Raw genomic sequence first — 47,291 nt, forward strand, 5'->3', positions numbered from 1 at the left:
CCGCCGGCGATCATCCAGCCGCGGATGCGGCGCAGGCAATATTCGACGATCGATTCCTGGCTGTAGCCCATGCCGCCCATGATCTGCAGCGCTTCGTTGGCGACGTCCCAGCCCGCCTGGTTGCACGCGAGCTTGGCCATTGCCGTGCTGTGCGCGGACGGCAGGCCGTGCTCGCCCTCCATGGCGGCGCGATAGAGCAGAAGTTGGGCGGATTCGAGCTTCAACGCCATCTCCGCGAACTTCCATTGAATCCCCTGGAATTCGCACAATTCGCGACCGAACTGTTTGCGCACCATCGCGTGCTCGCGGGCCACGTTGAAGCAATGACGCCCGAGCGCGAGGGCGCGCGACGAGTTGCCCAGCCGCTCGACATTGAAGCCGGCGATCTGGCGCTTGAAGCCGCCTTCGCCGAGCAGCAGGTTGCCGGCGGGAATGCGGCAGTCCTCGAAATACAGCTGGCACCATTCCTCGCCGCTCATGAATTTCGACGGCTCCCCGATCTGAAAGCCCGGCGCGCCGCGCTCGACCAGCACCGAGCCGATGCCGTTGATGCCCGGGCCGAAGCGTACGTAGATCAGGAACAGCTCGGCCTCGGGGCTATGCGTCGAGAAGATCTTGCTGCCGTCGATCACGTAGTGGTCGCCGTCGCGGCGCGCGGTGGTGCGCAGTTCGGTGACGGCGGAGCCGGCCTCTGGCTCCGTCATGCCGAGCGCGATCAACTTGCGTCCGGCGAGCAGATCGGGCAGGAAGCGCGCCTTCTGTTCGGGCGTCGCGTATTCGACGAAGGTCCGGATCGGTCCGAAATTACCCGCCTGCACGATATCCGCGCTCTTGGGGCAGACCAGCGCGATCTCCTGGATCGCGATGACGGCGTGCATCAGCGTGCCGCCCTGGCCGCCATCCTCTTCCGGGAAGGCGATGCCAAGCAGTCCCTGCTCGGCCAGCATGCGTGCCGCATCCCATGGGTACTGCGCGGAGTGCGCGCGCTGCAGCGCGCCGGGCGCGAGCTTGTCCTGGGCGAACCGGCGCACCGATTCCGCAAATGCCTGATGTTCTTCACTGAGTTCAAAGTTCATGTCGAAATCTCTGGGGGCAGAAGTCAGGCATCAGCTTCCGCTATCCCGAGACGGTTGTGAACTTCGCGTTTGGAGAGCAGGTAGAACCTATCGTCATACCTGAGGCCGCCGCATCTCGCATCCTCATTCCGCCGCGCGCTGTTCGCGTGCCACGGTGTCGAGCAGCCAATCCCGGAATGCCGTGACCTTGCGGGACTCGCGCTGGACGGCGGGCCTGACCAGGTAATAGGACTTGCTGCGTACCAGTGGCCGCGCGAACGGCCGAACCAGGCGGCCGGAAGCGAGTTCCGCCTGCAGCATGGCAGCCTGTCCGATTGCGATACCAAGGCCATCGAGGGCCGCCTGCCAGGTCAGCACCGAGCTGCCGAAGCTCATGCGCTCGGTGCGGTCGGCCATCTCGGCCAGTCCGGCGAAGGCCAGCCAATCGTCCCAGTCGGCGCGGCGATAGTGCGACACCAGCAGACGGTGGCGCAGCAGCGCTTCAGGCCGGCCGCGGCCGCCGCCGCGATGCGTGCGCAGGTATTCGGGCGTGCAGACCGGTTCGATCTCGTCGTGGAACAGGAAGTCGGCGCTGACACGGGGCCAGCGGCCATCGCCAAACTGGATGGCGAGATCGGCGGGATCGCGATCGAAGTCGACATCGGGAATCGCATTGTCGATGCGCACTTCGATGCTGGGATATTGGGCCTGAAAGTCGGGCAGTCGCGGGATCAGCCATTTCGCCGCGAAGGTGGTGTAGGTGCGCACCCGCAGCGCGCCTTGCGAGGTGTTCTTCAGCAGTCGGGCGGTGGCAGTAGCAATCGCATCGAAGGCCGGAACGACTTCCTCGGCATAGGCCTGGCCGACGCGCGTCAGCGAAACGCCATGGCGCTCGCGACGGAACAGTTCGATGCCCAGATAGCCCTCGAGCACCGCGATCTGCCGGCTGACCGCCGACTGGGAAACATGCAGTTCCTGCGCGGCGACGGTCAGGTTCTGGGTGCGCGCCACGACTTCGAAGACCCGCAGCGGGTTCAAGGGGGGAATACGGCGAGCCATGTTGTCGCGTCCGAGCAATGACATTTCATTATATCTATGCCGCCGGACGCAGCACTTCCTCAGGGCAGCGACGCCGCGCTGTCGAGCGACCACAGCCGCTGCAGCAGCGCGCGCGTACGGGCTTGACCGAGCACCGGCGCCACCAGCTCGACGAACTTGTCGTCGAGGTCCGCATCGCTCAGCGGTTCCTCGGGGTCGCCCTTGCGGTTCGGCTGCAGATGGGTCAGCTCGCGTCCATCGCGCAGACGCACGGTGACGCGCGCCGCGCGTTGTCCGGGGAAGGCGGCATCGAGCTGGCCGTCGACCGACAGTTCGATGCGCGCCATCAATGCCCGGATAGCGGGATCGGCGAGCCGTTCGGGGGAGAAGGCGGCAAGTCGCACGCTGCCATGGATCAGCGCGCAGGCCACGGCAAACGGCACGCTGAAGCGGGCCTCTGCCGCGGTGCGCGGGTTGGGATTGCCCGCCACGTCCAGCGCCGGACGATAGGTGCCGATCCGCACGGCGGCGATATCCTCGGCCGCAAAGCCGTGCGCCCGCTGCAAGGCCTGCGCGCCGTCGATCGCGGCGAAGGTGTGGCCGCAGCAGGCGTGATTCTTGAAGGTGATCTGCGTGATATGGAAGTCGCGGCCCAGCGTTGCGGCAGCGGCCTGCCAGTCCGGGCCATCGCTCATCGCGCGTCCCAATCCCGCCTCGCCGTCAATCACGTCGAGCGAGCCGGTGACGCCGGCCTCGGCAGCCAGCGCTGACAGCAGTCCCGCCTCGGCGGCTCGGCCCGAGTGCAGCGGCTTGGACATCGAATCCATGCGGAACGCCTGCTGCAATCCCGCGGCGAAGGTGCCACTCGTGGCCAGTGCATGTGCGAAGCGCGCGGCATCGAGTTTGAAGAGCGTAGCGGCGGCGGCCGCCGCACCGAAGGTACCGACCGTGCCCGTGTTGTGCCAGTAGCGGTAGTGCGTGCGTCCCAGCGCCGCGCCGATCCGCGTCGAGATCTCGTAGCCGATCATCACGGCGTGCAGGAATGCCGCCCCGCTTGCCTGGCGTTGCTGAGCGGCGGCAAGCGCCGCGGCAATCGTCGGCGCGCCCGGATGGTAGATCGCGTGCTTGTAGATGTCGTCGACCTCCACCGTATGCGCGGCGGTGCCGTTGATCAGCGCCGCCGTTCGCGCAGTGGCCGGGCGGCCCAGGGCCAGGCGGGCATCGCCGCGATCGAGATCGTCGGCGCAGGCGCGCTCCAGCAGCGTGCACGGCGCGACGACCGCGCCCGGCAGCAATGCCGCATACCAGTCGATCACCGCACGCTTGGCGTGGTGGATCACTTCGCTGGAGCGCGCGCCGGGGCCGGGCTGCTGGGCGAAGGCGGAAAAGGTCTCGATGATGGTCATGGGGTCCGTTCACGTTGGCAGGCTGGCGCCGATGCTCGCGCAGGGCGGTGCGGATGGCAACTTCCAATTGATCGTGCAGGTATGACATACAGGAATGCCAGGGCGGTGCGGGACCGGTGGCGCTGTATTGAGTTTTTCTCATGGCAGCGGGCCGAATCGGAAGTTCTCACGGGCGAGCGGTTCACCCACCATGGCGATGGTTCGACCGGACACGTGCGGTATGTCGCGGTTGCCATGCGGAAAACGGCGGGCACCAGCCGGTCGTTGCCGACGAACAGAGCGCAGCCATGCGGCAATGCGCCATCCCAGATGCCATGACGGAGACATCCATGAAGACTTTCGGTCCGGTCGCCGGCGCTCTCGCCGCCGGTGCGCTGATCCTGTCCCTTGCCAGCGCGGCCCATGCCACGCCGTCCAGCTATCCCACCAAGCCGATCCGCATCATCGTCGGCTACCAGGCCGGAGGCCCCACCGATCTGACGGCGCGGCTGTTGGCCAGCAAGCTCCAGGCTCGGCTGGGGCAGCCGGTCATCGTCGAGAACAAGGTGGGCGCGGGCTCCAACATCGCCTCCGACTATGTCGCGTCGGCGCCCCCGGATGGCTACACGCTGCTGCTGGCCGCGGCGCCGATCACGATGACCAAGTACCTTTACAAGGGTCTGAAGTTCGATGTACTCAAGAGCTTCGAGCCGATCGCCAATGTGATGACGGCCCCGGCCGTGCTGGCGGTTTCGACCAGGCTGCCGGCTCACGACCTGCGCTCGCTGATTGCGCTGGCGAAGAAGAAGCCGGGTACCTTGACGTTCGGCTCGACCGGCGCCGGAGGGTCGCAGCACCTCGCTGGCGAACTGCTGAAGCAGCGCGCGGGCATCGACATGCTGCATGTTCCGTACAAGGGAGCCTCGGCCGCGCTGACGGATCTGATGGCCGGCACCGTCGACATGGTCTTCATGACGTCGATGTCGGCGTTGCCCACGTTGAAGTCCGGCAATCCGCGCGCGATCGCGGTGGCATCGAAGAAGCGCATGCCACAGATGCCGCAGCTGCCGACGATGGAGGAGGCGGGGCTGCCCGGATTCGAGGCCGATTCGTGGAACGGCCTGCTGGCCCCGGCGGGAACGCCCAAGGAAGTGCTCGACCGCCTGAACGCCGAAGTCAACAAGGCGCTGGCCTCGCCCGACGTGCGCGACACGCTGGTATCGCAGGGGGCCATTGTGGTCGGTGGCTCGCGCGAGCAGTTCAGGCAATACCTGGTCGAAGAGGTGGATCGATGGGGCAAGGTATTCCAGACGGTGCAGATTTCTGTGCAGTGAGCGCCGGCGGGTTCAGCGACAGGGCGGCGATCTGCTGCGCGATCCACGCATCGGCGAGAGCCTGCGCCCGCTCGAGATAGGCCGGTCCGCGCCGCAGATTGTCGAGCCGCAACACCGACAGGTCGTGAAGACCCGCGGTCGCCAGCGCGTGACGCAGATAGGGCGTCAGAAAGTCCGGCTGCCCCTTGCCGTCATCGCCAAGCGGCCCGCCGCTGCCGACGATCAGGTAGACGGGGCGGTTGGCCAGCAGCCCCTTCTTGCCTTCCGGCGTCCGCGCGAACGTGCGGCCGGGGCGCAGGATCTGGTCGATCCAGGCCTTCAGCGTGGCGGGTACCGTGAAGTTGTGCATCGGCGTGGAGATCACGATGCGATCCGCGGCCTGCATTTCGGCAATCAGCGATGCCGAGAAGGCAAGCACGCCCGTATCGCTGGCCGCATCGGTAGACTCCGCCGCGAGGCTGGCATGCGCGAATGCGCCATCGACCAGGGGCGGCGGACGACGCGCCAGGTCACGCTCGACCACGCGCAGCGTTTCCCGCTGCCGCATCCGCTCGATCAACGCGGCGCCCGTGGCGCGGCTGGTCGACGCCTCTCCATTGGGGCTGGCGCTGACATGAAGCACGGTTCTCATCGTATTTCCCGATGGTTTATTCCGCAGGTCAGCTCACCGCCTCGGAGAACCGCAGCCCGATGATCCCCACCACCGTCAACGTCAGGAACAGCAGCCGCTGCCATTGCATGCCCTCGCCGAAGCTGACGATGCCGATCGCGACCAGCCCCAGCGTGCCGATGCCGGTCCAGATCGCATAGGCGGTGCCCACAGGCAGATTGCGCAGCGCCTTGGCCAGCAGGTAGATGCTGGCCAGTCCAGCGGCAACGGCCACCACGCTCGGCAGCAGCCGTGTCCAGCCCTGGTTCAACTTCAGCGCGACGCCCATCACAATCTCCAGCGCGGCGGCGGCAAACAGAAAGGTCCACGCCATCGCTCACGCCTCCGCCCGATCCTGCGTTGCCGCCGCGGGCCGGCGCAACGCCGCGAGACCGCGTTGTACTGCCGGCCGCTCGGCGATGCGCTCGAGCCAGCGGGCCACATGCCGGTATTGCCCGATGTCGAGCCGCAGTTCGTCATGGCTACGCAACCACGGAAACGCGGCGATGTCGGCAATGGTGTAACGGTCCAGCGCCAGATAGTTCGATTCCGCCAGCCGTCGGTCCACCACCCCGTAGAGCCGATGCGCTTCCTTCGTGTAGCGCTCGATCGCTTCGCGATTTCCGCTCTGCGAGCCATGCAGGAACCACCACAGCTGTCCAAGCATCGGCCCGATGCCGCCGACCTGGAAATGCAGCCATTGCTGGACCTGCCACTGCTCGTGGCGCTGCGTCGGATGCAGCGGGCCGTACTGGCTCGACAGATAGCCGAGGATCGCCCCGGACTCGAACACGGTGATGCCTTCGCCGTGATCGACCAGCGCCGGGATCTTGCCGTTGGGGTTGATCGCGAGATAGTCGGGGTGGCGCTGTTCGCCCTTGTCCAGGGCGACATCCACCTGCCGGTAGGGCAATCCGGCTTCCTGCAGATAGATGCTGACCTTCTGGCCATTGGGGGTGTTGGCGGTGTAGAAGGTCAGGTCTGGCGTGGTCAGCCTTGACGGGATGACGGATGACATGGTGGTTCCTCCGATGATGTCCTGCGATATGGCTATGAGTTGCATCTGCAATCGTTGCAGATGCAACTGTAGTCGATGGAGGCGGCTTCGGCAAGCACGGCCATCGGTGGAGCGATCGAAGAGGGCGGTCGGCCGATTGCCGGCGGCACCGGCGTGCTGGCACGGCAGCGGTCGACGCGCGCATGCCGTCGCCGGGCCGGCGACAGTCACGGCGTGGTGTGCGCGTGTGATGGTGGGAGGACGGGTTGGTCCCGGTGGTGGGTCGTCAGCCGGTTCCCACCTGGGACAGGGACCGGCGCAGCGGCGTCAGGAAGGGCGCGATGCGGCCGCGGCAGCGCGCACGGCCTGGGCGGCACGCTCCAGCGCGTCGGCGAAGCGTTGTTCGTCGTCGGGATCGAACTGAGACAGGAACAGGTCGGCGATCGTGGCCTGATAGACCTTCCACATCTTCTTGCGCAGCGCGCGGCCTTCGCGCGTGATCGTGAGGAAGGCGGCGCGGCCGTCGTCGGCCGAGCGAGTGCGCGTGACCAGGCCCTCGCTCTCCAGCCGGTCGACCAGGCGGGTCAGGTTGTAGCGCTCGATGACAAGCGCGTCGGCCAGTTCATGCATGCGTCGCGCGCCGCCCGGGCCGCTCTCGAGTCCCCACAGTACGTCGTACCAGGCATAGGTGGGCAGCCCGGCGTCGGCAAGGCGCCGTTCCACCTCGCGGATGATCAGCCGGTGCGCGCGTACGAAGGAGAACCACAGGTCGGGCCCGTTTGTCGTCATGATGCTGTCCGGTATCGTTGCCGTTGCGTATCGTTGCGGTTGCAATTATGCGCGCGAGCGATGCGGTCGAACAGAGCCGGGGCAGGCGATGCGCTCCCGTCCCGGCTCGCCGTCGCTTACCAGCGGTGCTGATACATCGCCGTCAGCGTGATGCCCGCCGCCGGCAGCCGGCTGGTATTGCTGCTGTTGCGCAGCAGCTGGCTGTACAGCGGGTAGTAGTCGCGATTGAGCAGGTTCTCGATGCCGATCGTGATGGTGTCCTTGCGCGTCAGCTGGTAGCGGCTGATCAGATCGAGCGTGGTATAGCTGCCGGTATCGCGCCGCCCGAAGCTGTTCTGGCCGTTCAGACGATAGTCGCGCCCGGCGTAATAGCTGACCTGCAGGCGGTTGGTCCATTGGCTGATCGGCCGGTATTGCAGGTAGCCGGTCAGCTTCAGCGGCGGAATGCGGTAGCCCGTCATGTTCTGGAAGCTGCTGCTGCCTTGCGGCTGCTCGCGCCCGCGCAGCCAGGTGAAGGTCCCGCCGACGCCCCATTTCTCGTCGTCGGTCAGATAGTCGGCCGCCGCCTCGACGCCGAAGATCCGTTCCTTGGTGCGGGTCAGGATCAGCCCGTTGTTGAAGCTCTGCACGTCGCCGAGCTTCGAGGTGGTGTAGAACACCGCCACGTTGGCCAGCGTGTTGCTGCCCAGCGCACCGCGCCAGCCCAGCTCGTAGTTGTTGGTCTTGACCGGCTCCAGGCTCGACGAGTTGATGTCGAAGCCCGGGCGTGCATTGCGGATCTGCAGGCCGATGTCCGGCAGCTGGAAGCCTTGGCTGAAGGCGCCATAGAACTCCTGGCCCTTGACTGGCGCAAAGGCCGCGCCGATGTTGAACAGCCAGGCGCCGTAGTCGACGGTGCCGCCTTTGACGCCGGCCGGGTTGGCGACCTTCGACTGCGACAGCGGCACGAAGTCGTCGAAGCTGGCGCTGGCGCGCTCGTAGCGCGCGCCGCCTTCCATCGACCAGCGCTCGTCGAACTTGTGCTGCAGCTGTCCGAACACGCCGCCGCTGCGCGTGGTCAGCGGCGGCATATAGGTCAGCCCGCCGGTGCGCTGGAACACCAGGCCGCCGCTGGCGTCGTAGCGCGCGGCGTCGAACACGTCGAGCGGCATGTCGCTGCGTTCCTGGTTGTAGTCGGCGCCCCACAGCAGCTTGGTCTGCTTGCTGGCGCCCAGCGGCGTCCCGACTGTCAGCCGGCCGCCGAAGACGCTGCTGTTCTGGCTGATCTGGTCGACGTTGCCGCCGCGCGTGGCGACCGCGCGCGCGTCGAACGGAGGAAAGCGCGTGAAGTAGTCGCGATAGTAGAACTGCGTCGATACCGTGCTGCCGTATAAGTCCTGGTGCTGGTAATCCAGGTTCAGCACCGTGTTGCGCAGCTCGTTCTGGTTTTCCAGCTGCAGGCCGCGGATCGCGCGCGCCGTGGCCGAGCCCGGCGGCAGGCGTCCGACCGACGGGTCGGAGGCGTAGTCGGTGTTCTGCCTGGCGTGATAGCGGCTCAGGCTCAGCTGGACGCGCTGCTGGCCGTCGATGCGCCAGCCCAGCTTGCCGCTGATGTTGTAGACGTTGGAATCGAACAGATCGCCCTGGCTCGGCTCGGGCGCGATCCGATGGCCGTGCGCGTCGTAGGGGCTGCCGATGCGCTGCGCGCCGACGTGGAAGGCGTAGTCGATCGGTCCCTGGCTGCCGGAGAAGTGCTGCTGCACGTTGGCGCTGAGCCCCTCCTTGCTGAGCCGCGTCAGCGGCGTGCCCAGCGTTACCGTGGTGTCGGCGGTGGGCGCGCCGCCCGCGCTGCGGGTCGTGATCGAGATGATGCCGCCGCTCGCGCCGGCGCCGTAGAGCGCGCTGCTGCCGCGCAGCACTTCGATCCGCTCGATATTGGTCGGATCGATCGTTGCCAGATTGCGAGCCGAATCGCGGTTGGTATTGAGCGGAATGCCGTCGACCAGCACCAGCGCGCTGCGTCCGCGCAGCGTCTGGCCGAAGTCGGTCACGGTGCGGCTCGAATCGGCCATGCCCGGAATCAGCTTGCTCAACATCGTCGCCAGATTGGTCGAGCCGGTCTTCAGCTCCTCGATCTGCTCGCGCTCGATCACGGTGACCTGCCGCGTCGGATTGACCAGATCGCTCTTGATCCGGTCGACCCGCACCTCGACGGTGCTCAGCTCATGCGCGGGCGCCGTGCCCGGGGTGGCGGACGGCGCCTGCTGCGCCAGCGTGGAAAGCGGGACGCCGCCGGCGATGGCCGCGGCGATCAGGGCCGACGGCGTCAGCCGCGACGGTTGCAAACAGGCTCGTTCTTGTCTCATGGCGCGCGGTCCGGGCTCTCTCGTAATCTTCGGTTACAAAAAGCCGTCAATCTTATTGATAACCATTCCTGTTTGCAACATAAGTCGTCGGCCATTGGCGCTTCGCAACATAAGGAGTCGGTCAACCTTGCGCGGCGATGCGGGTCAGGGCTTCGCGGAAAGCCTGCGCGGCCGGTCCAAGCGGCTGGTCGACGCGATGGGCGAGATAGGCCTCGTAGAGGACGCGCGCATCGCGGCCCAGCGACGTGGTGGCCACGCGAACAGCCGGCCCTCGCGCAGGTCGCGTTCGACCAGCCAGCGCGGCAGCCGCCCCCAGCCGAGGCCGGACAGGATCAGCGCGTACTTGGTGTCCTGCGTGTTGACGCGGCAGGTCTGCGGCGACAGCACGCCGAAGTCGCGGCCGGCGGACAGCGGCGTCGGGTCGGACTGCACGATCTGCAGGTGATCGGCCAGATCGGCAATGCCAAGCGGCGGGCCGCGCCGCCGCGATGCCAGCGGATGGCGAGCGGACACGACCGCCACCACCTCGGTCGACGACAGCGCCTGCAGCGCGACGCGCGGATCGCGAAAGCCCTCGCCGACCATCACCGCCAGCGTGGCGCGCTGCTCGAGCAGGGCGGCCAGCGGTCCGCCCAGCGGTTCGACCGCGAGCCGGATCGCCACCGACGGATAGCGGTCGCGCATCGCTTCCAGCGCGGCGCTGATCTGCCCCAGCGGAAACAGCGTATCGACGACTACCGACAGTTCGAGCTCCAGTTGCTGACCGAGGCCCCGGGCCCGTGCCCGCATCGCGTCGACGCGCAGCAGGATGTCGCGCGCGTTGACCAGCAGGGCCTGGCCCTCGGCGGTCAATACCGGACGCCGCGCGCTACGGTCGAACAGCGCGACGCCGAGCTGCGCCTCCAGATTGGCGATCGCATGGCTGACTGCCGATTGCACGCGGCCGAGCTTGGCCGCTGCCGCGCGGAAACTGCCGGCGTCCGCGACGGTGGCGAAGGTGCGCAGCTGGTCGAGGGTCAGGGCGTCGAGCATGAGTTGGGTAGCCGGAAGCCGTCGCTCCAATGATCTATTGGATCGATCGATTGGATCGAACTTATATCACTTCCGTCGATGTAAAGACGGTGCGATGCTGTTCGCCATCGCGAGTTCCGGCAGGGAGACCGAGATGGCGGATTGTGCAGACGATTGTGCGAAGGGGCGGCGGGCATGGTCCGCCGCCAAGGGGTGGGGCAAGGTGACGCGGATGCCCGCCGCGCGGTCTGGCAAAGCGACGCCGATAGCCGCCGCGAGGTCAGGCAACGCGGCGATGTGGCTGACGGTGGCGGTGGTGGTCGGCGCCGGCGTCGTGGCAGCGTTGCAGGTCGGCAAGGCCGCGATCGCGATGCCGATGCTGCGGGCCGAGCTTGACGCGAGCCTGGCGCAGGCGGGCTGGCTGATGGCCATCGTCGCGGTGCTCGGCTCGCTGGGCGGGATTCCGGCCGGCGCTCTGGTGCCCGCATTCGGCGACCGGCGGATCTTGCTGGGCGGTTTGCTCGCAGTGGTGGTCGGAGCCTGCGCGGGCGCCCTGGCGCCGACGCTGCCGGCGCTGATCGCGTCGCGCTTCGTCGAAGGGCTGGGCTTCCTGCTGATCGCCGTGGCCGGGCCCGCGGTGCTGCAACGGGTGGTGACGCCGCAGCGGCGCGATATCGCCTTTGCGCTGTGGAGCTGCTTCATGCCGGCCGGCATGGCGCTGGCGATGGTCGCCGGTCCGCTGTTCGGCACCTGGCGCGGACTATGGTGGGGCAGCGCGGCGCTGGCCGTGGTCGCGACCGTGGCGACGCGGCTGGCGATACCGGCTGCGGCGCAGCGGCCGGCGTCGCCGCAGCCGTCCTTGCGATCGCACGGCGTCGCGGGTGCTGCCGCAACCATGCGCGCCGATATCGTGTCCGTGCTGCGCGCCTCGCAGCCGCTGCGGCTCGCCGCCTGCTTCGCGCTGTACAGCCTGATGTTCTTTGCGTTGTTCAGCTTCCTGCCGGTGCTGCTGATCGAACGGATCGGCGTCTCCCACCGCATGGTCGGTCTGCTGACGGCGCTCGCGATCGCCGCCAACATGATCGGCAATCTGGCCGCGGGCTATCTGCTGGCGCGCGGCGTATCGCGGTCCCTGGTGGTGGGCGCTACCTGCCTGACCATGGGACTGGCCGCGCTCGGCATCTTCCTGCCGCTCTTCGGCGATGTGCCGACCTTCCTGCTGTGCCTGCTGTTCTCGGCGGTGGGCGGTCTGATTCCCGCGACCTTGCTGTCGGGCGCGTCCATCGTCGCCCCCACGGCGGGACTGCTGCCGGTCGTGATCGGCCTGCTGATGCAGGGCAGCAATGTTGGGCAGGTGGTCGGACCCGTTACCGTGGGCGCGGCCATCGAGGCCTGGGGCTGGCACGCCGCCGCGGCCGTCGTGGCGCTATCGGCGTTGGCCGCCATGCTGCTGGCGCGCGGCATGCGGTTTGGGGCCTAGCAGTGTGAATCGGCGTGAACCGGAGCTTTGAAACGCCCTTCGCCATAGCGCGAGCCGCGGATCAGAACGTATTTTTGGGCAGTGGTTCTGTACCGCGGGCCAGGTCGTTCGCTCTGCGTTCGATGGTGGCGCAGCGCTCCAGCAGTATTTCAAAGGGCTCGCCATCGTCAAGCAGCAGGCCGTCGTCGATCATGTGCTGATAGTCCGAGGCCAATGCGCTAAGCGCCTTGTCGTCAGGGACCAATCGCAAGCCCCCGGACACCGCCACGCCATAGTCGATCGGTTCGCCGCCAGGAAATTTCTCGGCGAAGAAAATCCCCTTGTGCTTCGCGACGGCGTGGGCAAGACCGCGATCGGCAAGGGCGGCATCGGCGAGTCCGACGTCGTCGAGGCGCACCAGATCGTGCCAATGCCGGGCGAAACGCGCGCTGCCACGGAACTCACCCTGTGCGCAGTAGACATGAATCGCCGTGGCCTTTTCCCAGAACGTGCGTTCGGCGCGCATGACGCGCGCGGTAGTGTTCGGAAACGCGATCTCGCGAAGATGCGCGGCCGCATCGCAGTGGATCGGGCGCAGATGACTCGGCTCGCCCGTACATCGGGCACCGAACTCGAGCATGACGACCGGGGAAACGTAGCCGGTTCCACCGGACAGCGGCTCGTACGCAATAAAGACCTTGTCACCGTCCACGCTGGCGGCCGCCGGCAGCCGTTGCCTCCCCAATTCGTCTTGAATCGACGGAAGCATCTCGGTCATGACCCAAGCGGACAGGCGCGTGCGGATGGCCTTGGTCCATCGCTTCTCCTGACTACGGTTAGGCGGCAGCGGTTCGCCGGTGTCCCGGATCAGGTCGCCGGCGATCGCCCTGATGTCATAGGTCAGGTCGATGTCTTCTGAGAAGCGGCGGATCGCGCCATACGCCTTGGACAGAGAAGTACCGCCCTTGAAGACCAGATGATCGGCATGAGGGCCGGCAAAGAGATGGCGCAGCGACCATACCACCCATAGATCCTTTTCGAGCAGATGCGGCGGCCTGCCGGATCGCGTCGCGACCACTTCGAGAGCATCCCGTTGTTCCGCCCGGGACAGGCTGAAGAACTCGGTCACGTTGGGTCAATGCTGCAGCAAGGTACTCACTTCCTTGGCCATCCACGTGGGCAGCTGACCGCGTGAAGACGCGACTTCGGCAAGGTCGGATGCCGAGAGCCGGGCGCGCAGTTTTGCGATCGCTTCGTTGGCATGTTGGGGGCCGAGCCATGTCAGAGCGCGCAGGACCTTTCCGGCGTGGCGGCCGGCCAATGCCAACTGCCATCGCGGCGCATGCCGGAACTCGATGACTTGGGCGCCCAGCGTAAGCAGGCGGCTGCGGCCGGAGGTCAAATACACGGCGCGCACGGGAACTTGCGTCGTCAGCCCCAGTTCGTTGGCCGCCGCGGCGCCATGAGGCACGACGGTTTCCCCACGCTGCCGGGCAAGACCCTCGATCAATGCCGAGGCGGCCGGCGCCCGGTTGCCGAAGCGGGTAGGCACGGGAACGGCATAAATACCGCGTTCGATGCGCAGCAATGCGCCACGGCGCGCCATACGGCTGAGCGCCTGGTCGACGGCGGCGCGATTTCCCAGATGCAGCAAGCCCTTGGCGACCAGGGGCGTGCCTTCCGGTAGTCCGGCTGCGTATTCGGTGATCTGTTGGGCAAGGGTTCGCATCGTTCCTCCTCGGATGTCGGAAGTTTATAACGATTTCTGACACCAAGCAACGACGGTGGCATCCGGCGACCTGCATCGCGCTCGTTTGGTCGTCAGGAAAGGAGGCCTTGAAGAGGCGTATCAGGCACTACGCTGCCGCGCGGGGCGTTTCTGCGGCTCGCCGGATAGGCTGTCCCACACCCGCATCGCGCAGTCCACCACCCGGTGCAGCCGCTGGCGCGAGGCCCCGGTGCGGGCCTGGATCGACAGCCCCTGCAGCACCGTTTCGAAGTAGGCCGCGAGGGCGCCGATGTCCGTGTCGGCGGGCAGTTCGCCGGCCTCGACGCCTTGCTTCAACCGCTGGCGAACCGACTCGCCGACCGTGCGCAGCTTGCTCGACAGCATGGTCTTCATCTCGCTGTCCTCGTCCGGGCAGGCGGCGGCGACCGATACCACGAGACAGCCGCGCGGCGTCGCCGGGTCGCAGTAGGCGTCGACGTTGTCGCGCAGCATCGCCTCGATACCCGCGCGTGCGGTGGGTCGGGCGAGTGCCGGCGTGGTGAAGTTCATGGTCCGCTGATACAGCGCCGTCGCCTCGCGAAACAGCTGCGCCTTGTCGCCGAAGGCGGCATAGAGGCTGGGCCGGTTGATGCCCATCGCGGCCGTCAGCTCGCTCAGCGACGCCTGCTCGTAGCCGCGCTCCCAGAACACGCGCATCGCCGCCTGCAGGGCGGTGTCGCGGTCGAAGGCGCGGGGTCTTCCTCGTTGGCTCATGGATGGAACGGTGAATTCTGTACTGACCGGATAGTAAATCCCTTGACCGTCGGCGACAACGTGCCAATAATCTGCCTTAAATTTGTACCGGAAAGTACAAATTATGGGTGAAACCGACGATGCCGGTTCGGCAGCCCTTGGGGCGGCGGACCGGCGAACCGACATACGACGTTGAACACCACGTTCAAGGAGCAAGACATGGCATCCCTGCAAGGAAAAACGGCCCTGGTCACGGGCGGCAGCCGCGGCATCGGCGCCGCGATCGCGCGCCGGCTGGCCGCCGATGGCGCGGACGTTGCACTGACCTACGCCAGTTCGGAGCAGCAAGCCGAAGAGGTCGCCGCGCAGGTGCGCGCGCACGGCCGCCAGGCACTGGCGATTCGGGCGGACAACGCCGATCCGAAGGCGGTCGCCGATGCGGTGGCGCGCGCGGCCGGGCAATTCGGCAAGATCGACATCCTGGTGAACAACGCCGGCATCTTCCGCGTCGGTCCGCCGGCGGACCTGAGCATCGAAGATTTCGACATCACGATGGCGGTCAATGTGCGCGCTGCCTTCGCGGCGATCAAGGCGGTCGACAAGGTGATGCCCGATGGCGGCCGCATCATCTCGATCGGCAGCAACCTGGCGGTGCGCGTGCCGGGGCAGGGCATGTCGGTGTATAGCGCCAGCAAGGCGGCGCTGGTCGGCATGACGCAGGGCTTGGCGCGCGACTTCGGTCCGCGCGGCATCACGGTCAATGTCGTGCATCCCGGTTCGACCGCCACCGACATGAACCCGCCGGATGGCCCGCATGCGGAATGGCAGCGCTCGCTGATGGCGGGTCCGCAGCGTTTCGCGTCGCCGGACGATGTCGCGGCGGTCGTGGCCTTGCTGGCCTCGCCGGAAGCCCAGGCGGTGACCGGCGCGGCATGGACCATCGATAACGGCACCAACGCCTGATCGCACGCTGCGGCGATCGATCCGAGCGCGGGAACGTGGGCACGGCAACATCGGCGTTCACGCTTCCCGCTTGACATCCGAATTTCCACGGCGGTATAAAGGCGCCGTGGGTAGAAGCGGTCGATTGAACAAGCAGCGGCGCAACGCCGCGATCGTTCAACTGGAGATTGCTCACTGACGGAGTACCGTCGGTGGCGCATTCTTCCAACGCTCCCCTCGACAGTGCTCCCGAACGCAACGCGCACCCGGCCGGTCCCGCAATGACCGGCCCGGTCCCGCATGCCTTCAACCTGCAGCATTGCGAGGAGACACCCGCATGATCATCGACACCAGTTGCTATCCGACCAATCTGGTCGACCTGGCATGGCGGCACGATGGCGAGCCCTTTACCGGCGAGCGCCTGATCCAGATGATGGATGGCCCATTCCTGATCAACGGCAAGCCGCGCCGCATCGATCGCGCCTTCATCCAGCCGCCGCAAGGCAACACCATCTACACCTGGACCGACGGCACCAGGTCGGGCAGCGAATCGATCGATGCCTATATGGCCTACACGGTCGAGATGGTGCGCAAATATCCCGACCGCTTCATCGGCTGCTTCGTCTACAACCCGCGTTGCGGCGTCGAGAACGGCGTCAATGCGATCGACCATTACGTGCGCAAGCTCGGCTTCAAGATGGTCCAGTTCCAGGCCAACATGCACGCCTATCGGCCCGACCGCGCGCTCGACTGGCTGCGTCCGGCGCTGCAGAAATGCGCGGAATTGGGCGTGCTGGTCAAGCTGCATACCGGCGACGGCCCCTACAGCATCCCGACCGAATGGGTGCCGATGATCAAGGAATTCCCGACGGTGAATTTCATCATGGCCCACTTCGGCGTGCAGACCGGCGGCGTCTATTGCTTCGAGCCGTTCCAGATGGCGATGGACCTGCCGAACGTCTATTGCGAATCGGGCTGGTGCCTGCAGTCGCGCATCGTCGAGTTCGCCAAGGTGTTGCCCAAGCACAAGATCCTGTTCGGCTCCGATACGCCGCCGAACGAGCCGGGCATGTGGCTGCGCCTGCTGGAGGTGCTGTGTTTCGAGCCGCCGCAGGGGCTCAATCTGGACGAGGACACGCTCGAGGACTACCTCGGCAACAACGTCGCGCGGATGATCGGGCTCGAACCGACGCCGGTGCCGCGCACGGTCGAAGAGGCCCGCGCCAGGCTCGCCGCCTGAGCCGCGCTGTTCCACGACCGCTTCCAGACCACGCAGCCCCGCACGGAGCCACTGCAATGATCATCGATACCCATCTGCATCCCACCAACCTCGTCGACGAGGCCTGGCGCCATACCGGCGAACCGTTCACCGGCGAGCGCCTGCTCAAGATGATGGACGGCCCCTACATCATCAACGGCAAGCCGCGCCGCATCGACATGGGCTTCATCCAGCCGCCGCCCGGCAATACCGGCTATCGCGACGGCAATCGCCGCGGCCGCGAAGGCGTGCGCGACTACATGGCCTATGTGGCCGAGCTGTGCCAGAAATATCCCGACCGCTTCATCGGCAATTTCACCTTCAATCCGCGCTGGGGTCCGGAAGAGGGCGCGCTCGAGCTCGAATACCACGTCAAGGAATACGGCTTCAAGATGATGAAGCTGCATGCCAACATGCACGGCTATCGCCCCGACCGCGCGCTCGACTGGCTGCGGCCCGCCTTGAAGATGTGTGCCAAGTACAACGTCGTGGTGCTGATCCACACCGGCGACGGGCCGTACACGATTCCGACGATGTTCTATCCGATCATCCGCGAATTCCCGATGGTCAATTTCATCATCGGTCATTTCGGCATCCAGACCGGCGGCAATTATTCGTTCGAGGCGTTCTGGATGGCGATGGACACGCCCAATGTCTATTGCGAATCGGGTTGGTGCTTCCAGTCGCGCATCGTCGAATTCGCCCGCCAGTTGCCGCGCAACAAGATCGTGTTCGGCACCGACACGCCGCCGAACGAACCGGGCATGTGGCTGCGCGAACTGGAGATGCTGTGCGGCCCCGCGCCGCAGGGCATGGACCTGGACGAGGACGGGCTGGAGGACTACATGGGCAACAACATCGCCCGCCTGATCGGCCTGGAGACCACGCCGCCGCCGCGCACGATGGAAGAGGCGCAGGCCCGGCTGACCGATACCTACGCCGGTCTTCGCTGAACCGCCCCACACGGCGGCCGGCCGGGCCCAGCACCTTCCTGTGCCGCGGCCCCGGCCGGCGTGACAAGGAGAGAACGATGACATCGTCGCTCAATTCGGGGCGCGATTCGGGGCGCGGTTCGGGGTGCGATTCTGGGCGCGATTCTGGGCGCTACTCGTCGTCGCAGGATTTTCGCGACTTTCTGTCGGCCTATCGGGCCGCGCATCCCCACGATGTGCTGGTGATCGGCGACGAGGTCGGCGCCGATCAGGATGCGACCGCCGTGGTCTGGCAGCTGGCCGCGCAGGGGCGCTATCCGATGCTGGTGTTCGAGCGCGTGCGTGGTCTGGACGCGCCGCTGGTCACCAATATCTTCGCCTCGCGCGAGCGCGTCGGCCGGCTGCTCGGCGTCGGCGCCGACGGCATCCACGCCGAATACCAGGCGCGCAGCCGACGCCTGGTGCCGCCGCGCGAGGTCGACAGCGGGCCGGTGCTCGACGTCGTGCAGGGCGACGGCATCGACCTGAGCACGATCCCGGCCATACGGCATTTCGCTAACGACCGCGGGCCCTATATCACCAACGCGATCCTGATCGCGCAGGATCCGGAGACCGGCATCGGCAACGCCAGCTACCACCGCTCGATGGTGCATTCGGCCACCGGCATCGCCACCAGCCTGCATTCGCGCGGCCACCTGTGGCGCATGCAGCAGCAGGCCGCCGTGCGCGGGCAGCCGTTGCCGGTGGCGATGGTGATCGGCGCGCATCCGCTGTTCATGCTGGCGGGCGCGGCACGTCTGCCGTACGGCGTCGACGAGCGCCACGTCGCCGGCGGCCTGTTCGGCGCGCCGCTCGAGGTCGTGCGCACGCCGCGGCATGGCATCGCGGTGCCCGCCAGCGCGGAGATCGTGCTGGAAGGGGTCATCGATCCGGAAGCGCGCGTCGACGAGGGGCCGTTCGGCGAGTTCACCGGCTATTCGTCGGACCGCTCGACCAACAACCTGCTGCGCGTCGAGACGATCCTGCGCCGGCGCGACGCGATGCTGATCGACGTGGTCGGCGGCAATTCGGCCGAGCACCTCAATCTCGGGCGGATTCCGCGCGAGTCGGAGATGGTCGAGAAGCTGAAGGAGCGTTTTCCCGGCGTCACCGCCGTGCACTATCCGAGTTCGGGCACGCATTTCCATGCCTATGTCGCGCTCAAGCCGATGCGCGCCGGCGAGGCGCGCCAGGTCATGCTGGGACTGCTCGGCTGGGATCCGTACCTGAAGACGGTGATCGCGGTCGACGAGGATGTCGACGTCACGCGCGATGAAGAGGTGCTGTGGGCCGTCGCCACGCATCTGCAGCCGCATCTTGACGTGGTGGTCGTCGACGGCCTGCCCGGCAGCGCGCTCGATCCGTCGGCATCCGGCGTCGGTACGACGTCGCGCATGGGGCTCGATGCGACACGCGGCCCGCAGTTCGATGGCATCCGCGCGCGCATCGGCGACGACGCGATGGCGCGGGCTGCGCGGCTGCTCGGCGATGTGCTGGGGCGCCCATGAGCCGCCGCCTCGTGGTCGCCATCACCGGCGCCAGCGGCGCGATCTACGGCGTGCGCCTGCTGCAGTGGCTGGCGCAGCAGCCGGACTGGCGCACCGACCTGGTGGTGACGCCGTCCGGCTGGCTGACCATCCAGCACGAGCTTGGCCTGCGCCGCGCCGAAGTCGAGGCGCTGGCCGACGTCGCACACAACGTGCGGGACATCGGCGCGACCATCGCCAGCGGCTCCTACCGCTGCGCCGGCATGGTGGTGGCGCCGTGCTCGATGCGCTCGCTGGCGGCGATCGCCCATGGCATCGCCGACAACCTGGTCACGCGCGCCGCCGACGTGATGCTGAAGGAAAGACGCCGGCTGGTGCTGCTGCCGCGCGAGACGCCGCTGCATCTGGGCCATCTGCGCAACCTGACCGCGGTGACCGAGATGGGCGCGATCGTGCTGCCGCCGGTGCCGGCGTTCTACCACCGGCCAGGCACCATCGACGATCTTGTCAACCATACCGTCGGGCGTACGCTCGACCTGTTCGATATCGACCATGCCGGTCTGGTCGCGCGTTGGCAGGGGATGCGTCCCGTGCCGGCCGACGCGATGCCGACTGCCATGGCGCAGGAGGAGACACGATGAATGCCCTTACGTCCTTGATGCCTGAAGCGGTGCGCCCTGCCAGCGGCGAGCAAGCCGCCGGACACGCTGCGGAGCGCGCGCCCGTACCGGTGCCGGTGACGATCCTGACCGGCTTTCTCGGCGCGGGAAAGACCACGCTGCTGAACCATATCCTGACCGAGCGGCACGGCCATCGGATCGCGGTGATCGAGAACGAGTTCGGCGAGGTCGATGTCGATTCGGATCTGGTGCTGAGCTCGGACGAAGAGATCTACCAGATGACCAACGGCTGCATCTGCTGCGTGGTCGATGTGCGTACCGATCTGGTCCGCATCCTGCAGAAGCTGCTGGCGCAGCCCGAACGCTTCGACCATATCATCGTCGAGACCAGCGGCCTCGCCGACCCTACCCCCGTGGCAGCGACCTTCTTCATGGACCACGAGGTGGCGCGCGAGGTCGCGCTCGACGGGGTGGTCACGCTGGTCGACGCGCTGCATATCGAAAGCCATCTGGACGATCCGCGGCTGCGCGGCTTCGACAATCAGGCGGTCGACCAGATCGTCGCGGCCGACCGCATCGTCATCAACAAGACCGACCTGGCCGACCCGGCGGCGGTGGACGCGCTGGAGGCGCGGCTGCGCCGGCTCAACGAGGGCGCGCAGATCCTGCGTTCGAACTACGCGCGCGTCGACCTGCGGCGGATCCTGGGGATCGGCGGGTTTACGCCGGGGCTGGCCGTGCTCGACGACAGCGAGGACGAGCACGGCCACGATCACGATCATGGAGAAGGCCACGTCTGCGACGAGCACTGCGGCCACGACCACGACCACGACCACGATCGCGAGCACGCGCACCGCCACGACCCCTCGGTGTCTTCCGTCTCGCTGGTGTTCGACCGGCCGTTCGACGGAGACCGCCTCGCCAGCGCGATCCGAGCCTTGCTGGCGGCGCAGGGCGACGACCTGTTCCGCATCAAGGGCATCGTCGCGGTCGCCGGCAGCGGGCGGCGCCATGTGCTGCAGGCCGTGCACCGGCAGCTCGACCTGCATGCGGGCGATCCATGGCTGGACGCGCCGCGCGACAGCAAGCTCGTCTTTATCGGCCGCAACCTGGACCGCGGCCGATTGCAGACAATGCTCGGGATCTGCCTGGCACGTTGAGGCGAGGGCGCAGCGTCGCATCGGCGCCGTGGCGGCGGGGAGGCGGGGCGGAAAAACCGCGCCGCCACGGCTGGGATCGCTGGATAAAACTGCCTCTATCCTTCGCGCCGATGCGCGCGGCGCAACGTGTCCGACGGCAGTTCCCCGAATTCGCGCCGGTATTCGCGCGAGAACATGCTCAGATGCACGAAGCCGTGCCGCAGCGCGATCGCGGTCACGGCGCCCGGCTGCTGCGGCGCCCGTAGCAGGCTGTCGCGCGCGCCCTGCAGGCGCAGCAGCCGCAGATATTCCATCGGTGTCGCGTTCTTGCTGCGCCGGAAGCCGACCTGCAGCGAGCGCTCCGACACGCCGCAATGGTCGGCGAGTTCGCGCATCGTGATCGGACGATCGAGATTGCGGCGCAGGTACTGGATGGCCCGCCGCACATAGGTCGGCAGCGTCGGCTGGAAGCGTCGCGGCAGCGTGGCGCCGTCGCCGGAGAACTGGTCGAACAGCAGCGTCGACACCACCATATGCTCGATGCTGGCGTCGATGGTCGGGTTGGCGGCGCCGGCCCGGCGCGTGCGCATCTCCGCGCGCAGATATCCCACCAGTGCCTGCCAGCGCTCGGCCAGCCCATTGCGGCCATTCAGCCCATCATCGCTGGCCAGGCGCGGCGCGAACGCGATCGGCGCCGGCGGTTCGAAGCCGAAATGCTCGCGGAACGCATGTTCGATCGCGCGCCGGCGCAGCACCACGCAAAAACGTTCGCAATCCTTATCGAGCAGCAGCCGCGTGCGCAGCGTCGGCGAGGCAATCAGCGTGCTGCCGTGCGCGAAATGCTGCGACTGGCCCTCGGTCAGCGCCTCGCAATGGCCGGCCACCGTGGTCTGGATCACGTACTCGTCCTTGCCGGCCTGCGGCTCGATCTCCATCGCGGTGCTGTAGCGGATATCGACCAGCGACAGCTGCCCGATATGGCATTGCTCGCCTTCGACATGCAACGGTGCGCGCGTATCGAGCGGCCGTACGCGTGCCGGCCCGAACAGCCGCGCGCACAGCGCTTGCACGTGAAGCAGCTCGCTGGCGTGGAAACGATGGACGGCGCCGTTGCCGGGCGCGGAAACGTCGGAAGGCGGCAGCATGGAAACGTCGAGCAGAGGATGCGGTGGCAGGCATCGGGGCAGGCGGTGCGCGCCTATCGTAAGGGCCGCCGTTGCCGACGGCAAAGCCGGGACAAACCCGCAGCGCACCGCGGCATGGCCATCGTGTTCCTGGACCATCGCGTCGCCGTCGCACCGCCATTGCACGGCGGCCTCACATCGCTGCGCTTTGCGCCTATCGCCTTCGCAATTGCGCTATGAGGGGATGGGCGCGGCCGCTACTGTGGCTGCAGGCGCCGCTTCGAGCGCCCTACAGCCACCACCAAGGAGACGACGATGGCTTCGCCCCAACACCCGGTCGACGCGGTGCTGCCGCCGCGCGCCATGCTCACGCTGGGCTTCCAGCACATGCTGGTCAGTTATCTGGGCGCGATCACGGTGCCGATGATCGTCGCCGCGGCGCTCAAGATGACGCCGGCGCAGACCACGCTGCTGATCAGCACCGCGCTGTTTACCTCGGGCATCGCCACGCTGCTGCAGACCGTCGGCTTCTGGAAGTTCGGCGTGCGGCTGCCGATCATGCAGGGCGTCGCGTTCAGCTCGGTCGGTCCGGTGATCGCGATCGGCACCGATCCGTCGCTGGGCTTCCAGGGCGTTTGCGGCGCGATCATCGGCGCGGGCGTGATCACGCTGCTGCTGGCGCCGGTGATCGGCCGGCTGCGGCAGTTCTTCCCGCCGGTGGTCACCGGCTGCATCGTCACGGCGATCGGCCTGTCGCTGTTTCCGGTTGCCTATCAATGGCTCGGCGGCGGGCGCGGTGCGCCCCAGTTCGGTGCGCCGGTGTTCTTTGCGGTCGCGGTCGGCGTGGTCGCGCTGATCCTGGCGATCAATCGCTACGGCAGCGAGTTCCTGCGCAACCTGTCGGTGCTGATCGGCCTGCTGGCCGGCGCGGCGGTCGCGACCGCGCTTGGCATGGGGGACTTCACCGAGGTCCGCCGCGCACCGTGGTTCACGATGGTGCAGCCGTTCGCCTTCGGCCTGCCGGTATTCGATATCGGTGCGATCGTCACGATGACGATCGTGATGCTGGTGCAGATGGTCGAGTCGATGGGGCTGTTCATCGCGATCGGCGATCTGGTCAAGCGCCCGGTCAGCGAACGCGAGGCGACCAACGGCCTGCGTGCCAACGGCCTGGCCAGCGCGATCGGCGGCATGTTCGCGGCCTTTCCGTATATCGCGTTCATGGAGAACGTCGGGCTGGTGATCGTGACGGGCGTGCGCAGCCGCTGGGTGGTGGCGACCTGCGGCCTGATGCTGTGCGCGGTCGCGCTGGTGCCCAAGATCGGCGCGCTTTTTGCGTCGATCCCGGCCGCGGCGCTCGGCGGCGCCGCGCTGGTGATGTTCGGCGTGGTCGGCGCGGCGGGCATCAAGACGCTGGGCCAGGTCGACTACGAGAACAACCGCTCGAACCTGACCATCGTCGCCATCACGCTGGCCTGCGCGCTGATGCCGGTGATCATGCCGTCCGTGCTCGAGAAGCTGCCCGAAGCGCTGCAGCCGTTCGTGCACAGCAGCGTGATCATCGCCTGCGTGGTGTCCGTCTTCCTGAACCTGCTGCTCAACGGCCTGCCGGGCCGTGACGCACCGCTGGCGCACGCCGGCGAACATGCCCCGGAGATCTGATCTTGACTGAAGTCCAATGTCTGAACGAAAAACAGCGCGAGATCCTGCGCGACAACCTGCTGATCCGCGGCGCCGCTGCGGTGATGACCGGCCAGGCGGGCCCGGCGGCGCGCGCCGGCGCGGCCGATATCCGCATCCGCGACGGCCGCATCGCCGAGATCGCGGCGGGACTCGCGCCGCTGCCCGGCGAGCGCGTGCTCGACGTCCCGGGCGCCGTGGTCTACCCGGGCTGGATCAATACGCACCACCATCTGTTTCAGAACCTGCTGAAGGCCGTGCCGGCCGGCATCAACGCCGACCTGCAGGCCTGGCTCGCGGCGGTGCCGTATCCGCGCCTGGCGGCCTTCACTCCCGAGGTGCTGCGCGCCGCGGTGCGGCTCGGCATGGCCGAGCTGCTGCTGTCGGGCACCACCACCTGCGCCGATCATCACTACCTCTATCACCACGGCCATGGCGCCGAGACCGGCGACCTGCTGTTCGACGCGGCCGCAGAAATGGGGCTGCGGCTGGTGCTGTGCCGCGGCGGCGCGATCCAGTCGGCGGCCGACCATCCCGGCATGTCCAAGACCGCGCTGGTGCCGGAGACGCTCGACGAGATGGTCGCCGATATCGAACGGCTGAAGGCGCGCTATCACGACCCGGCCGGCGATGCGATGCGCCGCGTCGCGGTGGCGCCGACCACGCCGACGTTCTCGCTGCCGCCCGCGATGCTGCGCGAGCTGGCGGAGTTCGGCCGCGGTCTCGGCCTGCGCCTGCATACGCATCTGTCGGAGACCGACAACTACGTTCGCTTCTGCCGGGAGAAATATCGCTGCACGCCGGTGGAGTTCGTCGGCGAGCATGGCTGGCTGGGCCCGGACGTCTGGTTCGCGCATCTGGTCACGTTGTCGCCCGAGGAAATCCGCATGCTGGCCGCGACCGGCACCGGCATGGCGCACTGTCCGGTCAGCAATGCGCGGCTGGGCAGCGGGGTAGCGCCGGTGCGCGCGCTCGCCGATGCCGGCGTGCGCATCTCGCTCGGTGTGGACGGTGTCGCCTCCAATGAATCCGGCAGCATGGTCCACGAGGCCAACTTCGCCTGGCTGGTGCACCGCGCGGTCGGCGGCGCCTCGCAGACGACGGTCGAGGAGGTGATTCACTGGGGCACGGCAGGGGGTGCCGCGGTGCTGGACCTGCCGCGGATCGGCACGCTGGCGCCCGGGCAGTCGGCCGACCTGGCGATCTACGACGTCAGCGGCCTGCGCTTCCACGGCTTTCACGACATCGCCGCCGCGCCGGTGGCGGCCGGCGAACCGACGCTGGTGCGCCACGTGTTCGTGCGCGGACGCCAGGTCGTGCAGGACGGTGCGATCGTGGGACTGGACCTCGAGGCGCTGCGCCGCGAGGCGGGGGAGGCGATGCGGGTGTTGCAGCGGGCCGCGGCCTGAGCGAGACCTGAGCGAGACCTGAGCGCGGCCCAAGGCCGAGTCAGCGCGCCGTTGCCGGCGCGCTGACGCCTGGCTTAGCGGCCGCCGGAGCCGCCGCTGGTCCCGCCCGAGCCGCCCGCGCCGCCGGAACCCATGCCGCCGGTGCCAAGCCCGCCGGTACCGGTGCCGGTACCGCCCGAGCCCGAGGTGCCCGTGCTGCCGGAACTGCCGGGGCTTCCAGGGCTGCCGGAGCCCATTCCCGAGCCGGTGCCGGATCCGGTGCCGGTGCCACCGGTCCCACCGCTGCCGGAACGCCCGCGCGGGGCACTGGCGCCGCTCTTGCTGCCCGAACCGCTGCCGGACTGATAGCCCGAGGTGCCACCGCTGCCGCTGGTGCTGCCCGAGCCCGTGGCACTGGTACCCGTGCCGGGGGTCGTGCTGGGTCCGGCGCCGGCACTGCCGCCACCGCTGCTGCTCCCGCCACTGCCGCCGCTGCCGCTTCCCGCCCCGCCGCCTTGCGCGAGGGCCGCGCCGGCCGCGAGCGCCAGGCAAGCAGCAAGCGCTGCTGCCAAGGTCGTTGATTTCATGCTGTCTCTCCAGGATGTGTGATATCGCCGGGCGTCGCCCGGCGTTCGTTCTGTCGTTGCGCGCAGACGGGCTAGCGCGACGCAAGTTGCATGCCGTGATGGCATGCGTCACATCCACGGGGAAGGGTAGAAGAGGCTTGCAGCATTGGCCGGGAAGCGGTGCAGATTTGGCGTGTGGCGGCGGCGTGTCGATTCGCGCCGCCACGCCAGTTGGCGCGGCCGGTCAGTGCGACATCGCGCCCGCGGTGCCGCCGCCGCGATGGACCACGCCGTCGGCGCGATCGAGGCGGCCGCTCCAGGCGGTCAGCGCCAGCGCGACCAGCACTACCACCGCGCCGATCCACGGCGTATGCATCAGGCCAAGGTGCGTCACGATCAAGCCGCCCGCCCACGCGGCGCCGGCGATGCCGAGATTGAACGCGGCGATATTGAGGCCGGAGGCGACGTCGACCGCCTGCGGCGTGAAGCGCTCGGCCTGCTTGACGACATAGACCTGCAGGCCCGGCACGTTGCCGAAGGCCACCGCGCCCCAGGCCAGCACCGTCGCCACCACCAGCCAGCGGTGCGGCGCGGTGAAGTTCAGCACCAGCAGCACCGCGGCCAGCAGCACGAACATCGTCTTCAGCGCCGGGATCGGGCCGTGGCGGTCGGCCAGGCGGCCGCCCCAGATATTGCCCGCGGCAACCGACAGGCCGTACACCAGCATCACCAGGCTGACCGCGCCCGCGTCGAAGCCGGACACGTCCTGCAGGATCGGCGCGAGAAAGGTGAAGGGGATGAACGAGCCGCCGTAGCCGATCGCGGTCTTCGCATAGACCAGCAGCAGCCGCGGTTCGGCCAGCACGCGGGCCTGCTGCATCAGCGACGCGGGCGGCGCATGCCGGATGCCGGACGGCACGAACAGCAGGCTGCCGACGAAGGCGACCACACCGAGCGCCGACACGGCCAGGAAGGTCTCGCGCCAGCCGAAATGTTGGCCGATGAAGGTGCCCAGCGGCACGCCGGTTACCAGCGCGACGGTAAGGCCCGTAAACATGATGGCGATCGCGCTGGCGGCCTTCTCGCGCGGCACCAGTCCGGTCGCGATGGTCGAGCCGATCGAAAAGAACACGCCGTGGGCGAGGCCGGTCAGCACGCGGGCCAGCACCAGCGAGCCGTAGCCCGGCGCCTGCCATGCCAGCAGATTGCCGAGCGTGAACAGCGCCATCAGCGACAGCAACAAGGTCTTGCGCGGCAGGCGGCCGGTCAGCGCGGTCAGCAGCGGGGCGCCGACGGCGACGCCGAGCGCGTACAGGCTGACCAGCAGGCCGGCGGAAGGCAGCGACACGTTCAGATCGGCCGCGACGGTGGGAATCAGGCCGACGATGACGAACTCCGTCGTGCCGATGGCGAATGCGCTGATCGTCAGCGCCAACAGGGCGAGGGGCATGATGGCCTCCAGGTATCGGGGATTGGGGTATGGGGGATTGGAATGGCCCGCATTGTGACCCTCGCCGGCTTGCCGATTAATCCGTTAATATGCAGAAAATATTTGATCGGTAGTCAACAATCGCGACCTCCCGGATTGCCATGTGGGGTCCCGGTCCCGGCCCCGCTCGGCCGGGACCGGGCGCGATCGCTCCCGCAGGAAACCCCGCCATGAAGATGACCCTGGAAGAATTGCTGGCCTTCGTCACCGTGGTCGACAGCGGCTCGATCACGGCCGCGGCCGACCAGCTGGGCCAGACCGTCTCCGGCGTCAGCCGGGCGCTGGCGCGGCTCGAGGACAAGCTGGCCACCGCGCTGCTGCGGCGGACCACGCGCCGGCTGGAGCTGACCGAGGAGGGCGCCGCGCTGCTCGCGCATGCCCGCGCGATTCTGGGCGCGGTGGACCAGGCCGAGGACCAGATCGCGCTGCGGCGGCAGAAGCCGGCCGGCAAGCTGCGCATCAACGCCGCCTCGCCGTTCATGCTGCATGTGGTGGTGCCGCTGGTCGACGACTTCCGCCGCGCCTATCCCGAGATCGAGCTGGAGCTGCACAGCAGCGACCAGATCATCGATCTGCTGGAGCACCGCACCGATGTCGCGATCCGCATCGGCGCGCTGCGCGATTCGACGCTGCATGCCAGGCCGCTGTGCCACAGCCGCTTGCGGGTGCTCGCCAGCCCGGCTTATCTGAAGGCGCACGGGCGGCCGCGCTCGGTCGGAGAGCTGGCCCGCCACAGCCTGCTCGGCTTCACGCAGCCCGACAGCCTGAACCGCTGGCCGCTGCGGGACGAAGCCGGCAACGAGTTCGAGATCACGCCGGCGGTGTCCGCCTCCAGCGGCGAGACGCTGCGGCAGCTGGCGCTGGCCGGCCAGGGCGTGGTGTGCCTGGCCGATTTCATGACGGCCCAGGATCGGGCCCGCGGCGACCTGGTGCAGCTGTTTCCGCGCGAGACGCTCGATGTGCGCCAGCCCATCCATGCGGTCTACTATCTGAACACGCAACTGTCGGCGCGCATTGCCTGCTTTCTGGACTTTCTGGCGGCGCGGATGCAGGACGAAGCGCCGCGCCAGGGCTCGAATCGCCCACCAGCCGGGCGCCTGCGTCATTGAGGCGTCTTTGGTATACTGTCGCGTTTCCCCGCGCGACCGGAAATGCCACCGCCAGGGGCCAGCCGCACCGGCATCCGTCCCTGCATGAAGCAGATGGGCTGGCATAGCCAGGGCACTGTCCGTCGCCAACCATCCAGTTCGAACCCATCGGTCGAACAGACAGGTCGAACCGACCCCAAGCATGACTTACGCCGTCAAGGAAATCTTCTACACGCTGCAGGGCGAGGGCGCCAACGCGGGCCGTGCCGCCGTGTTCTGCCGCTTCGCCGGCTGCAATCTGTGGACGGGCCGCGAACAGGACCGCGAGCAGGCGATCTGCCGCTTCTGCGATACCGATTTCGTCGGCACCGACGGCACGCTGGGCGGCAAGTACCGCAGCGCCGAAGAACTGGCCGCGCAGGTCGCCTCGCAATGGCCGCAAGGCGCGGGCGGCCGCCCGCTGGTGGTCTGCACCGGCGGCGAGCCGCTGCTGCAGCTCGATGCGCCGCTGATCGACGCGCTGCACGCGCAGGGCTTCGAGATCGCGATCGAGACCAACGGCACGATCGCGGTGCCGGACGGCATCGACTGGGTCTGCGTCAGCCCGAAGATGGGCGCCGAACTGGTGGTGACACGCGGCGACGAGCTCAAGGTCGTGATCCCGCAGCCCGGCCAGGACTTCGCGGCATACGAGGCGCTGGATTTCCGCTATTTCCTCGTGCAGCCGATGGACGGCCTGCTGGCGCGCGAGAATACGGCCCTCGCCGTCGATTTCTGCCAGCGCCATCCGCGCTGGCGCCTTTCGCTGCAAACCCACAAGCTGCTGGGCATCCGCTAGGCGTCTGCCGCACGGGTCCCGGCACCGGCCTTCATGAACAAGCAAGTCTCGATCACGCGCCGCCTCGAATTCGATGCCGGCCACCGCATCCCCAACCATGGCGGCCAATGCCGCAATATCCATGGCCACCGCTATCGGCTCGACCTGACGCTGTCGGGGGAGGTGCTGCATCGCGAGGGCGCGGCCGACGAGGGCATGATCCTGGACTTCAGCGACATCAAGGCGCTGGCCAACCAGCATCTGGTCGACAAGTGGGACCACGCCTTCCTGATCCATCGCGGCGACACCGCGCTGCTCGAATTCCTGCGTGGCATGGAGGGGCACAAGACGGTGGTGCTCGACGCGATTCCGACCGTCGAGAACCTGGCGCAGATCGCCTTCGACATGCTGGCGCCGGTGTTCAAGGACTGCTTCGGCCATCATCTGCAGCTGACTCGCCTGGTGCTGTTCGAAACGCCGAACTGCTGGGCCGAGGTCACCGCGCCCGCCGTCGCGCCGGCGCAGGACTGATCCGAGTTGAACCGACCGCCAAGGTGCCGACGACCGACCCGCCGATGACCCGCCGATGACAGACACGCCGCCGCCATCGCCTATCGCCGCTACGGGAGCCATCGCCACGCCGCCGTTCGAGGGGCCGCTGGCCGACGCGCGCGATCAGCGCTTCATGCGTGCCGCGCTGGAGGAGGCCCGCCTGGCCGAGGCGGCCGGCGAGGTGCCGGTGGGCGCGGTGGTGGTATGGAACGACGCGATCATCGCCCGCGGCCACAACCTGCCGATCCGTTCGCGCGATCCGTCTGCTCATGCCGAAATGCAGGCGCTGCGCGCGGCCGCGCAGGTGGTCGGCAATTACCGGATGCCCGAGTGCGAGCTGTACGTGACGCTCGAACCGTGCGCGATGTGCAGCGGGGCAGTGCTGCACGCGCGGCTGCGTCACGTCGTGTTCGGCGCGACCGATCCGAAGACCGGCGCCGCCGGCAGCGTGCTCGACCTGTTCGCCGAGGCGCGGCTCAACCACCAGACCACGATCCGCGGCGGCGTGCTGGCCGACGAGTGCGGCCAGCTGCTGCGCGATTTTTTCCGGGCGCGGCGGCGCGCGCAGAAGGCTGACCGCGCCGGCGGGCAGGCTGTCACCGAGCCTGGCAACGGCTCCGTCACCGAACCGTCATCCGATCCTCAGGGAAAGCCCGACGCATGAACGCGCCCATCGAAGTCCGCCTGCTTGCTCCCTCCGGCTATCCGCACGACATGGCCGTCGCCACGCGCGGCTGCGACTGGCTGCGGGCGCACGGCTACCGCGTCGCCAACCCGGAGGTGCTGGACCGCCGCCATCAGCGCTTCGGCGGCACCGACGACGAGCGGCTGGCCGACCTGCATGGCATCGGTACCGGGGCTTCCGGCGCGCTGACGCTGGCGGTGCGGGGCGGCTACGGCCTGGCGCGTCTGCTGCCGCGCATCGATTTCGACCGCATCGCCGCGCAGGCGCGCCGCGCGGCCACGCCGATCGTCGGCCACAGCGATTTCACGGCATTCCAGCTGGCGTATCTGGCCAAGGCGGGCGGCATCAGCCTGGCCGGTCCGATGCTGCTGGCCGACTTCGGCGCCGAGCCGGTCGATGCCTTCATGTGGCGGCATTTCGAAGGGCTGCTGCGCGCGTCGTCCTATACCGTCGACATCGACGCGCCGCAGGACGGCGGCCAGCCGTTCTCCGGCGAGGTGGCGGGCACGCTGTGGGGCGGCAATCTGGCAATGCTGTGCAGCCTGCTGGGCACGCCGTATCTGCCGCAGGTCGAGGGCGGCATCCTGTTTCTCGAGGACGTCAACGAGCCGCCGTACCGCGTCGAGCGCATGCTGCTGCAGCTGGAACAGGCCGGCGTGCTCGGCGCGCAGCGCGCGATCCTGCTGGGCGACTTCTCCAGCTACCGCGTCAGCGACTACGACAATGGCTACGACCTGCCGGCCGTGGTGGCCTATCTGCGGGAGCGCTTGCCGGTGCCGATCGTCACCGGGCTGCCGTTCGGCCACTGCGCGCGCAAGCTGACGCTGCCGGTGGGCGGGCAGGGCGCGCTTCAGGCCTCGGCCGACGGATTCACGCTGACGATGTCGGGGCACCCGTTGCTGGCCCGCCCGGCCTGAGCGTCCCGCCGAGCGCCCGGCGCATCGCGCCCGGGGCGCGGGCCGGGTCGCAGGATCCCAGCGCAGCCCGGCCTCCCTATCCGCCGCCGTCCTCGCGCCCGATTGCGCGAGGAATGGTAAAATCTCCGATTCTTCGCGAGGTGAAGGGCCCAGGCCTGTCCGGCCACGCGCCACGGTCGTCGTTTCATTCCGTTGGCCCAGCCCGCCGCGCCATGCGGCACGCCGTCGGCAGCTTCGCCGATTTGCCGATTCGCCGCCTTCACCGGCCACCATCACCGCTACACCGCATTCCAAAAGGTTCTTCGACGTGCTATCTACCGCAAACATCACCATGCAGTTCGGCCCCAAGCCCTTGTTCGAGAATATCTCGGTCAAGTTCGGCGAGGGCAACCGCTACGGCCTGATCGGCGCGAACGGCTGCGGCAAGTCCACCTTCATGAAGATCCTCGGCGGCGATCTCGAGCCGACCTCCGGCAACGTGATGCTGGAACCGGGCGTGCGCCTGGGCAAGCTGCGCCAGGACCAGTTCGCCTATGAGGACATGCGCGTGCTCGACGTGGTGATGATGGGCCATACCGAGATGTGGGCCGCGGCGCAGGAGCGCGACGCGATCTATGCGAACCCGGAAGCGACCGACGAAGACTACATGAAGGCCGCCGAGCTCGAGGCCAAGTACGCCGAATACGACGGCTACACGGCCGAGGCGCGCGCCGGCGAGCTGCTGCTGGGCGTGGGCATCCCGACCGACCAGCATCAGGGCACGATGAGCAATATCGCGCCGGGCTGGAAGCTGCGGGTGCTGCTGGCGCAGGCGCTGTTCTCGAATCCGGACGTGCTGCTGCTGGACGAGCCGACCAACAACCTGGACATCAACACGATCCGCTGGCTGGAACACGTGCTCAACGAGCGCAATTCCACCATGATCATCATTTCGCACGATCGCCACTTCCTGAACTCGGTCTGTACGCACATGGCCGACATGGACTACGGCACGCTGAAGGTCTACCCGGGCAACTACGACGACTACATGGAAGCGTCGATGCAGGCCCGCGAGCGCCAGATGGCGGCCAACGCGCGCGCCAAGGAGCGCATCACCGAACTGCAGGACTTCGTGCGCCGCTTCTCGGCGAACAAGTCCAAGGCCCGCCAGGCCACCTCGCGCCTGAAGCAGATCGACAAGATCAAGGTCGAGGACATCAAGCCGTCGTCGCGCCAGAACCCCTTCATCCGCTTCGAGTTCGAGAAGAAGCTGCACAACCTGGCGGTGACCGCCGAGAACATCAGCAAGGCCTACGACCGCCAGATCCTGAACAATCTGTCGCTGTCGATCCAGGCCGGCGAGCGCGTCGCGATCATCGGTGAGAACGGCGCGGGCAAGACCACGCTGCTGCGCTGCCTGCTCGACGGCGCGGTGCAGACCGGCGTGCAGCGCGGCATCGAGGTCGACCACGGCAGCGTCAAGTGGGCCGAGAACGCCAACGTCGGCTACATGCCGCAGGACACCTACGAGGAGTTCCCGCAAGAGAGCAACCTGATGGACTGGATGACCCAGTGGACGCAGGCCGGCGACGACGACCAGTCGCTGCGCGGCACGCTGGGCCGGCTGCTGTTCTCCGCCGACGACATCAAGAAGTCGGTCAAGGTGCTGTCCGGCGGCGAGAAGGGCCGCATGATCTGGGGCAAGCTGATGCTGGGCCGCCATAACGTGCTGGCGCTCGACGAGCCGACCAACCACATGGACATGGAGTCGATCGAGTCGCTGCAGATCGCGCTGGACAAGTTCACCGGCACGCTGATCTTCGTGTCGCACGACCGCGAATTCGTCAGCGCGCTGGCCACCCGGATCATCGAAATCCGCACCGACGGCACGGTGACCGATTATCTGGGCACCTACGACGAATACCTGGAGTCGCAGGGTATTGCCGGCTGATCGGGCTTCCGTTTCTGCCAGCGAGCCGATGAAGGCCGCAACGCGATCGACGCGTTGCGGCCTTTTTTCATGGCAGGGTTGCCGGGGCGGTGGCCGGGCCGGAGTCCTAGGCGCGCGATTATCGGCGGTATATTGGCGCGCGCCTGGCGAACGCCCTGCGGCGAAGCGATATCGGCCGACAAAATCGGTTTTACAATGTCGGCACAGAAAAAATCGATAACAACGGCAAAGGCCCTGAAACGCCTGAATCAGGTTGGAAACACCGAAGGGCAATACGCCTGACGGCTCACCGAGGAATTGTGGCTATGCAGCAACGAGACAAACTGTTTATCAATGGCGCGTGGGTGACCCCGCACGGCACCGGGCAGATCGACGTCATCCACTCGACCACCGAAGAGGTGATGGGCCGGATTCCCGAGGGCCATGCGCGCGATGCCGAGGACGCGATCCAGGCCGCCCGTGCCGCCTTCGACGGCTGGGCGGCGACGCCGCCGCAGCAGCGCGCCGACTATATCCGCAAGATCGCCGAGGGCCTGAAGGCGCGCACCGAGGAGCTGGCGCAGCTGATCGCGGCCGAGGTCGGCATGCCGATCAAGCTGGCCCGCGCGATCCAGGTCGGCGGCCCGGTCTTCAACTGGAGCCAGGCCGCCAAGCTGGTCGAGTCCTTCACCTTCGAGGAGGAGGTCGGCAATTCGCTGGTGGTGCGCGAGCCGGTCGGCGTGGTCGCCGCCATCACGCCGTGGAACTACCCGCTGAACCAGATCACGCTGAAGGTCGCGCCGGCGCTGGCCGCCGGCTGCACCGTGGTGCTCAAGCCGTCTGAAGTGGCGCCGCTGAACGCCTTCGTGCTGGCCGAGGTGATCGAGGCCGCCGGCCTGCCGCCGGGCGTGTTCAACCTGGTGACCGGCTACGGCCCGGTGGTCGGCGAGGTGCTGGCCAGCCATCGCGAGGTCGACATGGTGTCGTTCACCGGCTCGACCCGCGCCGGCAAGCGCGTGTCCGAGCTGGCCGCGCAGACCGTCAAGCGGGTCGCGCTGGAACTGGGCGGCAAGTCCGCCTCGGTGATCCTCGATGACGCCGACCTGCCGGCCGCCGTCAAGGGCACGATCAACGCCTGTTTCCTGAACTCCGGCCAGACCTGCTCGGCGCATACGCGGATGCTGGTGCCGCGGGCCCGCTATGACGAGGTCAAGGAAATCGTCAAGAAGGTGGTGGCGGGCTTTACCGTCGGCGATCCGCTGCAGGAGACCACCAGGCTGGGTCCGCTGATCTCGGCCGCGCAGAAGGACCGCGTGACCGGCTACATCCAGCGCGGGCTCAACGAGGGCGCCGAGCTGGTGGCGGGCGGTACCGAGCCGCCGGCCGGGCTGGACAAGGGCTTCTTCGTGCAGCCGACGGTGCTGGGCAACGTCGATCCGAAGGCGACCGTCGCGCAGGAGGAAATCTTCGGCCCGGTGCTGTCGATCATCTGCTACGACACCGAGGAGGACGCGGTGCGCATCGCCAACGACAGCGTCTATGGTCTCGGCGGTGGCGTGTGGTCGGGCGACGAGGCGCGGGCGATCCGCGTCGCGCGCCGCATCCGTACCGGCCAGGTCGACATCAATGGCGGCCCGTTCAACATGATGGCGCCGTTCGGCGGCTACAAGCAGTCCGGCAACGGACGCGAGGCCGGCAAGTATGGCCTCGAGGAGTTCCTCGAGTACAAGGCGCTGCAGCTGAAGAAGCCCGCGGCCTGAGCGCCGACCGCCTTGAAAATGCCCGGCCTGTCCGGGCATTTTTGTGTCGACGATAATTGACGACAGCACGTCGGCAACGGCACATCGACACATCGACAACAGCACGACACCGCAACGAACGGTTGGACGGGGAGGGACAGGCGATGCATTGGCTCAAGCGGCTGGCATGGCTGACGGTGATCCTGGCGGGTCTGGTACTGGCCGCGGCGATCGGCGGCTATGCCTGGTATCGGCAGGCGTCGCAGCCGGCGGTGGCGGGCACCGTCGCGCTGGCGGGTTTGCATGGCCGCGTCACGATCGTGCGCGACCGCCACGCGATTCCGCGCATCGAGGCGGGCGATCCGCTCGACGCCTATTTCGGACTCGGCTTCGTCCATGCGCAGGACCGGCTGTGGCAGATGCAGATGAACAAACGCATCGCGTCGGGCCGGCTGGCGGAGATCCTCGGGGCCAGCGCGCTGCCGACCGATCGCTTCCTGCGCACCATCGGCGTACGCCGCAACGCCGAGGCCGCCTTCGCCGCCAGCACGCCGGAGACCCGCGCCGCGCTGCAGGCCTATGCCGACGGCGTCAATGCCGGCATCGCCAGCCACAAGGGCCCGTTGCCGCCCGAATTCGCGATTCTGCGCACGGTGCCGGAGCGCTGGGAGCCGGCCGATACGCTGGCCTGGCAGACGATGATGGCCTGGGACCTGAGCGCCAACTGGAGCCGCGAGGTGCTGCGCATGCGGCTGGCGCAGACGCTGCCGCTGTCGCGCATCAACGAACTGCTGGCGCCGTATCCAGGCGAGCAGCCACCGCGCACGAGCGACTATCCCGCGCTGTATCGGCAGCTGGCGCCGCTGACTACGGCGATGGCCAGCGTCGAGGCCGCGGCGCCGCCGGGGCTGGTCGAGGGCATGGGCTCGAACAACTGGGTCGTCTCCGGCGCCCATACGCGCTCGGGCAAGCCGCTGCTGGCCAACGACCTGCATCTGGGGCTGCAGGCGCCGGCGCTGTGGTATTTCGCCACGCTGCGCGCGCCGGGACTGGACGTGACCGGCGCCACGCTGCCGGGCATGCCGGTGGTCGTGATCGGCCATACGCCGCGCATCGCCTGGGGCTTTACCAATACCGCGCCGGATCTGCAGGACCTGTATATCGAACGCTTGCGTCCCGGGCGGCCCGAGCAGTACCAGACGCCGGCCGGCTGGGCCGATTTCGCGGTGCGCGAGGAGACCATCCGGGTCAAGGACCAGCCCGATGTGACGATCCGCGTCCGCTCGACGCGCCACGGGCCGGTGATTTCCGATGTCGCCGAGCCGCTTGCCGCCGCCGTCGCGCCGCTGGGCGCGCAGTATGTCGTGTCCTTCCAATGGGTGGCGCTGCGGCCGGACGATCGTACCGTGCAGGCCGGGCTGAAGCTGAACCGCGCGCACGACTGGGCCAGCTTTACCGAGGCGCTGCGCGACTTCCATACACCCCAACAGAGCGCGGTCTATGCCGATGTCGACGGCAATATCGGCTTCCTTGCACCGGGCCGCGTGCCGCTGCGCAACGCGGCGAACGATCTGAAGGGGCTGGCGCCGGCGCCGGGCTGGGATGCGCGCTACGACTGGAGCGGCTTCATTCCGTTCGAAAAGCTGCCGCGCAGCCTCAATCCGCCCGGCGGCGTGGTGGTGACCGCGAACCAGAAGATCGTGCCGGACGACTATCCGTTCTTCCTGACCAGCGAATGGACGGTGCCATATCGGCACGACCGCATCCGCGCCTTGCTGGCCGCGCGGCGGCCCCACACGCTCGATACGTTCGCGGCGATCCAGAAGGACGAACTGTCGCTGGCGGTCAAGGATGCGTTGCCGCTGCTGCTCGGCGCCTCGATCGCGGCCGACGCGACGCGTCCTCCTCGCGAGCGCGAGCTGTTCGCCGCGCTGGCGCGCTGGGACGGCACGATGTCGGCCGACCGTGCGGAGCCGCTGGTCGCCACCGCCTGGCTGCGCGAGCTGTCGCGCGGCATGTTCGAGGGCAAGGTCGGCGACGGCGTGTTCGCGCGCATGTGGGAGCAGCGCAATGTGCAACAGGCGATGCTGAACATCCTGCGCAGCTCGCGGGGCCTGGGGCGCTTCTGGTGCGACGATCCGAAGACGCCGGCCCCGGAGGACTGCAACGACCAGATGGGCGCGGCGTGGAAACGTGCGATCGCCGATCTGCAGCAGCGCTATGGCGACGACCCGCGGCGCTGGCGCTGGGGCCAGGCCCACGCGGCCCGCGCCGAACACCGGCCGTTCGCCAGGGTGCCGTCGCTGGCAGGGTTCTTCAACGTCAAGGTGCCGACCGGCGGGGATACCTATACGGTCAATGCCGGGCGCCACAATATCGGCGACGAGCAGGCCCCGTTCGAGAACGTGCATGGCGCCAGCGTGCGCGCGATCTACGACCTGGCCGATCTGTCGGCCTCGCGCTTCATCACGCCGACCGGGCAGTCAGGCAACGTGTTGTCGCCGCACTATCGCGACTGGACCGAGCAATGGGCGCGCGGGGAATACGTGACGATCCGGGATGCCGGGCACCCGGCTGGAGCAAAGGCGTTCGAGACGCTGGTGCTGACACCCGCGGCGGGCGATGGCGGCCGGACCAGCGGTGCGAGCCGGTGAGGGCGCTTCGACGCGTCTGGCGCTCAGTCGCGCTGGAAACGGCGCGCGGTGCCTTCGCGCGTGATGCGCTCCCACACCGCCTGCTTTTCCGCATCGCTCATGAAGACCCAGTTGCTGACCTCCTTCGCGGTACGGCCGCAGCCCTGGCAGACCTCGTCGAACAGCGTCGAGCAGATGCCGATGCAGGGGCTGTCGGGGCGGTCGAACAGGCTGTCGTCGGTGGTGTCGGCGGTGTCCGGCAGGGCGAGCGGGTTTGACGCGGTGTCGGGGCGGGTAGGCGGCATGGCGGCTGGGCGAGGCAAAGGCGGCCATTATAAGCGGCGGGGTGAGGCGGTGCCGGTGCGCTGGGCTGCGATTCAGTCGGGCGCGTCGTCCAGCGGATTACCTGCCGGGTAATTGAGCGTGCGCCCCGCCGGCTGCCATCATCGACTCACCACGACAGGCCTACGATTTCCTTTTCAGGAGCCCGCATGATGTCTTCGCTGCCCCCACTCTCCGCTGCCGGTACCTACGCCGAGGTCGCGCCCCGCGTTCGCGCGATGGTCGAGGAAATCCTGATCGGTTCGCCGGTCGCCCGCACGCTTGGCGTCGCGCTCGACGTGCTGGCGCCAGAGCATGTCGAGCTGGTGCTGCCGTTCAGCCCGGGCAATGTCACGGTCGGCAAGACCGTGCACGGGGGCGTGATCGCGACGCTGATCGATATCGCCGGCGCGGCGGCCGCGGCGTCGGGCGCGGACCCGGACAAGGTGCGCGGCGGGGCGACCAGCGCGCTGTCGATCCAGTATGTCGCGCCGGCCGAGGCGGCCGCGCTGCGCGCCGTGGCGACGGTGGTGCGCCGCGGCCAGCGGCAGATCGCCACCGAAATCACCGTCTATGCCGAGCAGCCGGAGGCGGGCACCGTGGTGGCCAAGGCGTTGATGAACAGCGTGCTGTTCGGTTGAGCGCTGCGGGGCCGGGGCCGTCCTCCGCCGTAGTGGCGATGGACACGCGCGCGCCGGCCATTGTATTGAAACGCAATTAACCGCCGACGTTTCCCTTCAAAGCCATGCCATGCCGGGGCCGACAGGCGGCCCCGGCATGCAAGCCGTCAGGCAACGGGGTTCCAGTCGCCCGGCACCCGGACCCAGCCTTCCATCAGGATCCGCGCGCTGCGGCTCATGATGGCCTTCTTCACGGTCCAGTCGCCGTCGACCTGGGCCGCTTCGGCGCCGACGCGCAGCGTGCCCGACGGGTGGCCGAAGCGCACCGCCTGCCGTTTGCCGCCACCGGCCGCCAGATTGACCAGCGTGCCGGGAATGGCCGCCGCGGTGCCGATCGCCACGGCCGCCGTGCCCATCATCGCGTGGTGCAGCTTGCCCATCGACAGCGCCCGCACCAGCAGGTCGATGTCTTCGGCGCGCACCGGCTTGCCGCTCGACGCGGTATAGCTGGCCGGCGGGGCGACGAAGGCCACCTTGGGCGTGTGCTGGCGCCGCGCGGCCTCGTCGACGTTCTGGATCAGGCCCATGCGCACGGCCCCGTAGGCGCGGATGGTCTCGAACATCGCCAGCGCCTGCGGATCGCCGTTGATCGCTTCCTGCAGCTCGGTGCCGGTGTAGCCGATTGCATCGGCGTTGACGAAGATGGTGGGAATGCCGGCATTGATCATCGTCGCCTTCAACGTGCCGACGCCCGGTACCTCGAGGTCGTCGACCAGGTTGCCGGTCGGGAACATCGCGCCGCCGCCGCCTTCCTCCTCGGCGGCCGGGTCCATGAACTCGAGCATGATCTCGGCGGCGGGGAAGGTCACGCCGTCCAGCTCGAAGTCGCCGGTTTCCTTGACCATGCCGTCGACGATCGGCACATGCGAGACGATGGTCTTGCCGATATTGGCTTGCCAGATGCGGACGGTGGCAACGCCCTCGCGCGGGATGCGGGCCGGATCGACCAGGCCGGCGGCGATCGCGAACGGGCCTACCGCGGCCGACAGATTGCCGCAGTTGCCGCTCCAGTCGACGAAGGGCTGGTCGATCGCGACCTGGCCGAACAGGTAATCGACGTCGTGGTCGGGCCGGGTGCTGGGCGACACGATCACCGTCTTGCTGGTGCTCGAGGTGGCCGCGCCCATGCCGTCGATCTGCTTGCCGTAGGGGTCGGGGCTGCCGATCACACGCATCAGCAGCGCATCGCGGGCGGGCCCTGGCGACTGCGCCGCCTCGGGCAGGTCCTGCAGCCGGAAGAACACGCCCTTGCTGGTACCGCCACGCATATAGGTGGCGGGGATGCGGATCTGGGGAAGAGAAACCATGGATGCCTCGTGCTGGTTCAAGGGGGAGCGCCGCGGCGCGTTCACGCCGCCGATGCGGACGCCGCCGCCTGGGCCGCCTTGGTCGAATCGAGGAAGTCCTGCGCGAAGCGCTGCAGCACGCCGCCGGCCTCGTAGATCGACACTTCCTCGGCGGTATCGAGCCGGCAGGTCACCGCGGTCTCGACGCGCTCGCCGTTCTTGCGATGGATCACCAGCGTAAGCTCCGCACGCGGCTTGCGCTCGCCGATCACGTCGAAGGTCTCGGTGCCGTCGATCTGCAGCGTCAGCCGGTTGGTGCCGGGCTTGAACTCCAGCGGCAGCACGCCCATGCCGATCAGATTGGTGCGGTGGATGCGCTCGAAGCCCTCTGCGACGATCGCCTCGACGCCGGCCAGCCGCACACCCTTGGCCGCCCAGTCGCGCGACGAGCCCTGGCCATAATCGGCGCCCGCGATGATGATCAGCGGCTGCTTGCGTTCCATATAGGTCTCGATCGCTTCCCACATCCGCACGACCTTGCCGTCCGGCTCGATGCGCGCCAGCGAACCCTTCTTGACCTTGCCGTCGACCACCGCCATTTCATTGACCAGCGTCGGGTTGGCGAAGGTCGCGCGCTGCGCGGTCAGGTGGTCGCCGCGGTGGGTCGCGTACGAGTTGAAGTCCTCCTCGGGCAGGCCCATCTTCGCCAGGTATTCGCCGGCGGCGCTGTCGGGCAGGATCGCGTTGGACGGCGACAGATGGTCGGTGGTGATGTTGTCGCCGAGCACCGCCAGCGGACGCAGGCCCTTGAGCGTGCGCTCGCCGGCCAGCGCGCCTTCCCAGTACGGCGGGCGGCGGATATAGGTGCTCTGCGGCCGCCAGTCGTACAGCGGACTGATCGTCTCGGCGTTGGCGGCCTGCACCGCGAACATCGGCTCGTAGACCTTGCGGAACTGCTCGGGCTTGACGCTTTGCGCGACGATCGCGTCGATCTCCTCGTCGCTCGGCCAGATGTCCTTCAGCGTCACCGGCTGGCCGTTCGCGTCGTGGCCCAGCACGTCCCGCTCGATGTCGAAGCGGATGGTGCCGGCGATCGCGTAGGCCACCACCAGCGGCGGCGAGGCCAGGAAGGCCTGCTTCGCGTAAGGATGGATGCGGCCGTCGAAATTGCGGTTGCCGGACAGCACCGCGGTCGCATACAGATCGCGTTCGACGATCTCCTGCTGGATCGCCGGATCGAGCGCCCCGGACATGCCGTTGCAGGTCGTGCAGGCGAACGCGACGATGCCGAAGCCGAGCCGTTCGAGTTCGGGCAGCAGGCCGGCTTCTTCCAGATACAGCTGCACGACCTTGGAGCCCGGTGCCAGCGAGGACTTGACCCAGGGCTTGCGCGTCAGGCCGCGCGCGTTGGCGTTGCGCGCCAGCAGGCCGGCGGCGATCACGTTGCGCGGGTTGCTGGTGTTGGTGCAGCTGGTGATGGCGGCGATGATCACGGCGCCGTCGGGCATCTGCCCCGGCACCTCTTCCCACTTGGCGGCGATGCCGCGTTCGGCCAGCGCGGTGGTCGGCAGGCGCTTGTGCGGGTTCGACGGACCGGCCATGTTGCGGACCACGGTCGACAGGTCGAACTCCAGCGTGCGCTCGTATTCGGCGTGCTGAAGGGTATCGGCCCACAGGCCGGCGGTCTTCGCATAGGTCTCGACCAGGCGCACCTGCTCGTCGCTGCGCCCGGTCAGGCGCAGATAGTCGATGGTCTGGCCGTCGATGAAGAACATCGCGGCGGTGGCGCCGTATTCGGGCGCCATGTTCGAGATGGTCGCGCGATCGCCCAGCGTCAGGCTGGCCGCGCCTTCGCCGCGGAACTCGAGATAGGCGCCGACCACGCGCTGGCTGCGCAGGAACTCGGTCAGCGCCAGCACGATATCGGTCGCGGTGATGCCCGGCTGCGGCTTGCCGCGCAGCTCGACGCCGACGATGTCCGGCAGCCGCATCCAAGAGGCGCGGCCCAGCATCACGTTCTCGGCCTCGAGGCCGCCCACGCCGATGGCGATCACGCCCAGCGCGTCGACGTGCGGGGTATGGCTGTCGGTGCCGACCAGCGTGTCGGGGTAGGCCACGCCGTCGACCGCATGGATCACCGGCGACATCCGCTCCAAATTGATCTGGTGCATGATGCCGTTGCCCGGCGGGATCACGTCGACGTTCTTGAACGCCTTGCGAGTCCACTCGATGAAATGGAAGCGGTCCTCGTTGCGGCGCTCCTCGATCGCGCGGTTCTTGGCGAACGCGTCCTTGTCGAAACCGCCGTGCTCGACCGCCAGCGAATGGTCGACAATCAGCTGTACCGGCACCACCGGATTGACCTGGGCCGGATCGCCGCCCTGGTCGGCAATCGCGTCGCGCAGGCCGGCCAGGTCGACCAGCGCGGTCTGGCCGAGGATGTCGTGGCAGACCACGCGCGCGGGAAACCACGGGAAGTCCAGATCGCGCTTGCGCTCGATCAGCTGCGTCAGCGCTGCCGTCAGCAGCGACGGGTCGCAGCGGCGCACCAGGTTTTCGGCGAGCACGCGCGAGGTGTAGGGCAGCGTGTCATAGGCGCCGGGCTGGATCGCATCGACCGCGGCGCGTGCGTCGAAATAGTCCAGGCCCGTGCCGGGCAGCGGTTTGCGGAAGGCAGTATTCATGGGGAGGGGATCGATACGGGGTCGTGCTCGGCGCGCCGTGGAATGTCTCGGGGGACTACAGTACGGAAGCGGGCGCGTGGTGCGGCCGCTTCCGTTTGCGTCTGCCGGATCAGCGGCGCTTCTCGATCGGCACGAACTTCAGGTTGTCCGGGCCGATGTAGTTGGCGCTCGGGCGGATGATCTTGTTGTCGATGCGCTGCTCGATGATGTGCGCGGCCCAGCCCGAAGTCCGCGCGATCACGAACAGCGGCGTGAACATCGCGGTCGGCACGCCCATCATGTGGTAGCTGACCGCGCTGAACCAGTCGAGGTTGGGGAACATCTTCTTGATGTCCCACATCGTGGTCTCGAGCCGCTCGGCGATGTCGAACATCTTCATCGAGCCGGCGTCCTTCGACAGGCGGCGCGCGACTTCCTTGATCACCTGGTTGCGCGGATCGCCGGTCGTGTAGACCGGATGGCCGAAGCCGATCACGACTTCCTTGTTCTCGACGCGGCGGGTGATGTCGGCCTGTGCCTCGTCGGGCGTGTCGTAGCGCTTCTGGATCTCGAACGCGACCTCGTTGGCGCCGCCGTGCTTGGGGCCGCGCAGCGCGCCGATCGCGCCGCAGATTGCCGAGTAGATGTCGGAACCGGTGCCGGCGATCACGCGGCCGGTGAAGGTCGAGGCGTTGAATTCGTGCTCCGCGTACAGGATCAGCGAGGTGTGCATCGCACGCTCCCACAGCTCGCTGGGCTTGCGGCCGTGCAGCAGGTGCAGGAAGTGGCCGCCGATCGAATCGTCGTCGGTTTCGACCTCGATGCGCCGGCCGTTATGGCTGTAGTGGTACCAGTACAGCAGCATCGAGCCGAGCGAAGCCATCAGGCGGTCGGCGATGTCGCGCGCGCCCGGCAGATTGTGGTCTTCCTTCTCGGGCAGCACGGTGCCGAGCACCGACACGCCGGTGCGCATCACGTCCATCGGATGGGCCGAGGCGGGGACCCATTCGAGCGCCGCCTTGACGTTGGCGGGCAGGCCGCGCAGCGCGCGCAGCTTGGTCTTGTAGCCGTTCAGCTCGGCCTGGGTCGGCAGCTTGCCGTGCACCAGCAGATAGGCGATCTCTTCGAACTCGCAGGTCTCGGCGACGTCGAGGATGTCGTAGCCGCGATAGTGCAGGTCGTTGCCGCTGCGGCCGACCGTGCACAGCGCGGTATTGCCGGCGACGACGCCGGACAGCGCGACGGATTTCTTGGGCTTCGGGGTGGCTTGCGCCGGAGTGGCTTCGGACATGGCGTCTCCTTGCTTCGCTCTGTTCTGGTTACTTGGCCTTGGCTTGCGCGAACAGCGCATCCAGCTTCTGTTCGTATGCATGGTAGCCGATGCTCTCGTAGAGCTCGGCGCGCGTCTGCATGGTGTCCAGCACGTTCTGCTGCGTGCCGTCGCGACGGATCGCCGCGTAGACGTTCTCCGCGGCCTTGTTCATCGCGCGGAATGCCGACAGCGGATAGAGGATCATCGCGACGCCGGCTCCGGCCAGCTCGTCGCGGGTGAACAGCGGCGTGGCGCCGAATTCGGTGATGTTGGCCAGCACGGGGACCTTCACCGCGTCGACGAACTTGCGGTACATCGACAGGTCGGTCATCGCCTCGGGGAAGATCGCATCGGCGCCGGCCTCGACGCAGGCCACCGCGCGTTCGATCGCCTTGTCCAGGCCCTCGACCGCCAGCGCATCGGTGCGCGCCATGATGACGAAATGCTCGTCGGTGCGGGCATCGACCGCGGCCTTGATGCGGTCGACCATCTCGTCCTGCGAGACGATCTCCTTGTTGGGCCGGTGGCCGCAGCGCTTGGCGCCGACCTGGTCCTCGATGTGCATCGCGGCCGCGCCGAACTTGATCAGCGAGCGGGTGGTACGAGCCACGTTGAACGCCGAGGCGCCGAAGCCCGTGTCGACATCGACCAGCAGCGGCACGTCGCAGACGTCCGAGATGCGGCGGATGTCGGTCAGCACGTCGTCGAGGTTCGAAATGCCGAGGTCGGGCAGACCCAGCGAGCCGGCCGCGACACCGCCGCCGGACAGATAGATCGCGCGGTAGCCGGCGCGCTTGGCCAGCAGGGCGTGGTTGGCGTTGATGGTGCCGACGACCTGCAGCGGCTGCTCGTCGGCCAGCGCCTGGCGGAAACGGGCGCCCGCCGAGCGGGCCAGGTCTTGGGAAGTCAGGGTCATGGTGGCGTCCTGGTGAGCGGAATGCAGGCTGAGCGCAAGCGGCGTGCCAAGGGCTGGCCTGGCGGCGACCAAGCCCGGTTTGGTCAGGCCGGGCAAGGGATTGCCGGGTCTTCCGCCACTTCAGGTGATGTACGCGGCGCTCCATTTGCATTTCAAATTTGAATTCCATGATGGTGGATTGAAATGCAGCACCGGAGGGCGCAGAATGCGGCGACAGTGCGTCAACGTCCTATTGTGGCCGCTTTTGTTCATCCGCTGGCCGCGGCTTGCGGCGTTCGGTTTTTTCTTTCGATCGATGACTCCCGCTACCCCCATCCCCCCTGGCCGGCCTCGCATCTGGGCGGTCGGCATCAGCCGCCTGTCGCGCGCGTTCGCCGATCTGATTCCTTCCTATGCCGCCCAGGCCGACTTTCGGCTGGTCGGCAAAGGCTACGAGGCCGCCGCCACCGCGATCGCGCGGGAGGCCAGGGAAGGGCGGCTCGACGCGGTGGTCGCCGCCGGCTCGAATGGGGCCTATCTGCGCCAGCATGTGGACGTGCCGGTCACGCTGGTCAAGGTGACCGGGTTCGACGTGCTCAGCGCGCTCGCCACCGCGCGGCGCATCTCGCCGCGGGTCGCGCTGGTGACGCACGCCGCTACCTACCCGGAAGTCGACGAGTTCGCCCGCGCGTTCGATCTGCCGATTCCGTCGTACACGTATCTGACCGAGGATGACGCCGCGGTCCGCGTCAAGGCGCTGCGGCAGGAGGGCATCGAGGTCGTGGTCGGGCCGGGGCTCGTGACCGAGCTTGCGGACCGGCTCGGGTTGACCGGGGTGTTCCTGTACTCGGGGCAGTCGGTCAAGCTTGCGCTCGAGGACGCGATCGAGGCGGCGCGGTTGCGGCGCATCGAATCGAGCCGGCGGGAGTACGTCAATACGATCCTTGCGCATCTGAACGAAGGCGTCGCGGCCGTCGATGCCGACGGGCGGATCCAGTCGTTCAATCCGGCGATGGAGCGCTTTCTGGGTACGCCGGCCGCCGATGCGGTCGGCCGCAAGTTGCAGGGTCTCGCGCCCGATCTGTCGCTGGACAGCGTGATGCGGACCGGCACCAAGGAGCTCGAGGCGATCCACAAGCTGGGCGATCGCATGGTCGTGGTCAACCGGATTCCGATCGTGACGGAGGGCGGCCCGGCCGGTGCGGTGCTGACGATCCAGGATGCCAATGCGATTCAGCGCGTCGACCGTCATCTGCGCCGGCGCGCCAGTGCGCGCACCACCGGCGTTCGTTACCGGCTCGACGATCTGGCAGGCGAATCGCCGGCCATGCGCCAGTTGCGCGAACTGGCGCGGCGCTATGCGGCGGTCGATTCGACCGTGCTGATCAGTGGGGAGAGCGGTACCGGCAAGGAGGTGCTGGCGCAGGGCATGCACGACGCCAGTCCGCGCCGCGCGTTTCCGTTCGTCGCGGTCAATTGCGCGGCGTTTCCGGAGGCGCTGCTCGAGAGCGAACTGTTCGGCTACGAGGAGGGCGCGTTCACCGGCGCCCGGCGCGGCGGCAAGGCTGGCCTGTTCGAATCGGCGCACAACGGCACGCTGTTCCTGGACGAGGTCGGCGACATGCCGCCCGCGCTGCAGACGCGGCTGCTGCGCGTGCTGCAGGAAAAGCAGGTGCTGCCGATCGGCGGCGTCGATGCGGTGCCGGTCAATGTGCGCGTGATCGCCGCCACCCACCGGGATCTTGCCGCGCTCGTGCGCGACGGCGCCTTCCGGCAGGACCTCTATTACCGGTTGAATATCCTGCGTATCGCCATGCCGCCGCTACGCGAACGCAAGGTCGACCTGCCGGAACTGGCCGAGCTGCTGTACCGGCGCGCGCAGCAACGGCTCGGGCTGCCGCGTCCGGGCAGCCTGCCGGAAGCGGCGCGCAGCCGGCTGGCCGCGTATGGCTGGCCCGGCAATATCCGTGAGCTGGAGAACGTGGTGGAACGGATCGCCGTGTTGCTGGCGGGGAGGGCGCTGGAGGAGCGGGCGTTGGTGCGCGAGTTGCAGGCGACCGTTCCCGAGTTGTTCGGCAGCGAAGGGAAGGAGGCGACGCCCTCTGTGGCGGTCAGTGCGCGAGCGGGCAACCGTTCGCTGGCCGGTGTGGCCCGTTCGTCCCAGGCGGAACATATTCGCCGTGTGCTGGACGAATGCGGTGGGGATCGCACCGCGGCGTGCCACCTGCTGGGCATCAGTCCCACGACCTTGTGGCGGCGACTCAAGGAGGCAGCTTAGGGCACGTCAGCGGCGGCGTGAAAAAGCGCTTGCAATGGCTGTCACGCTCCCTTAATATTCGCCCCCTCGCAGCCGAACGGCGGCGGGGTTGGCGGGGAAGGCGAAGGCGCTGCGGTGCTGGAGCCGCAGCAAAAAAGTGCTGACAACCTGTTGACGAGAAGCGAAATGTTCTGCATAATCTCGTTTCTCTGCTGCTGACAATGCAGCGACGCGAACGGCAAAGCCGGCCGCGCAGTTCTTTAACAAACGAACAACCGATAAGTGTGGGCGCTCGATAGCGGCAGTCACAGCGGGTCTTCGGATCCGTGGCTCAAAAGTTATCAAGTGCT

40 protein-coding genes and 1 pseudogene (1 of these 41 running past the window's edge) are annotated in these 47,291 nt (G+C 67.9%); 20 read left to right on the top strand and 21 right to left on the bottom strand.

The window, feature by feature from the left end; translation table 11 throughout:
* The 3 genes from F7Q96_RS15820 to F7Q96_RS15830 all read right to left on the bottom strand — a co-directional run.
* Positions 1 to 1,076: the 5' portion of an acyl-CoA dehydrogenase family protein gene (locus F7Q96_RS15820; RefSeq protein WP_053821690.1), read on the bottom strand. The gene continues 88 nt to the left of window position 1, outside the view; only the first 1,076 of its 1,164 coding nucleotides appear in the window; the start codon lies at positions 1,074 to 1,076; its stop codon lies off the left edge, out of view.
* A 123-nt stretch (positions 1,077 to 1,199) separates the two neighbouring features.
* Positions 1,200 to 2,114: a transcriptional regulator GcvA gene (gcvA, locus tag F7Q96_RS15825; protein ID WP_053821691.1), complete on the bottom strand. Its 915-nt coding sequence runs from the start codon at positions 2,112 to 2,114 to the stop codon at positions 1,200 to 1,202.
* Positions 2,115 to 2,173: 59 nt separating this feature from the next.
* Positions 2,174 to 3,499: an MmgE/PrpD family protein gene (locus F7Q96_RS15830; protein ID WP_053821692.1), complete on the bottom strand. Its 1,326-nt coding sequence runs from the start codon at positions 3,497 to 3,499 to the stop codon at positions 2,174 to 2,176.
* A gap of 329 nt (positions 3,500 to 3,828) precedes the next feature.
* On the opposite strand from F7Q96_RS15830, the gene F7Q96_RS15835 reads away from it, so the two are divergent.
* Complete coding sequence (locus tag F7Q96_RS15835; protein ID WP_226994855.1) at positions 3,829 to 4,812, top strand: tripartite tricarboxylate transporter substrate binding protein; 984 nt, start codon at positions 3,829 to 3,831, stop codon at positions 4,810 to 4,812.
* On the opposite strand, the gene F7Q96_RS15840 is transcribed toward F7Q96_RS15835, so the two are convergent.
* The 6 genes and pseudogenes from F7Q96_RS15840 to F7Q96_RS15865 form a co-directional block, all read right to left on the bottom strand.
* Positions 4,739 to 5,443, bottom strand: coding sequence for an FMN-dependent NADH-azoreductase (locus F7Q96_RS15840; protein WP_082371448.1), 705 nt, complete (start codon positions 5,441 to 5,443; stop codon positions 4,739 to 4,741). The genes F7Q96_RS15835 and F7Q96_RS15840 overlap by 74 nt on opposite strands.
* A gap of 28 nt (positions 5,444 to 5,471) precedes the next feature.
* Positions 5,472 to 5,795, bottom strand: a complete 324-nt coding sequence (locus tag F7Q96_RS15845; protein WP_053821695.1) for a DMT family transporter — start codon at positions 5,793 to 5,795, stop codon at positions 5,472 to 5,474.
* 3 nt (positions 5,796 to 5,798) lie between these two features.
* Positions 5,799 to 6,479, bottom strand: coding sequence for a glutathione S-transferase family protein (locus F7Q96_RS15850; RefSeq protein ID WP_053821696.1), 681 nt, complete (start codon positions 6,477 to 6,479; stop codon positions 5,799 to 5,801).
* Positions 6,480 to 6,785: 306 nt separating this feature from the next.
* Complete coding sequence (locus F7Q96_RS15855) at positions 6,786 to 7,247, bottom strand: MarR family winged helix-turn-helix transcriptional regulator (protein ID WP_053821697.1); 462 nt, start codon at positions 7,245 to 7,247, stop codon at positions 6,786 to 6,788.
* Between the two features lie 116 nt (positions 7,248 to 7,363).
* Positions 7,364 to 9,592 carry a TonB-dependent receptor gene (locus F7Q96_RS15860; protein WP_151022936.1) on the bottom strand — a complete coding sequence of 743 codons (2,229 nt, stop codon included), beginning with the start codon at positions 9,590 to 9,592 and terminating at the stop codon, positions 7,364 to 7,366.
* Positions 9,593 to 9,713: 121 nt separating this feature from the next.
* Positions 9,714 to 10,624, bottom strand: a pseudogene (locus F7Q96_RS15865) (LysR family transcriptional regulator).
* A 274-nt stretch (positions 10,625 to 10,898) separates the two neighbouring features.
* Here F7Q96_RS15865 and F7Q96_RS15870 point away from each other — a divergent pair.
* Entirely contained in the window at positions 10,899 to 12,083 is a 1,185-nt protein-coding gene (locus tag F7Q96_RS15870) for an MFS transporter (RefSeq protein ID WP_170265861.1), read from the top strand.
* A gap of 61 nt (positions 12,084 to 12,144) precedes the next feature.
* On the opposite strand, the gene F7Q96_RS15875 is transcribed toward F7Q96_RS15870, so the two are convergent.
* The 3 genes from F7Q96_RS15875 to F7Q96_RS15885 form a co-directional block, all read right to left on the bottom strand.
* Positions 12,145 to 13,191 (bottom strand): nucleotidyl transferase AbiEii/AbiGii toxin family protein, encoded by a 1,047-nt coding sequence (locus F7Q96_RS15875; RefSeq protein WP_151022938.1) that lies wholly within the window; start codon positions 13,189 to 13,191, stop codon positions 12,145 to 12,147.
* Positions 13,192 to 13,197: 6 nt separating this feature from the next.
* Entirely contained in the window at positions 13,198 to 13,791 is a 594-nt protein-coding gene (locus F7Q96_RS15880) for a DUF6088 family protein (protein WP_053821699.1), read from the bottom strand.
* 120 nt (positions 13,792 to 13,911) lie between these two features.
* The gene (locus F7Q96_RS15885) at positions 13,912 to 14,544 is read right to left on the bottom strand and encodes a TetR/AcrR family transcriptional regulator (protein WP_053821700.1); all 633 of its coding nucleotides are present in this window, start codon (positions 14,542 to 14,544) and stop codon (positions 13,912 to 13,914) included.
* A gap of 198 nt (positions 14,545 to 14,742) precedes the next feature.
* Here F7Q96_RS15885 and F7Q96_RS15890 point away from each other — a divergent pair, with 198 nt between their 5' ends.
* From F7Q96_RS15890 to F7Q96_RS15915, 6 genes are all read left to right on the top strand, one after another.
* Complete coding sequence (locus F7Q96_RS15890; protein WP_053823069.1) at positions 14,743 to 15,486, top strand: SDR family NAD(P)-dependent oxidoreductase; 744 nt, start codon at positions 14,743 to 14,745, stop codon at positions 15,484 to 15,486.
* A gap of 316 nt (positions 15,487 to 15,802) precedes the next feature.
* Positions 15,803 to 16,705, top strand: coding sequence for an amidohydrolase family protein (locus F7Q96_RS15895; protein ID WP_053821701.1), 903 nt, complete (start codon positions 15,803 to 15,805; stop codon positions 16,703 to 16,705).
* Positions 16,706 to 16,761: 56 nt separating this feature from the next.
* Positions 16,762 to 17,676 (top strand): amidohydrolase family protein, encoded by a 915-nt coding sequence (locus F7Q96_RS15900; RefSeq protein ID WP_006578677.1) that lies wholly within the window; start codon positions 16,762 to 16,764, stop codon positions 17,674 to 17,676.
* Positions 17,677 to 17,753: 77 nt separating this feature from the next.
* Entirely contained in the window at positions 17,754 to 19,202 is a 1,449-nt protein-coding gene (locus tag F7Q96_RS15905) for a UbiD family decarboxylase (protein WP_144425780.1), read from the top strand.
* Positions 19,199 to 19,822 (top strand): UbiX family flavin prenyltransferase, encoded by a 624-nt coding sequence (locus F7Q96_RS15910; RefSeq protein WP_053821702.1) that lies wholly within the window; start codon positions 19,199 to 19,201, stop codon positions 19,820 to 19,822. Before F7Q96_RS15905 ends, F7Q96_RS15910 begins: the two co-directional genes overlap by 4 nt.
* On the top strand, positions 19,819 to 20,961 hold the full coding sequence (locus F7Q96_RS15915; protein ID WP_226994859.1) for a CobW family GTP-binding protein: 1,143 nt from the start codon (positions 19,819 to 19,821) through the stop codon (positions 20,959 to 20,961). The genes F7Q96_RS15910 and F7Q96_RS15915 overlap by 4 nt, the downstream gene beginning before the upstream one ends.
* Positions 20,962 to 21,056: 95 nt before the next feature.
* Here F7Q96_RS15915 and F7Q96_RS15920 read toward each other — a convergent pair whose 3' ends face one another.
* Positions 21,057 to 22,085, bottom strand: coding sequence for an AraC family transcriptional regulator (locus F7Q96_RS15920; RefSeq protein ID WP_082371450.1), 1,029 nt, complete (start codon positions 22,083 to 22,085; stop codon positions 21,057 to 21,059).
* Positions 22,086 to 22,379: 294 nt separating this feature from the next.
* Here F7Q96_RS15920 and F7Q96_RS15925 point away from each other — a divergent pair, with 294 nt between their 5' ends.
* Together F7Q96_RS15925 and F7Q96_RS15930 are read left to right on the top strand one after the other, a co-directional pair.
* A complete protein-coding gene (locus F7Q96_RS15925; protein ID WP_053821703.1) occupies positions 22,380 to 23,726 on the top strand; it encodes a nucleobase:cation symporter-2 family protein in 1,347 nt (448 codons plus the stop codon).
* 2 nt (positions 23,727 to 23,728) lie between these two features.
* Positions 23,729 to 25,153, top strand: coding sequence for an amidohydrolase family protein (locus F7Q96_RS15930; protein WP_261659757.1), 1,425 nt, complete (start codon positions 23,729 to 23,731; stop codon positions 25,151 to 25,153).
* A gap of 74 nt (positions 25,154 to 25,227) precedes the next feature.
* On the opposite strand, the gene F7Q96_RS15935 is transcribed toward F7Q96_RS15930, so the two are convergent.
* Positions 25,228 to 25,719 carry a hypothetical protein gene (locus F7Q96_RS15935; protein ID WP_151022940.1) on the bottom strand — a complete coding sequence of 164 codons (492 nt, stop codon included), beginning with the start codon at positions 25,717 to 25,719 and terminating at the stop codon, positions 25,228 to 25,230.
* A gap of 223 nt (positions 25,720 to 25,942) precedes the next feature.
* The gene (locus F7Q96_RS15940; RefSeq protein WP_151022942.1) at positions 25,943 to 27,148 is read right to left on the bottom strand and encodes an MFS transporter; all 1,206 of its coding nucleotides are present in this window, start codon (positions 27,146 to 27,148) and stop codon (positions 25,943 to 25,945) included.
* A 209-nt stretch (positions 27,149 to 27,357) separates the two neighbouring features.
* Here F7Q96_RS15940 and F7Q96_RS15945 point away from each other — a divergent pair, with 209 nt between their 5' ends.
* From F7Q96_RS15945 to F7Q96_RS15980, 8 genes are all read left to right on the top strand, one after another.
* On the top strand, positions 27,358 to 28,296 hold the full coding sequence (locus F7Q96_RS15945; RefSeq protein ID WP_053821705.1) for a LysR family transcriptional regulator: 939 nt from the start codon (positions 27,358 to 27,360) through the stop codon (positions 28,294 to 28,296).
* Positions 28,297 to 28,477: 181 nt separating this feature from the next.
* Positions 28,478 to 29,113 (top strand): 7-carboxy-7-deazaguanine synthase, encoded by a 636-nt coding sequence (gene queE / locus F7Q96_RS15950; RefSeq protein ID WP_053821706.1) that lies wholly within the window; start codon positions 28,478 to 28,480, stop codon positions 29,111 to 29,113.
* Positions 29,114 to 29,146: 33 nt separating this feature from the next.
* Positions 29,147 to 29,623, top strand: coding sequence for a 6-carboxytetrahydropterin synthase QueD (queD, locus tag F7Q96_RS15955; protein ID WP_006578733.1), 477 nt, complete (start codon positions 29,147 to 29,149; stop codon positions 29,621 to 29,623).
* A 55-nt stretch (positions 29,624 to 29,678) separates the two neighbouring features.
* Entirely contained in the window at positions 29,679 to 30,308 is a 630-nt protein-coding gene (gene tadA, locus F7Q96_RS15960; RefSeq protein WP_082371451.1) for a tRNA adenosine(34) deaminase TadA, read from the top strand.
* A complete protein-coding gene (gene ldcA, locus F7Q96_RS15965) occupies positions 30,305 to 31,246 on the top strand; it encodes a muramoyltetrapeptide carboxypeptidase (protein ID WP_053821707.1) in 942 nt (313 codons plus the stop codon). Before tadA ends, ldcA begins: the two co-directional genes overlap by 4 nt.
* Before the next feature lie 307 nt (positions 31,247 to 31,553).
* Positions 31,554 to 33,176, top strand: a complete 1,623-nt coding sequence (locus F7Q96_RS15970; protein WP_053821708.1) for an ABC-F family ATPase — start codon at positions 31,554 to 31,556, stop codon at positions 33,174 to 33,176.
* 305 nt (positions 33,177 to 33,481) lie between these two features.
* Complete coding sequence (locus F7Q96_RS15975) at positions 33,482 to 34,915, top strand: aldehyde dehydrogenase family protein (protein ID WP_006578737.1); 1,434 nt, start codon at positions 33,482 to 33,484, stop codon at positions 34,913 to 34,915.
* Positions 34,916 to 35,058: 143 nt separating this feature from the next.
* Positions 35,059 to 37,548 carry a penicillin acylase family protein gene (locus tag F7Q96_RS15980; protein ID WP_151022944.1) on the top strand — a complete coding sequence of 830 codons (2,490 nt, stop codon included), beginning with the start codon at positions 35,059 to 35,061 and terminating at the stop codon, positions 37,546 to 37,548.
* Between the two features lie 23 nt (positions 37,549 to 37,571).
* Here F7Q96_RS15980 and F7Q96_RS15985 read toward each other — a convergent pair whose 3' ends face one another.
* Positions 37,572 to 37,832, bottom strand: a complete 261-nt coding sequence (locus F7Q96_RS15985) for a DUF1289 domain-containing protein (protein ID WP_226994860.1) — start codon at positions 37,830 to 37,832, stop codon at positions 37,572 to 37,574.
* A gap of 186 nt (positions 37,833 to 38,018) precedes the next feature.
* Here F7Q96_RS15985 and F7Q96_RS15990 point away from each other — a divergent pair, with 186 nt between their 5' ends.
* A complete protein-coding gene (locus F7Q96_RS15990; protein ID WP_151022946.1) occupies positions 38,019 to 38,489 on the top strand; it encodes a PaaI family thioesterase in 471 nt (156 codons plus the stop codon).
* Positions 38,490 to 38,635: 146 nt separating this feature from the next.
* On the opposite strand, the gene prpF is transcribed toward F7Q96_RS15990, so the two are convergent.
* From prpF to prpB, 4 genes are all read right to left on the bottom strand, one after another.
* A complete protein-coding gene (prpF, locus tag F7Q96_RS15995; protein WP_053823075.1) occupies positions 38,636 to 39,835 on the bottom strand; it encodes a 2-methylaconitate cis-trans isomerase PrpF in 1,200 nt (399 codons plus the stop codon).
* Between the two features lie 41 nt (positions 39,836 to 39,876).
* On the bottom strand, positions 39,877 to 42,498 hold the full coding sequence (acnD, locus tag F7Q96_RS16000) for a Fe/S-dependent 2-methylisocitrate dehydratase AcnD (protein ID WP_151022949.1): 2,622 nt from the start codon (positions 42,496 to 42,498) through the stop codon (positions 39,877 to 39,879).
* A gap of 109 nt (positions 42,499 to 42,607) precedes the next feature.
* The gene (gene prpC / locus F7Q96_RS16005; RefSeq protein WP_053821710.1) at positions 42,608 to 43,768 is read right to left on the bottom strand and encodes a bifunctional 2-methylcitrate synthase/citrate synthase; all 1,161 of its coding nucleotides are present in this window, start codon (positions 43,766 to 43,768) and stop codon (positions 42,608 to 42,610) included.
* 28 nt (positions 43,769 to 43,796) lie between these two features.
* On the bottom strand, positions 43,797 to 44,705 hold the full coding sequence (gene prpB, locus F7Q96_RS16010; protein WP_151022951.1) for a methylisocitrate lyase: 909 nt from the start codon (positions 44,703 to 44,705) through the stop codon (positions 43,797 to 43,799).
* A 295-nt stretch (positions 44,706 to 45,000) separates the two neighbouring features.
* Here prpB and prpR point away from each other — a divergent pair, with 295 nt between their 5' ends.
* Positions 45,001 to 46,962 carry a propionate catabolism operon regulatory protein PrpR gene (gene prpR / locus F7Q96_RS16015; RefSeq protein ID WP_053823076.1) on the top strand — a complete coding sequence of 654 codons (1,962 nt, stop codon included), beginning with the start codon at positions 45,001 to 45,003 and terminating at the stop codon, positions 46,960 to 46,962.
* A gap of 51 nt (positions 46,963 to 47,013) precedes the next feature.
* Here the strand turns inward: prpR and F7Q96_RS16020 are convergent.
* Positions 47,014 to 47,291 (bottom strand): hypothetical protein (locus F7Q96_RS16020; protein ID WP_211923508.1); only part of this gene is annotated, 278 nt, incomplete at its 5' end.

This window comes from Cupriavidus gilardii, from assembly GCF_008801915.1.
Classification (GTDB): Bacteria; Pseudomonadota; Gammaproteobacteria; order Burkholderiales; family Burkholderiaceae; genus Cupriavidus; species Cupriavidus gilardii.

Bases quoted from the DNA above. Each gene is read 5' to 3' on its own strand.
- gcvA (WP_053821691.1), bottom strand. From the start codon at position 2,114: ATGGCTCGCCGTATTCCCCCCTTGAACCCGCTGCGGGTCTTCGAAGTC.
- F7Q96_RS15830 (WP_053821692.1), bottom strand. From the start codon at position 3,499: ATGACCATCATCGAGACCTTTTCCGCCTTCGCCCAGCAGCCCGGCCCC.
- F7Q96_RS15835 (WP_226994855.1), top strand. From the start codon at position 3,829: ATGAAGACTTTCGGTCCGGTCGCCGGCGCTCTCGCCGCCGGTGCGCTG.
- F7Q96_RS15840 (WP_082371448.1), bottom strand. From the start codon at position 5,443: ATGAGAACCGTGCTTCATGTCAGCGCCAGCCCCAATGGAGAGGCGTCG.
- F7Q96_RS15845 (WP_053821695.1), bottom strand. From the start codon at position 5,795: ATGGCGTGGACCTTTCTGTTTGCCGCCGCCGCGCTGGAGATTGTGATG.
- F7Q96_RS15850 (WP_053821696.1), bottom strand. From the start codon at position 6,479: ATGTCATCCGTCATCCCGTCAAGGCTGACCACGCCAGACCTGACCTTC.
- F7Q96_RS15855 (WP_053821697.1), bottom strand. From the start codon at position 7,247: ATGACGACAAACGGGCCCGACCTGTGGTTCTCCTTCGTACGCGCGCAC.
- F7Q96_RS15860 (WP_151022936.1), bottom strand. From the start codon at position 9,592: ATGAGACAAGAACGAGCCTGTTTGCAACCGTCGCGGCTGACGCCGTCG.
- F7Q96_RS15870 (WP_170265861.1), top strand. From the start codon at position 10,899: ATGTGGCTGACGGTGGCGGTGGTGGTCGGCGCCGGCGTCGTGGCAGCG.
- F7Q96_RS15880 (WP_053821699.1), bottom strand. From the start codon at position 13,791: ATGCGAACCCTTGCCCAACAGATCACCGAATACGCAGCCGGACTACCG.
- F7Q96_RS15885 (WP_053821700.1), bottom strand. From the start codon at position 14,544: ATGAGCCAACGAGGAAGACCCCGCGCCTTCGACCGCGACACCGCCCTG.
- F7Q96_RS15890 (WP_053823069.1), top strand. From the start codon at position 14,743: ATGGCATCCCTGCAAGGAAAAACGGCCCTGGTCACGGGCGGCAGCCGC.
- F7Q96_RS15895 (WP_053821701.1), top strand. From the start codon at position 15,803: ATGATCATCGACACCAGTTGCTATCCGACCAATCTGGTCGACCTGGCA.
- F7Q96_RS15900 (WP_006578677.1), top strand. From the start codon at position 16,762: ATGATCATCGATACCCATCTGCATCCCACCAACCTCGTCGACGAGGCC.
- F7Q96_RS15905 (WP_144425780.1), top strand. From the start codon at position 17,754: ATGACATCGTCGCTCAATTCGGGGCGCGATTCGGGGCGCGGTTCGGGG.
- F7Q96_RS15910 (WP_053821702.1), top strand. From the start codon at position 19,199: ATGAGCCGCCGCCTCGTGGTCGCCATCACCGGCGCCAGCGGCGCGATC.
- F7Q96_RS15915 (WP_226994859.1), top strand. From the start codon at position 19,819: ATGAATGCCCTTACGTCCTTGATGCCTGAAGCGGTGCGCCCTGCCAGC.
- F7Q96_RS15920 (WP_082371450.1), bottom strand. From the start codon at position 22,085: ATGCTGCCGCCTTCCGACGTTTCCGCGCCCGGCAACGGCGCCGTCCAT.
- F7Q96_RS15925 (WP_053821703.1), top strand. From the start codon at position 22,380: ATGGCTTCGCCCCAACACCCGGTCGACGCGGTGCTGCCGCCGCGCGCC.
- F7Q96_RS15935 (WP_151022940.1), bottom strand. From the start codon at position 25,719: ATGAAATCAACGACCTTGGCAGCAGCGCTTGCTGCTTGCCTGGCGCTC.
- F7Q96_RS15940 (WP_151022942.1), bottom strand. From the start codon at position 27,148: ATGCCCCTCGCCCTGTTGGCGCTGACGATCAGCGCATTCGCCATCGGC.
- F7Q96_RS15945 (WP_053821705.1), top strand. From the start codon at position 27,358: ATGAAGATGACCCTGGAAGAATTGCTGGCCTTCGTCACCGTGGTCGAC.
- queE (WP_053821706.1), top strand. From the start codon at position 28,478: ATGACTTACGCCGTCAAGGAAATCTTCTACACGCTGCAGGGCGAGGGC.
- queD (WP_006578733.1), top strand. From the start codon at position 29,147: ATGAACAAGCAAGTCTCGATCACGCGCCGCCTCGAATTCGATGCCGGC.
- tadA (WP_082371451.1), top strand. From the start codon at position 29,679: ATGACAGACACGCCGCCGCCATCGCCTATCGCCGCTACGGGAGCCATC.
- ldcA (WP_053821707.1), top strand. From the start codon at position 30,305: ATGAACGCGCCCATCGAAGTCCGCCTGCTTGCTCCCTCCGGCTATCCG.
- F7Q96_RS15975 (WP_006578737.1), top strand. From the start codon at position 33,482: ATGCAGCAACGAGACAAACTGTTTATCAATGGCGCGTGGGTGACCCCG.
- F7Q96_RS15980 (WP_151022944.1), top strand. From the start codon at position 35,059: ATGCATTGGCTCAAGCGGCTGGCATGGCTGACGGTGATCCTGGCGGGT.
- F7Q96_RS15985 (WP_226994860.1), bottom strand. From the start codon at position 37,832: ATGCCGCCTACCCGCCCCGACACCGCGTCAAACCCGCTCGCCCTGCCG.
- F7Q96_RS15990 (WP_151022946.1), top strand. From the start codon at position 38,019: ATGATGTCTTCGCTGCCCCCACTCTCCGCTGCCGGTACCTACGCCGAG.
- prpF (WP_053823075.1), bottom strand. From the start codon at position 39,835: ATGGTTTCTCTTCCCCAGATCCGCATCCCCGCCACCTATATGCGTGGC.
- acnD (WP_151022949.1), bottom strand. From the start codon at position 42,498: ATGAATACTGCCTTCCGCAAACCGCTGCCCGGCACGGGCCTGGACTAT.
- prpC (WP_053821710.1), bottom strand. From the start codon at position 43,768: ATGTCCGAAGCCACTCCGGCGCAAGCCACCCCGAAGCCCAAGAAATCC.
- prpB (WP_151022951.1), bottom strand. From the start codon at position 44,705: ATGACCCTGACTTCCCAAGACCTGGCCCGCTCGGCGGGCGCCCGTTTC.
- prpR (WP_053823076.1), top strand. From the start codon at position 45,001: ATGACTCCCGCTACCCCCATCCCCCCTGGCCGGCCTCGCATCTGGGCG.